Annotated in this window: 49 protein-coding genes and 1 other RNA gene (1 of these 50 running past the window's edge); 23 read left to right on the top strand and 27 right to left on the bottom strand. The window is 61.5% G+C overall.

Features of this window, described 5'->3' with window-relative positions; genetic code table 11:
• Nucleotides 1-142: the start of a hypothetical protein gene (locus tag HX805_RS20545; RefSeq protein ID WP_023659084.1), read on the bottom strand. It extends 539 nt beyond the left edge of the window; only the first 142 of its 681 coding nucleotides appear in the window; it begins with the start codon at nt 140-142; the stop codon falls past the left edge of the window.
• A gap of 633 nt (nt 143-775) precedes the next feature.
• Here HX805_RS20545 and HX805_RS20540 point away from each other — a divergent pair.
• The 8 genes from HX805_RS20540 to hemN all read left to right on the top strand — a co-directional run bounded on the left by HX805_RS20540 (nt 776) and on the right by hemN (nt 8606).
• Entirely contained in the window at nt 776-1030 is a 255-nt protein-coding gene (locus HX805_RS20540) for a type II toxin-antitoxin system Phd/YefM family antitoxin (protein ID WP_003219024.1), read from the top strand.
• Complete coding sequence (locus HX805_RS20535; protein WP_177117257.1) at nt 1030-1440, top strand: type II toxin-antitoxin system VapC family toxin; 411 nt, start codon at nt 1030-1032, stop codon at nt 1438-1440. Before HX805_RS20540 ends, HX805_RS20535 begins: the two co-directional genes overlap by 1 nt.
• A gap of 207 nt (nt 1441-1647) precedes the next feature.
• Nucleotides 1648-3063: a cytochrome c oxidase accessory protein CcoG gene (ccoG, locus tag HX805_RS20530; RefSeq protein ID WP_003219028.1), complete on the top strand. Its 1416-nt coding sequence runs from the start codon at nt 1648-1650 to the stop codon at nt 3061-3063.
• 14 nt (nt 3064-3077) lie between these two features.
• A complete protein-coding gene (locus tag HX805_RS20525) occupies nt 3078-3617 on the top strand; it encodes a FixH family protein (protein WP_008437568.1) in 540 nt (179 codons plus the stop codon).
• 135 nt (nt 3618-3752) lie between these two features.
• Nucleotides 3753-6203 carry a heavy metal translocating P-type ATPase gene (locus HX805_RS20520; protein WP_177117256.1) on the top strand — a complete coding sequence of 817 codons (2451 nt, stop codon included), beginning with the start codon at nt 3753-3755 and terminating at the stop codon, nt 6201-6203.
• Nucleotides 6204-6225: 22 nt separating this feature from the next.
• On the top strand, nt 6226-6444 hold the full coding sequence (gene ccoS / locus HX805_RS20515) for a cbb3-type cytochrome oxidase assembly protein CcoS (protein WP_177117255.1): 219 nt from the start codon (nt 6226-6228) through the stop codon (nt 6442-6444).
• Nucleotides 6437-7120 (top strand): sulfite exporter TauE/SafE family protein, encoded by a 684-nt coding sequence (locus tag HX805_RS20510; protein ID WP_003219035.1) that lies wholly within the window; start codon nt 6437-6439, stop codon nt 7118-7120. The genes ccoS and HX805_RS20510 overlap by 8 nt, the downstream gene beginning before the upstream one ends.
• Before the next feature lie 103 nt (nt 7121-7223).
• Entirely contained in the window at nt 7224-8606 is a 1383-nt protein-coding gene (gene hemN / locus HX805_RS20505) for an oxygen-independent coproporphyrinogen III oxidase (protein ID WP_003219038.1), read from the top strand.
• 7 nt (nt 8607-8613) lie between these two features.
• Here hemN and HX805_RS20500 read toward each other — a convergent pair whose 3' ends face one another.
• Nucleotides 8614-9090: a hypothetical protein gene (locus HX805_RS20500; protein WP_003219041.1), complete on the bottom strand. Its 477-nt coding sequence runs from the start codon at nt 9088-9090 to the stop codon at nt 8614-8616.
• A gap of 154 nt (nt 9091-9244) precedes the next feature.
• On the opposite strand from HX805_RS20500, the gene fnr reads away from it, so the two are divergent.
• Nucleotides 9245-9979: a fumarate/nitrate reduction transcriptional regulator Fnr gene (fnr, locus tag HX805_RS20495; protein ID WP_003219044.1), complete on the top strand. Its 735-nt coding sequence runs from the start codon at nt 9245-9247 to the stop codon at nt 9977-9979.
• 80 nt (nt 9980-10059) lie between these two features.
• Nucleotides 10060-10608: an adenine phosphoribosyltransferase gene (locus HX805_RS20490; RefSeq protein WP_003219046.1), complete on the top strand. Its 549-nt coding sequence runs from the start codon at nt 10060-10062 to the stop codon at nt 10606-10608.
• A gap of 130 nt (nt 10609-10738) precedes the next feature.
• Here the strand turns inward: HX805_RS20490 and HX805_RS20485 are convergent, their stop codons facing one another.
• The 5 genes from HX805_RS20485 to dnaX all read right to left on the bottom strand — a co-directional run bounded on the left by HX805_RS20485 (nt 10739) and on the right by dnaX (nt 16507).
• Nucleotides 10739-11887 carry an acyl-CoA dehydrogenase family protein gene (locus HX805_RS20485; RefSeq protein ID WP_003219047.1) on the bottom strand — a complete coding sequence of 383 codons (1149 nt, stop codon included), beginning with the start codon at nt 11885-11887 and terminating at the stop codon, nt 10739-10741.
• Nucleotides 11888-12087: 200 nt separating this feature from the next.
• A complete protein-coding gene (gene recR, locus HX805_RS20480; protein WP_003219049.1) occupies nt 12088-12690 on the bottom strand; it encodes a recombination mediator RecR in 603 nt (200 codons plus the stop codon).
• A 65-nt stretch (nt 12691-12755) separates the two neighbouring features.
• Nucleotides 12756-13790: an NADP-dependent oxidoreductase gene (locus tag HX805_RS20475; protein ID WP_003219050.1), complete on the bottom strand. Its 1035-nt coding sequence runs from the start codon at nt 13788-13790 to the stop codon at nt 12756-12758.
• Between the two features lie 271 nt (nt 13791-14061).
• A complete protein-coding gene (locus HX805_RS20470) occupies nt 14062-14400 on the bottom strand; it encodes a YbaB/EbfC family nucleoid-associated protein (protein ID WP_003193199.1) in 339 nt (112 codons plus the stop codon).
• A 43-nt stretch (nt 14401-14443) separates the two neighbouring features.
• Nucleotides 14444-16507 carry a DNA polymerase III subunit gamma/tau gene (gene dnaX / locus HX805_RS20465; RefSeq protein WP_134325952.1) on the bottom strand — a complete coding sequence of 688 codons (2064 nt, stop codon included), beginning with the start codon at nt 16505-16507 and terminating at the stop codon, nt 14444-14446.
• A 133-nt stretch (nt 16508-16640) separates the two neighbouring features.
• Between dnaX and HX805_RS20460 the strand changes: the two genes are divergently transcribed.
• A complete protein-coding gene (locus HX805_RS20460; RefSeq protein WP_177117254.1) occupies nt 16641-17390 on the top strand; it encodes an ABC transporter substrate-binding protein in 750 nt (249 codons plus the stop codon).
• A gap of 155 nt (nt 17391-17545) precedes the next feature.
• Here HX805_RS20460 and HX805_RS20455 read toward each other — a convergent pair whose 3' ends face one another.
• The 3 genes from HX805_RS20455 to HX805_RS20445 are packed head-to-tail and all read right to left on the bottom strand — an operon-like array spanning nt 17546 to nt 20975.
• Complete coding sequence (locus tag HX805_RS20455) at nt 17546-19237, bottom strand: bifunctional diguanylate cyclase/phosphodiesterase (protein WP_003219057.1); 1692 nt, start codon at nt 19235-19237, stop codon at nt 17546-17548.
• 18 nt (nt 19238-19255) lie between these two features.
• On the bottom strand, nt 19256-20821 hold the full coding sequence (locus HX805_RS20450) for a PAS domain-containing methyl-accepting chemotaxis protein (RefSeq protein WP_003219059.1): 1566 nt from the start codon (nt 20819-20821) through the stop codon (nt 19256-19258).
• Nucleotide 20822: 1 nt separating this feature from the next.
• Nucleotides 20823-20975, bottom strand: coding sequence for a hypothetical protein (locus tag HX805_RS20445; RefSeq protein ID WP_157222851.1), 153 nt, complete (start codon nt 20973-20975; stop codon nt 20823-20825).
• Nucleotides 20976-21281: 306 nt separating this feature from the next.
• Between HX805_RS20445 and HX805_RS20440 the strand changes: the two genes are divergently transcribed.
• Both HX805_RS20440 and HX805_RS20435 read left to right on the top strand, forming a co-directional pair.
• Nucleotides 21282-21596: a helix-turn-helix domain-containing protein gene (locus HX805_RS20440; RefSeq protein WP_003219061.1), complete on the top strand. Its 315-nt coding sequence runs from the start codon at nt 21282-21284 to the stop codon at nt 21594-21596.
• A gap of 151 nt (nt 21597-21747) precedes the next feature.
• Nucleotides 21748-22119, top strand: coding sequence for a VOC family protein (locus tag HX805_RS20435; RefSeq protein ID WP_177022906.1), 372 nt, complete (start codon nt 21748-21750; stop codon nt 22117-22119).
• Here the strand turns inward: HX805_RS20435 and HX805_RS20430 are convergent.
• Nucleotides 22033-23001: a DMT family transporter gene (locus tag HX805_RS20430; RefSeq protein WP_087694833.1), complete on the bottom strand. Its 969-nt coding sequence runs from the start codon at nt 22999-23001 to the stop codon at nt 22033-22035. The two genes, HX805_RS20435 and HX805_RS20430, sit on opposite strands and share 87 nt — an antisense overlap.
• A 97-nt stretch (nt 23002-23098) precedes the next feature.
• On the opposite strand from HX805_RS20430, the gene HX805_RS20425 reads away from it, so the two are divergent.
• Nucleotides 23099-23962, top strand: coding sequence for a LysR family transcriptional regulator (locus HX805_RS20425; RefSeq protein WP_003219067.1), 864 nt, complete (start codon nt 23099-23101; stop codon nt 23960-23962).
• 39 nt (nt 23963-24001) lie between these two features.
• Here HX805_RS20425 and HX805_RS20420 read toward each other — a convergent pair whose 3' ends face one another.
• The 8 genes from HX805_RS20420 to HX805_RS20385 form a co-directional block, all read right to left on the bottom strand.
• Nucleotides 24002-24616 carry a hypothetical protein gene (locus tag HX805_RS20420; protein ID WP_003219069.1) on the bottom strand — a complete coding sequence of 205 codons (615 nt, stop codon included), beginning with the start codon at nt 24614-24616 and terminating at the stop codon, nt 24002-24004.
• Nucleotide 24617: 1 nt separating this feature from the next.
• Entirely contained in the window at nt 24618-25664 is a 1047-nt protein-coding gene (locus tag HX805_RS20415; protein ID WP_087694832.1) for an N-acetylmuramidase family protein, read from the bottom strand.
• Nucleotides 25665-25975: 311 nt separating this feature from the next.
• Nucleotides 25976-26072: signal recognition particle sRNA small type (ffs, locus tag HX805_RS20410), an RNA gene on the bottom strand.
• 132 nt (nt 26073-26204) lie between these two features.
• On the bottom strand, nt 26205-27368 hold the full coding sequence (locus tag HX805_RS20405) for a putative zinc-binding metallopeptidase (RefSeq protein ID WP_008437560.1): 1164 nt from the start codon (nt 27366-27368) through the stop codon (nt 26205-26207).
• Nucleotides 27369-27529: 161 nt separating this feature from the next.
• On the bottom strand, nt 27530-29887 hold the full coding sequence (gene ligA, locus HX805_RS20400) for an NAD-dependent DNA ligase LigA (RefSeq protein ID WP_177117253.1): 2358 nt from the start codon (nt 29885-29887) through the stop codon (nt 27530-27532).
• A gap of 87 nt (nt 29888-29974) precedes the next feature.
• Nucleotides 29975-30826 (bottom strand): cell division protein ZipA, encoded by an 852-nt coding sequence (gene zipA, locus HX805_RS20395; protein WP_003219080.1) that lies wholly within the window; start codon nt 30824-30826, stop codon nt 29975-29977.
• Nucleotides 30827-31085: 259 nt separating this feature from the next.
• Nucleotides 31086-34574: a chromosome segregation protein SMC gene (gene smc / locus HX805_RS20390; protein WP_003219082.1), complete on the bottom strand. Its 3489-nt coding sequence runs from the start codon at nt 34572-34574 to the stop codon at nt 31086-31088.
• Between the two features lie 2 nt (nt 34575-34576).
• Entirely contained in the window at nt 34577-35236 is a 660-nt protein-coding gene (locus HX805_RS20385) for a GntR family transcriptional regulator (RefSeq protein WP_003219085.1), read from the bottom strand.
• 280 nt (nt 35237-35516) lie between these two features.
• Between HX805_RS20385 and xdhA the strand changes: the two genes are divergently transcribed.
• The 4 genes from xdhA to guaD all read left to right on the top strand — a co-directional run bounded on the left by xdhA (nt 35517) and on the right by guaD (nt 41634).
• Nucleotides 35517-36965 carry a xanthine dehydrogenase small subunit gene (gene xdhA, locus HX805_RS20380; protein ID WP_102368369.1) on the top strand — a complete coding sequence of 483 codons (1449 nt, stop codon included), beginning with the start codon at nt 35517-35519 and terminating at the stop codon, nt 36963-36965.
• Nucleotides 36958-39357, top strand: a complete 2400-nt coding sequence (gene xdhB, locus HX805_RS20375) for a xanthine dehydrogenase molybdopterin binding subunit (protein WP_003219089.1) — start codon at nt 36958-36960, stop codon at nt 39355-39357. Before xdhA ends, xdhB begins: the two co-directional genes overlap by 8 nt.
• Before the next feature lie 122 nt (nt 39358-39479).
• On the top strand, nt 39480-40322 hold the full coding sequence (gene xdhC, locus HX805_RS20370; RefSeq protein ID WP_003219091.1) for a xanthine dehydrogenase accessory protein XdhC: 843 nt from the start codon (nt 39480-39482) through the stop codon (nt 40320-40322).
• A 7-nt stretch (nt 40323-40329) separates the two neighbouring features.
• Nucleotides 40330-41634, top strand: coding sequence for a guanine deaminase (gene guaD, locus HX805_RS20365; protein WP_003219093.1), 1305 nt, complete (start codon nt 40330-40332; stop codon nt 41632-41634).
• Nucleotides 41635-41772: 138 nt separating this feature from the next.
• On the opposite strand, the gene HX805_RS20360 is transcribed toward guaD, so the two are convergent.
• Nucleotides 41773-42537: a GntR family transcriptional regulator gene (locus tag HX805_RS20360; protein ID WP_177080449.1), complete on the bottom strand. Its 765-nt coding sequence runs from the start codon at nt 42535-42537 to the stop codon at nt 41773-41775.
• A gap of 329 nt (nt 42538-42866) precedes the next feature.
• On the opposite strand from HX805_RS20360, the gene HX805_RS20355 reads away from it, so the two are divergent.
• Entirely contained in the window at nt 42867-44057 is a 1191-nt protein-coding gene (locus HX805_RS20355; protein WP_008437554.1) for a benzoate/H(+) symporter BenE family transporter, read from the top strand.
• Nucleotides 44058-44111: 54 nt separating this feature from the next.
• On the opposite strand, the gene HX805_RS20350 is transcribed toward HX805_RS20355, so the two are convergent.
• Nucleotides 44112-44456 (bottom strand): YggL family protein, encoded by a 345-nt coding sequence (locus HX805_RS20350; protein ID WP_003219101.1) that lies wholly within the window; start codon nt 44454-44456, stop codon nt 44112-44114.
• 236 nt (nt 44457-44692) lie between these two features.
• Between HX805_RS20350 and dacB the strand changes: the two genes are divergently transcribed.
• Nucleotides 44693-46153, top strand: coding sequence for a D-alanyl-D-alanine carboxypeptidase/D-alanyl-D-alanine-endopeptidase (dacB, locus tag HX805_RS20345; protein WP_003219103.1), 1461 nt, complete (start codon nt 44693-44695; stop codon nt 46151-46153).
• A gap of 136 nt (nt 46154-46289) precedes the next feature.
• Here the strand turns inward: dacB and HX805_RS20340 are convergent, their stop codons facing one another.
• Together HX805_RS20340 and rlmKL are read right to left on the bottom strand one after the other, a co-directional pair.
• Complete coding sequence (locus tag HX805_RS20340; protein WP_177080448.1) at nt 46290-48689, bottom strand: diguanylate cyclase; 2400 nt, start codon at nt 48687-48689, stop codon at nt 46290-46292.
• A 141-nt stretch (nt 48690-48830) separates the two neighbouring features.
• Nucleotides 48831-51095: a bifunctional 23S rRNA (guanine(2069)-N(7))-methyltransferase RlmK/23S rRNA (guanine(2445)-N(2))-methyltransferase RlmL gene (gene rlmKL, locus HX805_RS20335; RefSeq protein WP_003219107.1), complete on the bottom strand. Its 2265-nt coding sequence runs from the start codon at nt 51093-51095 to the stop codon at nt 48831-48833.
• Between the two features lie 531 nt (nt 51096-51626).
• On the opposite strand from rlmKL, the gene rmf reads away from it, so the two are divergent.
• Nucleotides 51627-51842, top strand: coding sequence for a ribosome modulation factor (gene rmf, locus HX805_RS20330; protein WP_002553055.1), 216 nt, complete (start codon nt 51627-51629; stop codon nt 51840-51842).
• Nucleotides 51843-51962: 120 nt separating this feature from the next.
• Here rmf and HX805_RS20325 read toward each other — a convergent pair whose 3' ends face one another.
• From HX805_RS20325 to sctC, 4 genes are all read right to left on the bottom strand, one after another.
• Nucleotides 51963-52988 carry a quinone-dependent dihydroorotate dehydrogenase gene (locus tag HX805_RS20325; RefSeq protein ID WP_177080447.1) on the bottom strand — a complete coding sequence of 342 codons (1026 nt, stop codon included), beginning with the start codon at nt 52986-52988 and terminating at the stop codon, nt 51963-51965.
• Nucleotides 52989-53074: 86 nt separating this feature from the next.
• Entirely contained in the window at nt 53075-53542 is a 468-nt protein-coding gene (locus tag HX805_RS20320; protein WP_003219119.1) for a transglycosylase SLT domain-containing protein, read from the bottom strand.
• Complete coding sequence (locus HX805_RS20315) at nt 53539-53916, bottom strand: winged helix-turn-helix domain-containing protein (RefSeq protein ID WP_023659087.1); 378 nt, start codon at nt 53914-53916, stop codon at nt 53539-53541. The genes HX805_RS20320 and HX805_RS20315 overlap by 4 nt, the downstream gene beginning before the upstream one ends.
• A 169-nt stretch (nt 53917-54085) precedes the next feature.
• Complete coding sequence (gene sctC, locus HX805_RS20310; protein WP_003219121.1) at nt 54086-55549, bottom strand: type III secretion system outer membrane ring subunit SctC; 1464 nt, start codon at nt 55547-55549, stop codon at nt 54086-54088.
• A gap of 236 nt (nt 55550-55785) precedes the next feature.
• On the opposite strand from sctC, the gene HX805_RS20305 reads away from it, so the two are divergent.
• A complete protein-coding gene (locus HX805_RS20305) occupies nt 55786-56985 on the top strand; it encodes a CmpA/NrtA family ABC transporter substrate-binding protein (RefSeq protein WP_177080446.1) in 1200 nt (399 codons plus the stop codon).
• Nucleotides 56986-56997: 12 nt separating this feature from the next.
• Nucleotides 56998-57573, top strand: coding sequence for an ANTAR domain-containing response regulator (locus HX805_RS20300; RefSeq protein WP_003219125.1), 576 nt, complete (start codon nt 56998-57000; stop codon nt 57571-57573).
• Nucleotides 57574-57671 lie beyond the last annotated feature (98 nt).

Below are 57671 nucleotides of genomic sequence, written 5' to 3'. Positions count from 1 at the left end.
TTCTGAGTAGACGGTCGGCCACCCGATAATCATTCCAACTACTGAATTGCTCTACGCTGATGCCAGAGGATACTGGCAGCGTCGAAGCCGATGGTGGAACGGCTCCAACATTATGCGTGTCATTAGCACGTTGAATGGTCATTGGTTTCCTCGATTTGAATAACGTCAAAACAAAATAAATTTATCGGCGCGCAAGAGACCTAGGCATAACGTTCAACAATTGCTCATCAAAGGTTTCATCGTGGTAACGCTGCGCGCTGCTACAAAACATTGCCGAACACTGATCCAGACTTGATCTCAACGTCGGCATTTCCTGCGTGGCAATAACGCGATCAGCGTTCCTACAACAAACGTTTCATTCTGTGTAAACAAAGGCTCGTTTGGGCCTAAGAACTGTTATCGCAGAAGCGTCAGCTTCCTAACCAATCGTTGTAGGTTATTTAACAGCGCAAAAAGCAGTTATAAAAACGCCACCACACCGGCCCGTAGACCTCTCCTGATTTACTTACTCACCACCAGGAAGTCGCAAGGGAAACGGCAAGGTGCACTTGCTGGCGGCGTATGTTTCGGACTGTCCCATGGGAACAAGCCGCCAGACGCCGTGTGAGGAAAAGCGATGAAAAAAACGGCCCCGCCAGTGGAGATTGGCGGGGCCGTTTTGTTTTCAAGTCGAAAAAGTCGTCACCGCCAGCAACGCATCTACATTTGAGATTGATCAAGAAAACCGCAGGTAGTAACGTGACTACATTCGTACTCCATACGGAGGTTAGCCCCCATGACCATCACCACCATTTCCAGCCGTGAATTCAATCAAGACACAAGCGGTGCCAAAAAAGCCGCCCGCCAAGGCCCGGTTTTTATCACTGACCGGGGCAAGCCTGCCCATGTACTGCTAAGCATTGAGGACTACCAAAAACTGACAGGCCTCAATGCCGACATCGTTGACCTGTTGGTGATGCCAGAAGCGGCAGATATCGAGTTTGAAACCGAACGCGCCGTGATCACTCATCGACCCGTGGACTTCACTTGATGTATCTACTCGACACCAACGTCATCTCTGAACTGCGCAAACCCCAGGCCGATGCCAAGGTCGTCGCCTGGGCCAAAAGTGTCATCGCGCCACGGATGTATATTTCAGCCATTACCTTGAAGGAACTGGAAACAGGAATCCTGCGAATGGAGCGGCGTGATCCCGCCCAGGGGAAGGTTTTGCGCACATGGCTCAAGCGCCATGTCATGCCGGCGTTTGATGCCAGAATCCTGCCGATTGATGCAGCAGTTGCCCTGCGCTGTGCCAGCTTGCATGTGCCAGACCAAGCCAACGAAAGTGACGCGCTGATCGCTGCAACCGCGCTGGTTCATGGGCTGACAGTGGTCACGCGCAACACTGGCGACTTTCAATCCAGCGGCGTCGCGCTGATCAATCCATGGGACGAATGACCGGTAAGGCTGCGAAAACCGTCCATACTTCACAAGTCAATTGACCCAGATCACGTACACCATCAATTGATTTCCCCCAACGCGACCAAAGGTCGCACCCGTCGAAGGGTATCAGGGGCGTATCATTAGGCCACTGCAACACCCCTATTTTGACCCCGGCTGGCACGTACTGGCCGAGGCAAATCTCCACTGCCGTGGGATGCAATGATGAGCAACCAGATTCCGGTACATGACGTTACTCCGCCTGCCAAAAATTCGAATAACACCGTCGATCTCTACGCATCGCGGGAGAAAATCTACACCCGTGCCTTCACCGGCTTGTTCCGCAATCTGCGGATGCTCGGGGGGGCCGGTTTGTTCCTGCTCTACTTCGGCACCGTGTGGCTGAACTGGGGTGGCCACCAGGCAGTCTGGTGGAACCTGCCGGAACGTAAATTCTTCATTTTTGGCGCGACTTTCTGGCCCCAGGATTTCATCCTGCTGTCGGGCATCCTGATCGTGGCGGCGTTTGGCCTGTTCTTCATCACCGTGTATGCCGGCCGCGTCTGGTGCGGCTACACCTGCCCGCAAAGCGTGTGGACCTGGATCTTCATGTGGTGCGAAAAGGTCACCGAAGGCGACCGCAACCAACGCATCAAGCTGGACAAGGCGCCGATGAGCGCCAACAAGTTCCTGCGCAAGTTCGGCAAGCACAGCCTGTGGCTGATCATCGGCTTCGTCACCGGCATGACCTTTGTCGGCTACTTCTCGCCGATCCGTGAACTGGTGTTCGATTTCTTCACCGGCCAGGCGGATGGCTGGTCGTATTTCTGGGTCGGCTTCTTCACCCTCGCCACCTACGGCAACGCCGGCTGGCTGCGCGAGCAGGTGTGCATCTACATGTGCCCGTATGCGCGTTTCCAGAGCGTGATGTTCGACAAGGACACGATGATCGTTTCCTACGACCCGCGCCGTGGCGAAGTCCGTGGGCCGCGCAAAAAAGGTATCGACTACAAGGCCCAGGGCTTGGGGGACTGCATCGATTGCACGATGTGCGTGCAGGTGTGCCCTACCGGCATCGACATCCGTGACGGCCTGCAGATTGAATGCATCGGCTGCGCGGCCTGCATCGACGCCTGCGACAACATCATGGACAAGATGGAATACCCGCGCGGGCTGATCAGCTACACCACCGAGCACAACCTGTCCGGGCAGAAAACCCATAAGCTGCGCCCGCGCCTGATCGGTTATGCCCTGGTGCTGCTGGCGATGATCAGCCTGTTGGTGGCCGCCTTCTTCGTGCGCTCGCTGGTGGGTTTCGACGTCAGCAAGGACCGCGTGCTGTACCGCGAAAACGCCGAGGGCCGGATCGAAAACGTCTACAGCCTGAAGATCATGAACAAGGACCAGCGCGACCACACCTACGTGCTTGACGCCGCAGGCCTGCCCGACCTCAAGCTGCAAGGCCGGCGCGAGATCAAGGTAGCGGCCGGGGAAATCTTCAGCATGCCGGTGGAGTTGTCGAGCGCACCGGAACAACTGCCGTCGAGCACCAACGAGGTGAAATTCATCCTCAGGGATGCCGATGACGACAGCGTCCACATTGAAGCCAAGAGCCGATTCATCGGCCCACAAGTCCGTTAATAGAGAGCCGAACAATGCCCGCAGCTACTGCCGCAAGCCCCTGGTACAAGCACCTCTGGCCCTGGATCATCATTGGGATCCTGACCTGCTCGGTGACGTTGACCTTGTCCATGGTGACCATCGCGGTGAACAACCCCGACAACCTGGTCAACGACAACTATTACGAGGCCGGCAAAGGCATCAACCGTTCCCTGGACCGCGAACTGCTGGCCCAGACTCTGCAACTGCGGGCCAAGGTGCACTTGGACGAGTTGACCGGCGAAGTCGAATTGCACCTGACCGGCAACAGCGGGCCCGGCACCCTGGAGCTGAACCTGATTTCGCCGACCCAGCCGGAGAAGGATCGCAAGATCATCCTGACCCGCAGCGACAGCGAGCCTGGCCGCTACATCGGCCAGGTGACCGACAAGGTCGAAGGCCGCCGCTTCGTCGAGCTGCTAGGGGTGGAAGGCGACCGGACCTGGCGTATGTTTGAAGAAGAACAGGTCAGCCATGACAAGGACTTGCTGCTGGGCGACGAACCGCTGCAGGGTGCTGAAGACCTGAAAAAATAGAGCGTCACCTGTTTGATCGTTCCCACGCTCTGCGTGGGAATGCATCCCGTGACGCTCCGCGTCACAAGAGCGGACGCGGAGCGTCCAGCGAAGCGTTCCCACGCAGAGCGTGGGAACGATCATCGGAACTGAGCCATGACCCCCCCAATCCCCTGCTACCACTGCGCCCTGCCCGTGCCGCCCGGCAGCCGGTTCACTGCCGTGATCCTCGGCGAGCCCCGCGAGCTGTGCTGCCCGGGCTGCCAGGCGGTGGCCGAGGCGATTGTCGCCGGTGGCCTGGAAAGCTATTACCAGCACCGCAGCGAAGCCTCGGCCAACCCCGAGGCGCTGCCGGTGCAACTGGTGGACGAGCTGGCGCTGTATGACCGTGCCGATGTGCAAAAGCCTTTCGTGCGCCACGACGGTGACCTGTCGCAAGCCACACTGTTGATGGAAGGCATCAGTTGCGCCGCCTGTGGCTGGCTGATCGAAAAACACCTGCGCAGCCTGCCCGCCGTGGCCGAGGCACGCCTGAACCTGTCCAACCACCGCCTGCACGTGCGCTGGGCCGATGGGCAATTGCCCCTGAGCCAACTGCTCGGCGAATTGCGTCACATCGGCTACGCCGCCCACCCGTACCAAGCCGACCGCGCCGCCGAACAACTGGCCAGCGAAAACCGCCTGGCCCTGCGTCAACTGGGGGTGGCCGGGCTGCTGTGGTTCCAGGCGATGATGGCGACGATGGCCACCTGGCCGGAATTCAATATCGACCTGAGCCCGGAGCTGCACGTGATCCTGCGCTGGGTCGCGATGTTTCTGACAACGCCCATCGTGTTCTACAGCTGCGCGCCGTTTTTCAAGGGGGCGATGCGCGACCTGCGCACCCGCCACCTGACCATGGATGTTTCGGTGTCCCTGGCCATTGGCGGTGCCTACCTGGCCGGAATCTGGACCGCCATCACCGGCACCGGCGAACTGTATTTCGATGCAGTCGGCATGTTTGCCCTGTTCCTGCTGGCTGGGCGCTACCTGGAGCGTCGCGCCCGGGAACGTACGGCGGCAGCCACCGCGCAGTTGGTCAACCTGTTGCCAGCCTCGTGCCTGCGCATGAGTGCCGACGGGCAAAGTGAACGGATCCTGCTCAGCGAACTGGCCCTGGGCGACCGGGTACTGGTGCATCCGGGGGCGGTGCTGCCGGCAGACGGCATCATCCTCGACGGCCAGTCGAGCATCGACGAATCGCTGCTGACCGGCGAGTACCTGCCGCAACCACGCCAGGTCGGCGATGCCGTCACTGCCGGCACCCTCAACGTCGAAGGTGCGCTGACCGTCGAAGTCCGCGCCCTGGGCCACGACACGCGCCTGTCGGCCATCGTGCGCCTGCTGGAGCGGGCCCAGGCGGAGAAACCCCGGCTGGCGGAGATCGCCGACCGCGCCGCCCAATGGTTCCTGTTGTGCTCGTTGGTCGCCGCTGCGGTCATCGGCCTAGTGTGGTGGGAGCTGGATTCGTCACGGGCGTTCTGGATCGTCCTGGCGATGCTGGTTGCGACCTGCCCTTGCGCCCTCTCACTGGCAACACCCACCGCCCTGACGGCAGCCACCGGCACCCTGCACAAACTCGGGCTGCTGCTGACCCGCGGCCACGTGCTGGAAGGCCTGAACCAGATCGACACGGTGATTTTCGACAAGACCGGCACCCTTACCGAAGGTCGCCTGGCGTTGCGCGCGATCCGCCCGTTGAGCCTGCTGGGCAGCGACGAGTGCCTGAGCCTCGCAGCGGCGCTGGAGCAACGTTCGGAACATCCTATCGCCCGCGCATTCGGCCGCGCGCCGTTGGCGGCGGATGAAGTGCTCAGCACGCCGGGCCTGGGCCTGGAAGGCCGCGTCGGTGACCGCCGGTTGCGCATTGGCCAGCCGGGTTTTGTTTGCGAACTGAGCGGCTGCGCCCTCCCCGCCTCGCCGAAGGAAGCCGGCCAATGGCTGCTGCTGGGCGACACCGACGGCGCCCTGGCCTGGTTTGTCCTGGATGACCGCCTGCGCAGCGACGCGCCCGCCTTGCTCGCCGCCTGCAAGGCACGCGGCTGGCGCACGTTGCTGCTGTCGGGAGACAGCTCGCCGATGGTTGCCAGTGTCGCCGCCGAGCTGGGCATCGACGAAGCCCATGGCGGCCTGCGCCCCGATGACAAGCTGCAAATGCTGCAACAGCTGCACAAGGAAGGCCGCAAGGTGCTGATGCTCGGCGATGGCGTCAACGATGTGCCGGTGCTGGCCGCCGCCGATATCAGCGTGGCCATGGGCTCGGCCACCGACCTGGCCAAGACCAGCGCCGACGCGGTGTTGCTGTCGAACCGCCTCGACGCCCTGGTGCAAGCCTTTACCCTGGCCCGGCGCACCCGCCGGGTAATCATTGAAAACCTGCTGTGGGCCGGGCTGTACAATGGCCTGATGTTGCCGTTTGCCGCCCTCGGCTGGATCACTCCCATCTGGGCGGCGATCGGCATGTCCCTCAGTTCGTTGACCGTGGTGCTCAATGCCCTGCGCCTGACTCGCATGCCGAGCACGCCAGCCGTGAGCCCCGCCCCCATAACCCGCCCGCTGCCGGCTTGAGCCGCACGGGCATGGAGTGCAGATGCCAGCTCTTTACGTGATGATCCCGGCGGCGCTGTTGATCGTTGCCATCGCCATTTACATCTTCTTCTGGGCGGTGGACAGCGGCCAGTACGACGACCTCGATGGCCCGGCCCACAGCGTGTTGTTCGATGACCAGGACCCGAACCACCTGGCGGCCGTCGATGAAGCCAACGGCCCTGAACAACCGACCAAGCCGAAAGATCCGCCCCATGCTTGAACTGGCGCCCCTGCTGGTCTCGGCGGTGATCCTCGGCCTGCTGGGCGGCGGCCATTGCCTGGGTATGTGTGGCGGCCTGATGGGCGCGCTGACCCTGGCGATTCCCAAGGAGCAACGCAGTCGGCGCTTTCGCCTGCTGCTGGCCTACAACCTGGGGCGCATCCTCAGCTACGCCACCGCCGGCTTGCTGATCGGCCTGGCCGGCTGGGCCGTGGCCAACAGTCCGGCAGCGATGTTCATGCGCATCCTCGCCGGGCTGTTGCTGATCTGCATGGGCTTGTACCTGGCCGGCTGGTGGAGCGGCCTGACCCGTATCGAAAGCCTCGGGCGCGGCCTGTGGCGGCATATCCAGCCGGTTGCCAACCGTTTGCTGCCGGTGTCCAGCCTGCCCCGGGCGTTGCTGCTGGGTGCGCTCTGGGGCTGGTTGCCGTGCGGGTTGGTCTACAGCACGTTGCTGTGGGCGGCCAGCCAGGGCAATGCGCTGGACAGTGCGGTGCTGATGCTCGCGTTTGGCCTTGGCACCTGGCCGGTACTGCTGGCCACGGGCTTAGCCGCTGATCGAGTCACCGCGTTATTGCGCAAACGCAGCGTGCGGATGGCCGGTGGCCTGCTGGTCATGCTGTTCGGCATCTGGACCTTGCCCGGGCCGCACCAGCACTGGCTGATGGGCCACTAGATCGCCATGTGGCATAGCGCCGCTCCCCGTTGATGCAAATCAAGATGGCTTCCCCACCCAGCCCCTAGACTCGGCCCACTAGCCTATCCGGGGGAACGCCCGCATGCTCGACGCCATTCGTTGGGACACTGATCTGATTCACCGCTACGACCTGGCGGGGCCACGCTATACCTCGTACCCCACCGCCGTACAATTCGACAGCCAGGTCGGCACCTTCGACCTGCTCCACGCCCTGCGCGACAGCCGCAAGGCCGTACGGCCCCTGTCGCTGTATGTGCATGTGCCGTTTTGCGCCAACATTTGCTACTACTGCGCCTGCAACAAGGTCATCACCAAGGATCGCGGCCGGGCTCACGCCTATCTGCAACGCCTGGAGCAGGAAATCCAGTTGGTGGCGTGCCACCTCGACCCCAAACAGCCGGTGGAGCAGCTGCACTTCGGCGGCGGCACCCCGACCTTTCTCAGCCATGACGAGCTGCGTCAGGTCATGGGCCGCCTGCGCCAGCACTTCAACCTGCTGGACGATGACTCCGGCGACTACGGGATTGAAATCGACCCACGGGAAGCCGACTGGGCGACCATGGGCCTGCTGCGTGAACTGGGGTTCAACCGCGTCAGTATCGGCCTGCAGGACCTGGACCCCGAAGTGCAGCGTGCGGTGAACCGCCTGCAAAGCCTGGAAGAAACCCGCGCAGTGATCGACGCAGCGCGCACCCTGCAGTTTCGTTCGATCAATATCGACCTGATCTACGGTTTGCCCAAGCAGACACCGCTGAATTTCGCACGCACCGTGGAAGAAGTCATCAGCCTGCAACCGGACCGCCTCTCGGTGTTCAACTACGCACACCTGCCGGAACGGTTCATGCCCCAGCGACGGATCAACACCGACGACCTGCCCTCCCCGGCGGAAAAACTGCTGATGCTGCAAACCACCATCGAGCAGTTGACCCGGGCGGGCTACCGCTACATCGGCATGGACCACTTTGCCCTGCCGGACGACGAATTGGCCGTCGCCCAGGAAGAAGGCACGCTGCAACGCAACTTCCAGGGCTACACCACCCATGGGCATTGCGATTTGATCGGGCTTGGGGTGTCGGCGATCAGCCAGATCGGCGACCTGTACTGCCAGAACAGCAGCGACCTGAACCACTACCAGAATGCCCTCGCCGGCGCGCAACTGGCCACCAGCCGTGGGTTGTTATGCACCACGGATGACCGGCTGCGACGGGAAGTGATCCAGCAGTTGATCTGCACGTTCAGCCTGAATTTCGAGAAGATCGAACAGGCTTTCAACATCGATTTTCGCGGCTATTTCGACGAACTCTGGCCGCAACTGGAGGCGATGACCGAGGACGGACTGATCGAACTCGACCCACAGGGCATCCGCGTATTGCCGGCGGGACGCCTGCTGGTACGCTCGGTGTGCATGGTGTTCGATGCCTATCTGGAGCACCAAAATCGGCAACGATTTTCGCGGGTAATCTGAACCTGTCCTACTTCGCCAGCAGGGCCATCGCTTCCAGCTGCGACTCGGGAGACTCGTCCTTCAAGGCCTTGGTCAACTGCGATTGGGCCGTCATCAAGCCGGCCTGCAATGTCGCGATATCACTCTGCAAGGCGGCCACTCTGGCCTGCCTTGCCTGCGGGGTCTTTGAGGCGTCGGACATGGCAGCTGAGAGCTGAGCCATCTTCTCGGCGAGCTGTTTTCTCATCTCGCGAATCATTTTCAACAGCTGCTTGATGTTGTCTTTCAGGTTGCTGTCGTCAATGTCCTTGTTGGAGTTGGTGCTGGCCTTGGAGGCTTTCAGCCCCGCCCCCGAGATATCCACCACCAGTCCTTGGGGCTTGGTGTCAGTGGCCCGATCGGTAGAAGACGCTTGGTCTTTATCGTCTGCAGCGGGGTCTTTTTTCGCATCAGGCACGGTTAGCGAAGAAACAATGGCAGGGTTGGTTGCGCCAATGGAAAGCATGATCTGAGCCTCCAGCTCTAGGAGTGACAATCTTGTATCGACCTCGATACAAAATTCTTTATACCGCTGCTGCTTTTTTGTACACGCTGGCCTGATCGTCCCCCAGTGCGGTACCCTTACGTCTTATGTGTGTTTTCCCACAAGGATTTAAGAAATGTCCGAGCCAGTTAAACTGCGCGCTCATAGCCAGGCTCATTGCAAGGATTGCAGCCTGGCCCCCCTGTGCCTGCCACTTTCGTTGAATCTGGAAGACATGGAAGCGCTGGACGAGATCGTTAAACGCGGTCGCCCACTGAAAAAAGGCGAGTTCCTGTTTCGCCAGGGCGACAAGTTTGACTCCGTTTATGCAGTACGTTCTGGCGCGCTGAAAACCTTCAGCCTGAGCGATGGCGGCGAAGAACAGATCACCGGCTTCCACCTGCCGAGCGAACTGGTCGGACTGTCGGGCATGGACACTGAGATTCACCCCGTGTCGGCCCAGGCCCTGGAAACCACATCGGTGTGTGAAATCCCGTTCGAACGCCTGGATGAACTGGCCCTGCAGCTGCCGCAATTGCGTCGCCAGCTGATGCGCGTGATGAGCCGGGAAATCCGCGACGACCAACAGATGATGCTGTTGTTGTCGAAGAAAACCGCCGACGAGCGTATTGCCACTTTCCTGGTCAACCTTTCCGCACGTTTCCGCGCGCGGGGTTTCTCGGCCAACCAGTTCCGCCTGAGCATGTCGCGCAACGAAATCGGCAACTACCTGGGCCTGGCGGTGGAAACCGTATCCCGGGTATTCACCCGCTTCCAGCAGAACGAGTTGATTGCGGCCGAAGGCAAGGAAGTGCATATCCTCGACCCGATCCAGCTCTGCGCATTGGCTGGCGGTTCGCTCGACGGTTGATCCAGACGCTTGCGGCCGAGCCAATCGGCTGGGCCGCAGGTATACTTCGAGTCCGCTTTCCTCCCCAGGACTCCTCGACGATGGTCTTCGATTCGTTCGACATCAAATCCCTGATTCGCCCAGTCATCGACTTCCCCAAGCCTGGGGTGATCTTTCGCGATATCACGCCGCTGTTCCAGTCGCCCAAGGCCTTGCGCCTGGTGGCCGATACCTTCGTACACCGCTACGTCGAAGCCGACTTCACCCACATCGGCGCGATGGATGCCCGGGGCTTCTTGATCGGTTCGATCATTGCCTATCAGTTGAACAAACCGCTGATCCTGTTCCGCAAGCAAGGCAAATTGCCGGCTGACGTGCTGGCCGAGAGTTACCAGACCGAATACGGCGAAGCCTTCCTGGAAGTGCACGCCGACAGCCTGTGTGAAGGTGATTCGGTACTGATGTTCGATGACCTGATCGCCACCGGCGGCACGCTGATCGCGGCGGCCAACCTGGCCCGGCGCATGGGCGCACGGATTTTCGAAGCGGCGGCGATCATTGACCTGCCGGAGCTGGGTGGGTCCCAGCGCCTGGAAGACATGGGCATTGCGACGTTCTGCCTGACGCAGTTTGCCCTGACAGACCAATAACCCGGGATTTGTGTGGCGAGGGAGCTTGCTCCCGCTGGAGTGCGCAGCGCTCCCAAAGATCTTGGGGCCGCTACGCAGCCCAGCGGGAGCAAGCTCCCTCGCCACAGCTCCCTCGCCACAAAAGCGCTTTCTACAAGCCCATCTGCTTGCTGATGATTTCGTTCATCACTTCCCGAGTCCCGCCGCCGATGGACAGGATGCGGTTGTCGCGATACAGCCGCTCCACCAGGTTGCCGCGCATGTAGCCCTGGCCGCCGAGGATCTGCACGGCATCAAAGGTCACGCGGTCGGCGGTGTCGGTGGCGAGGTTCTTGGCCATCGAGATCTCCTTGATCACACTCTTGCCCGCGGCCATCTTCGCGGCCTGGCGGTAGGTGAATTCCCGCGAGACCTCCACCGCCGTGGCCATTTCCGCCAGGCGATGCTTGAGCACCTGGAACTTGCCGATGGGTTTGCCGAAGGCCTCGCGCTGGGCCGCCCACTTCAGGCTTTCCTCCAGGGCCATCTGCGCAGTCATATTGGCCATCAGGGCCAGGGCCAGGCGCTCGCTCTGGAAGTTGCCCATGATGCAGGCGAAACCCATGTTCTCGGCGCCGATCAGATTGCCTACGGGTACGCGGCAATCATCGAAGAATAATTCGGCAGTGTCCGACGCCCACCAGCCCATTTTCTTCAGCGGTGTACCGGTGGTGAAACCAGGCGTGCCCTTTTCGATCAACAACAGGCTGATGCCGGCAAAGCCCGGCCCCCCGGTACGTACCGCGACGGTATAGAAGTCGGCACGCTGGCCGCTGGTGATAAAGGTTTTGCTGCCGCTGACCCGGTAATGGTCGCCGTCGCGCACAGCACGGGTCTGCAGGCTGGCGACATCGGAGCCGCCACCGGGCTCGGTGACGGCCAGGGCGGCGATCTTCTCGCCGGATAACACCTGCGGCGCCACACGATCGCGCACCTCGGGCCGGGCCCATTTGACGATGGGCGGCAAGCCGATATCCAGCGAGCCCAACCCTGCCACTACCCCGCCGGAGCCGCAGCGCATCAGTTCTTCGCTGGCGGCGACCTTGGCGAACAGGTCACCTTCGTGGCTGCCTCCAAGGGCTTCGGGGTAACCGATGCCCAGGATCCCCGCCGCGCCGGCCTTGAGGTACAGCTCCCGGGGGAAGCTTTCAGCTTCCTCCCACTGCTCGATGCCCGGCAACATCTCGCGCTCGACGAAACGACGCACGCTGTCGCGGACCAATTGGTGGCTGGGGTCGAAGTATTCCTGATAGGCCGACATCGGCAAGCTCCACGGGACGGTAGAGCGAACTTACCAAGCGCTTGCTTGGTTATCAAGCAAGAGGAAAGACTCGTGAACGCCACAAAACAAATGTGGGAGCGGGCTTGCTCGCGAATGCGGTGTATCAGTCGCCAGATGCATTGACTGAACCACCGCATTCGCGAGCAAGCCCGCTCCCACATTTTGTCCTGCGGTGTTTGTTACAGGGCGATCGGCTTACGCCCGGCAAACGAATGCGCCAGGGTCCCGCCATCCACCAGCTCCAGCTCGCCACCCAGCGGCACGCCGTGGGCGATGCGCGAGGTGATCAGGCCTTTGTTGGTCAGCAGCTGGGCGATGTAATGGGCCGTCGCTTCGCCTTCCACCGTAGGGTTGGTGGCCAGGATCACCTCGACGAACGTGCCCTGTTCCTCGATCCGCGTCACCAGTTGCGGAATACCAATCGCCTCCGGCCCCAGCCCGTCCAGCGGCGACAGGTGGCCCTTGAGCACAAAGTAGCGTCCGCGGTAACCGGTCTGCTCCACCGCGTAGACATCCATCGGCCCTTCGACCACACACAGCAGCGTGTCGTCGCGACGCGGGTCGGCGCATTGCGGGCACAGCTCTTCCTCGGTCAGGGTGCGGCACTGGCGGCAGTGGCCAACCCCTTCCATCGCCTGGCTCAGGGCCTGGGCCAGTCGGGAGCCGCCGCTGCGATCACGCTCCAGCAGTTGCAGCGCCATGCGCTGGGCGGTTTTCTGACCCACACCTGGCAAAGTGCGCAGGGCGTCGATCAGTTGACGAATCAGGGGGCTGAAGCTCATGGGGAAAGGTCCGACAAAACAACGAGACGCGGTTTATACCCGCGCCTCGGATTAGCGTCAAATGCTCAATCTTGTGCGACCCGCACCACCAACTTGCCGAAGTTGCGCCCCTCCAGCAAACCGATAAAGGCTTCAGGTGCCTGCTCCAGGCCTTCCACCACGTCCTCGCGGAACTTGATCTTGCCGTCCCGCACCCACGGCGCCATGGCACTGAGGAATTCCGGTTGGCGGTCGCCATAGTCGTCGAACACGATAAAGCCCTGGATCCGCACACGCTTGGTCAGCAAGGTACGTTGCAACGCCGGCAGCCGGTCGGGACCGCTGGGCGCTTCGTGGGCGTTATAGCCGGCGATCAGGCCACACAAGGGAATGCGCGCCTTGGCATTCAGCAGCGGCACGACCGCGTCGAATACCTTGCCGCCGACGTTTTCAAAGTAGATATCGATGCCCTTGGGGCAGGCCTGGGCAAGCTCCTCGGCAAAGTTGTCGCTCTTGTGATCGACACAGGCATCAAAGCCCAGCTCGTCCACCACATAGCGGCACTTGTCGGCGCCACCCGCCACACCGACCACCCGCAGCCCCTTGATCTTCGCCACCTGGCCCACCACCGAGCCCACCGCACCGGAAGCGGCCGCCACCACCAGGGTTTCCCCGGACTTGGGCTGGCCGATATCGGTGAGGCCCATATAGGCGGTCATGCCGGGCATACCCAGCACACCCAGGGCCATGGACGGGCTGGCCAGTCCCTTCGGTACCGGGATCAGGTTGCGCCCATCGGAGATGCTGTGGCTCTGCCAGCCGGTGGAACCGACCACCAAGTCACCCACCTCGAACTTCGGATTGCGGGACTGTTCGATGCGGCTGACAGCGCCACCGGTCATCACTTCGTCGATTTCTACCGGCGCAGCGTAGGACGGCGCATCACTCATGCGCCCGCGCATGTAGGGATCCAGGGACAGGTAAAGGGTCTTCAGCAAAACCTGGCCGTCGGCCAGTTCCGGCAGCGCGACGCGCTCCAGGCGAAAGTTTTCCGGCACCGGTGCGCCGTGGGGGCGTGAGACCAGCACAATGCGCTGGTTGAGGGTCAATGCTTCGGACATCAGCGAGGCTCCTTCTATCGGTGATTGAATTCAACGGTATAGGGTGCAGACCCCAACACAGGGTCCAGGGTTCGACAAAACTCTCGCAGTAGCCGTTGTCGAGCGCCAGCGAGGCTACGTTAGCCGCACCGCTGCTTTCATGCCAGACGTGGGACCGAGTCGCTGCCGACGCAGCCTGGCTGGCGCTCGACAGCTGCTACGGGTATGGAAAATAGCCGGCCAAAAAAATGCCAGGCGCGGGGCCTGGCATTTTCGGTGCTGCGCTTGCAGATCAGAACGGCAGCTTCATGCCCGGTGGCAGTTGCATGCCAGCGGTCACGCCGGACATCTTGTCCTGGCTGTTAGCTTCGATCTTGCGCACGGCGTCGTTGACGGCCGCGGCAAACAGCGCCTCGAGCATTTCCAGGTCGTCTTCGCCGACGCCCGGCAATACGCTTGGGTCGATGCTCACGCGCTTGATGTCGTGACGACCGGTCATCACCACGCTGACCATATCGCCACCGGCTTTACCGGTGACTTCGGCGTTGGCCAGTTCTTCCTGCATCTTGGCCATCTTTTCCTGCATCTGCTGCGCCTGCTTCATCAGGCCGGCCATGCCACCTTTCATCATGGGAATCACCTCAAAAGTACGTGGATCAATTATTGGCCCCGGGTTATGACGCTTGGGGTACCGGGGCTTCTACAGGTTCAATAGTATCGTGCCGCACCACCGCGCCAAACTGCTGCATCATCTGCTGGATGAGCGGATCACCGTGGATTGACTCTTCAGCCTCGCGCTGGCGGTTGACCCGGCGACGGGACGCCGCCTGGGCCGGGGTTTCCTGCTCGGGCTTGATCAGCTCGATGCTGATGGTCAGCGTGCGCCCGTGGAACTGGTTCAGGGCATCGTTGAGCCGGCGCTGCTGGGTCGCGTTGAACAGGGCGCTGTGGGCCGGGTCCAGGTGCAGCAGCCAGTGGTCGCCATCAACGGCAATCAGGGTGCAGTTGGCGGCGATGCTGCCGGTCATGCCGGAGATCGGCAGTTTCGGGAACAGCTCCAGCCATTGCAACGCCAGGCCGGTGGCCGGCATCGCGGCAGGTTCGGGTTCAGGCTCCGGGGCAGGCTCGGCGGTGTGTTCGCTGGCCAGGTCGTCCAGGTAGCTGTAGGCCGAATCCATGTCCGGCTCGATGTAATCTTCGTCCAGCGGCGGCTCGTCGTCGAGGTCGGTGCCCGGGGTGGCGGCGTCCACTTGCGCAACGGTCGGCTCCGGCACCGGGGCCGAAACCCACTCGGGGGCGTCCGGCACCACGCTGTCCGGGGTCGGCGCGGGCATGGGTGTCAGTTCAGGCTGCTCGCTGGTGGTTTCCAGCACCGGCTCGACGGCAGGCTGCAGCTCGACCTCGACATCGGCCTCTACCGGGTCGTTCCACGGCAGATCGACTTCAGGCACGGGCGCAGGCTCAACCACCGGCTCCGGCACCACCACAGGCGCCACGGGCTCGGCGACAACCGGGGCGGCGGCCTGTGCAACCGGCGCAGGCGGCGCAACCACTGGCGCGACAACAGCCGGGCCAGCCACTGGTTTGGCGGAATCAACTGTGGCCTGGCTGATCCCCACTGGCTTTAGCGGCTGTCTCGGCGCATCCGCCGTGTCGGCGGGCCTGAAGGCCAGCATCCGCAGCAGGACCATTTCAAAGCCGCCTCGCGGATCGGGTGCCAACGGCAGGTCACGTCGCCCAATCAGGCCCATCTGGTAGTAGAACTGTACGTCTTCGGCCGGTAACGCCTGGGCCAGGGCCAACACGCGGTCGCGGTCGCCGTGGCCGTTGTCGACACCTTCGGGCAGGGCCTGGGCGATGGCGACGCGGTGCAGCACATTGAGGATTTCCGACAGCACGCCATTCCAGTCCGGGCCTTGCTCGGACAGATGACGCACGGCTTCGAGCAACGCCTTGGCGTCGCCTTCGATCAACGCGTGCAGCACGTCGAACACCTGGCCGTGGTCCAGGGTGCCGAGCATCGCCCGCACGTCGGCGGCCAGCACCTTGCCTTCACCGAAGGCGATGGCCTGGTCGGTAAGGCTCATGGCATCACGCATCGAGCCGTCGGCGGCACGCCCCAGCAACCACAGGGCGTCGTCTTCGAACGGTACGTTCTCGACACCCAGCACGTGGGTCAAATGCTCGACCACACGCTCCGGGGTCATGTTTTTCAGGGAGAACTGCAGGCACCGCGACAAAATCGTTGCAGGAAGTTTCTGCGGGTCGGTGGTGGCCAGGATGAATTTGACGTAGGGCGGCGGCTCTTCCAGGGTCTTCAACAAGGCGTTGAAGGAGTGGCTGGACAGCATGTGCACTTCGTCGATCAGGTAGACCTTGAAGCGGCCACGGCTCGGTGCGTACTGCACGTTGTCGAGCAGCTCGCGGGTGTCTTCGACCTTGGTGCGGCTCGCGGCGTCGATCTCGATCAGGTCGACAAAACGCCCTTCGTCGATTTCCCGGCACACCGAGCAGGTACCACACGGCGTAGAGGTGATGCCGGTTTCACAGTTCAGGCACTTGGCGATGATACGGGCAATGGTGGTCTTGCCCACCCCGCGGGTACCGGTGAACAGGTAGGCGTGGTGCAGCCGCTGGCTGTCCAAGGCATTGATCAGAGCCTTGAGCACATGGGTCTGGCCGACCATTTCGCGGAACGAGCGCGGACGCCATTTACGTGCAAGAACCTGATAACTCATCGAAAACCGTCGCAACTGGGAAGCGGAAGCGGGTAATGCTAGCGGAGCAAGGGGGAAATTGCATCCGGCACGCTCGTCTAATCTGACTAAGCTGGTCTGACCAAGCCTGTAAAAGGCTGAACCCGGAGAATTTATGCGCGCAGTCCTGGGCGCCTTGTGGATGATTGCCACGGTCAGCCTGGCGGCACCCGCGCCTCTGCGATTCTCCATTTCCGACAGCTGGACCATGCCCATGGTGCAACTTGACCAGGGCCAGCCCACCCAAGGGATTTTGTATGACCTGATGTTGAGCCTGGCCACCCAGGTCGGCCGTCCTGCGAAATTCCATGTGCTGCCGCGTGCGCGTATCGACACCGCCATGGAGCGCGGGGATGTGGATGTGCGCTGCTACGTGACACCGGCGTGGCTGAACAACCTGTCGGGGGACTACACCTGGAGCCTCCCGCTGATGGTGCAACGCAATGTGCTGGTCGCCGCGCAGGTGCCACCACTGTCAGTACGCCTGGACAGTCTGACGTCGCAACACATCGGTACTGTGCTCGGCTATAGCTACCCGACCCTGGAACCACGCTTCGCCAGGGGCCAGCTCAGCCGCGAGGACAGCCGCAGTGAGGAGCAGGTGTTGCAGAAGCTCGCGGCCGGGCGTTTCAACTATGCGGTAAGCAATGAATGGATCCTCGACCGCTTCAATCAGCAATTACCGCCCACACAGCGCCTGCACACGGTGGCCGTGATCGAAGAACAAAGCCTGGGTTGTTATGTGCGCAACGACCCGCAGGTGCCCGGGCAACAGATCCTGCGCACGTTGCTGCGGATGAAAATGTCCGGGGAGATTGATGAAATCATCCAGCTGTATATCGGGAACAGCGCCCCTGCCCCTTAAGATCACCTGATCGACCTTGTGGCGAGGGAGCTTGCTCCCGCTGGAGTGCGCAGCGCTCCCAAAGATCTTGGGGCCGCTACGCAGCCCAGCGGGAGCAAGCTCCCTCGCCACATCAAGCTCCCAAGCCACAGCAAGCTCCCTCGCCACAGTAAACATCACTCGAGCTTTTGCCACTGCGGCGGCGGTGCAAATCCCTCGACCCAACCCGGCACGTCGTCCGCAGGCATCGGCCGGGCGATGAAATAGCCTTGGGCCACTTCGCAGCCCATGCGCATCAACAGCTGGCCGTGCTCCAGGGTTTCCAGGCCTTCGGCAATCACTTCGCGGCCAAACGCACGGGCCAGGCCGATCACGGCCTTGGTCAGCGCCAGGTCGTCCTTGTCGTGCAGGATGTCGCGCACGAACGACTTGTCGATCTTGATGGTCTGGGTCGGCAGGCGCTTGAGGTAGCTCAGGGAGGAATAGCCGGTGCCAAAATCATCCAGGGAGAACTGCACGCCCAAGGCCTGGCAGGCCTCCAGGTGCTGGGTGACACGCTGGATATTGTCGATGGCCACCGACTCGGCGATCTCCAGGTCCAGCCGGTGCGGCTCCACCTGCGGGTATTGCGCCAGCAAGTCTTGCAGGCGCTCGACAAAATCCTCGCGCTGGAAGTGCCGCGCCGCGATGTTCACGCTCACCGACCACCAATGCCCATGCACCTGCCAGCGATGCATCTGGCCCAACACCTGGGCGATCACCCATTCGCCGATATCGACAATCAGGTCGGTCTGCTCGATCAGTGGCAGGAAATCCCCCGGCTTCACCAGGCCACGCTCGGGGTGCTGCCAGCGTAACAACGCTTCGAACCCCACCACCGTGCCGCAGCGCAAGTTGACCTTGGGCTGGTAATGCAGGCACAACTGGCCCGCCGCCAGGGCCTGGCGGATCTGCTCCACGGTCTGGTGGCTGGCCTTGACCTCCTGTTCCAGGGATACATCAAACAACTGGTAGCGGTTGCGCCCGCTCTGCTTGGCCACATACATCGCCTGGTCGGCATGGCGCAGCAAGGTGTCGGCGTCCTCGTCGTCCAGGGGGAACAGCGTGACGCCGATGCTGGCGAACACATTCAGCTCCGCCCCCTGGATCGAGTACGGCTCGGAAATCGCCTTGAGGATGCGCAGCAAGGCGCCGTTCAGCTCGTCGATATCGCGCACATAACGCAGGATCAGCACAAATTCGTCACCGGCGAGCCGGGCGACCACGTCCTCGCCGCGGATGATCTCCCGCAACCGAGTGGCCACTTCCACCAACAACAGATCCCCACAGGCATGCCCATACCCGTCGTTGACCGCCTTGAAGCCGTCCAGGTCGAGCATGCACAACGCCAACGGGATGTCTTCGCTGCGGGAGAACTCCAGGGACTGGTTAAGCAACTCGGACAGATAGGCGCGGTTCGGCAAGCCGGTCAGCACATCGTGGCCGACCCGCCATTGCAGGGTGTGCAACAGCTGGCGCTTTTCGCTGACATCAAAGCGGATCGACACGTACTTCTGCACGCGCCCGGTCTTCTCATCGAGCAGCGGCACCATGGTGCTGTCCACCCAATACAACGTCCCATCCTTGGCCCGGTTGCAGATTTCCCCACGCCACACCCGGCCTTCGCTGATGGCTTGCCACATGCCCTGGAAGAACCCCGCAGGGTGCAGTCCCGAGCTCAGAATGCGGTGATTTTGCCCCAGCAACTCGTCACGCCCGTAGCCGGACATGCCGCAGAACTGGTCATTGACGTAAGTGATGCAGCCCGCCAGGTCAGTCTCGGAGAAAATGGCGGCTGCATCCACGGCCCTGCGGTATTTCTCGTCCATGAGTCAGGCTCACTGTGGCTAGCGGTTGAACCGCTCGACCAGGGCGCGCAACCCGGAAGAGATGCTTTCGAGTTCCCGGCCACGGGTGACTGCAGCGTTGGCATTGCCCGCTGTCTTTTGCACCGTGGCGGCAACGTTATTGATCTGCTGTGAAACTTCCTCGGCGACGTGGGATTGTTCCTGTGAGGCAGCAGCCATTTGCTGACTCATACCGGTAATACGCTCCACCGCGTGGCGAATGCCTTGCAGCGCCTGCTGCGCCTCAAGTACTTGCTGCACGCCCTGCTCGGCCTCGTGAATGCCCAGGCTCGCGATCTCGACCGCCTCATCGGCGCCCGCCCGCAGGTTCTGGATGATGCCCTGGATCTGCTGGGTCGACTCCCGCGTCTTGCCCGCCAGGGCGCGCACCTCGTCGGCCACCACGGCAAAGCCACGGCCCTGCTCGCCGGCGCGGGCCGCTTCAATGGCCGCGTTGAGGGCCAGCAGGTTGGTCTGGTCGGCGATTGCCTGGATCATGCTCGCGGCCACCTGGATTTGCTGGGTCTGCCCGGCCAGGTTGCCCACCGCCTGGTTGATCTGGGTGACGGTGCCGGCCAGCAACTGGATCGCCTCGCGGGACGTGCCGGCCACCTGGCTGCCCTGCTCGGCGAGGGTGTTGGCGGTGTGAGCTTCGCTGGCGGTTTGCTGCACGTGCACCGCCACTTCGGCGATGGACGCAGCCATCTCGGTCATGGCGGCGGCGGTCATGTCGGTCTCGGCGCGCTGTTCCAGCAACGCCGATTCGGTGGTGCTCGACAACACGCTGGAATGGGCGGCTGCTTCGGCCATCTGGTTGGCCAGGTCGCTGAGGCGCGTCAGGGCGGTTTTAAGTCGCGCTTCTTCGCTGATCAGGATCATTTCGAGCTGCGCGGTCGGCCCCAGCGCGTCGCTGTAGGTCATGGCGCTGATGGGGTCGGAAAAGGTATTGGGCGTGTTCTGCACAATCTGCTTGAGCTGTAGTCCCAAGCGTTGATGCCCCCAGACGCCCAGGCCGAGAAACAAGCCGACAGTCAACGCCTGGGCCCATACACCCGGAACCCATTGGAAGGCGGCGACACTGGCAACGGCAGCCGCCAGTGGCAACGCCATGGCTCGGGACACAGACGCCACACGCCGCACCGGCGAGACCGCCGCACCACCTGCCTGCAACCGCGCGTACAGCGCTTCTGCGCGGCGCACCTGTTCGCGGGTGGGCTTGACCCGCACCGACTCATAGCCCGTCAGCCGCCCGTCTTCGAGAATCGGCGTCACATAGGCGCTGACCCAATAATAGTTGCCGTTCTTGCAGCGGTTCTTCACCACGCCCATCCAGCTCTGCCCGGCCTTGAGGTAGCTCCACATCAGCTGGAACACGGCGGGCGGCATGTCCGGGTGGCGCACCAGGTTGTGGGTGCTGCCGATCAGCTCGGCCTGGGTAAAACCGCTCATGGCGGCAAACTCGGCGTTGCAGTAGGTAATATGGCTGTTGACGTCAGTTGCGGAAATTAGCCGTTGCTGCTCCCCAAAAGTCTGTTCAACAGCAGTGACCGGCAAATTGAGACGCACGTTAAAGCTCCATGGACAGCATTCGATCGCCCTCTCGACCACCGGGTAGGCAGGACAGGCGGATTCGTATTTCCAGTCGGGCTGCGCCGTCGATCGGCTGGTTGGCCGCAAAGGTACGCAAACCCACGATTTTGCACAGCAATTCATCATCCATTCAGTGATGATCAACTAGGCTTGAATTCGGGTATCCGGCACGTGAGGCGCAATGAAGCGTGGCACTGACGAGCGACATTTCAGTCCCTGCCAGGCGTCCGTTTTATGGGCACATTTATGAGAGTAAGGAGAGAGCAATGATTTCCTGTTTCATAAACCTGCCTTCTGAAACGAGACCACCAAATACTTGTCCTAGATGCCGATTCTACGAATTACATCACATTTTGCAAGAAAAGGTGATGGTACATGCGGTTGTCTAATTTTAAGATTTATCGTTAAGTTCTTGATTCTAAATGGGAATTGAGCGATGCACATTTCAAGTTTGGGTCCAGCCATCAGACGTTACCGCAAGGTCGCAGGGCTTACTCAGGCTGAACTAGGTGAAAAAACCGGTTTTGACCCTAAAACCATCAGCCGCTTCGAAACCGGCACCTATACACCCAGCGTCGAGGCACTGTTCTTGTTCGCAGAGGCGCTGGGAGTGAAGCTGAAAGTCTTTTTCGCAGACCTGGTCGACGAGGAGGAACAGCGCGCTTATCTGTTCGGTGTCATTCACAAAGCCACCCCGAAGGATCTGGGAAAGCTGATCGCAGCGGTAGACCAGGCCTTGTCCAAGCCTTAGAGCTCGCAACACACGTGCACGCAATAAAAAGAGCAGACAGCCAGATTGACTGTCTGCTCTTTGCTTGATGACTCCTGACATGAACTGACAGGACAGCCCCTTAGACTAGGGACTGAGCCGCGCCATTGCTGCGTCATTCCACGGAGTCATCATGAATAGCATTGCCCATTACTTTTTGTTGTACGTCGACAGCCCGGCCACCAGCGCCAACCTCTACAGCCGGCTGCTGGACAAGCCGCCGGTGGAGCTGGGGCCGACCTTCGCGCTGTTCATCCTCGACAACGGGGTGAAACTCGGCCTGTGGTCGCGCCACACCGTGGAGCCTGCGGCCCACGCCTCGGTTGGCGGTAGCGAGGCGGGTTTCTGCGTCGCTGATATCGCAACGGTCGACGATTTGCACACGCGCTGGGTGCAACTCGGGATGAGCATCATCCAGTCACCGGTCGAGGCGGATTTCGGCTACACCTTTGTCGCCCAGGACCCCGACGGTCACCGCCTGCGGGTGTTCACCGTGAACCCGTAACGGCTTGCGGCGCCAGCGCCCTTCGAGGCTGATGGCGCCGACACTGGCCAGCACGATCAGGCCACCCAGCACCACGCGCAGCGAAACCTGCTCGCCCAGCAGCGTGGCGGCCATCACCATCGCCACCGGCGGCACCAGGTACAACGCCACTGACGCGCGGCTGACCTCGACATGCCGCAACACATAGGCCCAGGCCAGGTACGCCAGGGCGCTGGGAAAGGCGCCGAGCAACAACACCGCCCAGTTGGCTTGGGTTGATGATTGCGACACCACCGCCGGCAAACCCGGCAAATACACACACAACAGCAAGGTGCCCGACCACACGGTGTAGCACACCGTGGTCAGCGGGCTGTAGCGCCGGGAATAGTGTTTCTGGATGGTGAAATAAAGGCTCCACGACAACGCCGCCAGCAGGATCATCAGTCCACGGGGATCAATCTGCCCCAGGCCATGCTCGCCCCAGATCACCACCAGCACCCCGCTCAAGCCCAGCAGCACGCAACCCCAGCGCCAGCCGGTAACTCGCTCCTTCAAGCCGAAAAACGCCACCAGCACCGTAAATAGCGGAACCGACTGCGCCAGCACACTGGAGGCAGCGGCCGTGACAAATTGCTGGCCGAAATTGATCGTCAGGTGATGCAGGAAAATCCCGAAGAAGCCCAGCACCAGCAACCACGGCAGGTCCCGCAGACGTGGCCGCTCGATCCTCATGACCAACGCGACGCCGGCCATCAATACCGAAGCAATCAGGAACCGTCCCAAGGCCAACTGGCCAGGGCTGTAGCTGTGCAAGGCCAGATGCACGCCAATCGGCGAATACGCCCAACAGAGGATGACGCTGGCAGTGACTAGCGTAAGCTTTACAGGTGACGGGGCTTTCATGAACGGCGTCCAGCAGTGGGAATGCCGTCAGTCTTGGCCCCGGCAAGGCGCAGGACAATTAACCGTTTCTGACTTCTGTAATCACTGGAACTGAGCGATGGAACTGGCCCAACTGAAAATGGTGAAAGCCGTGGCACAAACCGGCAGCGTGGCCCAGGCCGCCCTGCAACTGCACTGCGTGCCGTCCAACATCACCACACGCATCAAGCAACTGGAAAGCGAGTTGGGTACCCCGCTGTTCATTCGCGCCGGGCGCGGGTTGGCGATCAGTGCCGCAGGGGAAGTGTTTCTCGACTACTGCGAGCGCATCCTCGCGCTGGTGGAAGAGTCCAAGCGTGCCGTCGACAGCAACGCGATTCCCCGCGGCAAGCTGCGCATCGGCGCAGTGGAATCCAGCGCCAGTGGCCGCCTGCCGCCGCTGCTGGCCGAATACCATCGACGTTATCCACAAGTGGAGCTGGAACTGGTGACCGGTGCCTGGGCGCAGTTACTCGATGACCTGCAACATCACCGCATCGACGCCGCGCTGGTGGCCGCCGGCGGCAAACGCCCGAAGCTCGAACAAAGCGTGGTCTACAGCGAGCGCCTGGTGCTGATTACCAGCGCCTCCAGCGCACCCATCGAGGACGCCCGGGACCTGGCCGGCCGCACGCTGCTGGTGTGGCCGCCCGGCTGCCCGTATCGCGCCGCCCTGGAGAACTGGCTCAAGCCCCACGACATCAAGCCTGCCATCGCGAGTTATGCCAGTTGGGGCACGATCATTGGCTGCGTCAGCGCGGGGATTGGCGTGGCACTGGCGCCGGAAGGCATCCTGGCGCGCTACGAGCAGGCCAACCAATTGACGTCCTACCGCTTCGACGAATTGGCGGCGGTGGATAACCTGCTGTTCTGGCACAAGGACACCCAACGCCACCTGGCGCGGGATGCCTTTGCGGGGCTGTTGCGGGAGACTTTCGGCTAACCGGTTTTCGCCCCGCTACGCGCGGGCGCAGCAGCATCTTCAGCCTTTTGCGGGGACCAGCCTGGCGTACTGGTCCTGGCTGATCCAGCCCTTGGAAGAGCGGCCTTCGCCATTGATGAACTCGACCTGGGCCCAGCCATCCTTAAACGCCAGTACCGCGACCACATCGTCCTTGACCACGTAGGCACGATGGCTGGCCTTGGCGTCCGGGGTCTTCTGCAGGAAGGCCTTGTCGGACGAAACGGTCACCAGGCCAATCCATTTCTTGGCAGCGGTTTGGGTCAGGTCCAGGCCGGTGGCAATTTCCGGCATCAACACGTTGATGCAGCCGGGATGTTCGCGGCCCTTCTCCACGGTCAGCATCACACCGTCCGAGGAAGCCGCGACGGTACCCGGATAGGCCTCATCCAGCCATGTCGACACCGATGCCTTCGCACCGTCGACCTTGCCCTGCAGGAAGAACGTGCACGAGCGGGTCACGCCCTCGCCCATTTCCTCGGCATAAAACCCCTCCACCTGATGCTCGGGCGTCACGGCCAGCATCAGCCCTTCGTACTTGCCCGAGTGCAGCGTAGCGGCAAACGCCGGCGCACCAGCAGCAACACACACGAAAGAGGCAACCAGCAATCGGGACACGCAACGTTTGAACGGCATTCTATTTTTTCCCTTCAAGTGCTTCGTAGGCTTTTTTGATGCGTTGGTCATAGTCGCCATAATCCTTGCCGTTATAGTTCAGCGCCATGGCGGCGTAATCCTTATTCTTCATGGCCTTGACCAGGGCCGGGCTCTGGCTGCAAAAACCGAGGAAGGCCTTTAGTTGATGCCCGGCATTAATCTTCATGGCCACCACAAATTCAAACACCGTTTTATAACCGCATGCCGTGAAGTTGGAGCCCATTATCTGAAACATGCCCCAGGAGGCCGACTTCAAGGCCGCTTCCTGATCCAGCGCAAAGGCGGTGGCCATGGTTTCCCAGGCCTTGGTCTGGTCCTTGTTATTGGCCTTCCACTGGGGCCCGGCCTTCTTCACGTAGGGGTACGACAACAGCGGGTGGGTCTGGTCGTATTTACTCTTGGTGTACTTGCGAAAATGGTGCCCTTCAAAGGCGATCACCGGCAACTTGGCCGGGCCGAACCCGGAGCGCCCGCCCGACTCCACCGTGGCAAAGGCCTTGATGATATTGACGGAAATGCCGTTACCCAACTGCGTGGCAGCGTTTTGGAAGTCCGTATCCGTCAGCGTCGTGCCGCCGTCGCACGTGGCCTGGAGCATCATCTGCCGGTTGCGCCGCTCGGCCTCGATCATTGCCCGCATGCGGTCCAGATAGTGGTCGACCGTGGCCTGGACCATGTCCGCGCCGGTGTTGCCGAACACATTGAGGAACGTCGGAATACGCAGGGTCGGGTTCGGCTTGACCGGCACCTTCACCGCCTCTTCGATCAGGCTATTGAAGGTGCGCCCGGTAGGGTCGATGACACCATCGGGATGCGCGTATTTGAGGTGGCGGAACTGATACTGGCTGATGCACTGCACCAACTGGCCGTCGCACTTGCCATTTTCCGCCAGGGGGAAACCCAACTTGGGAATGATCAAGTTGAATAAATACTGGATGCATTGAACATCGGCGGGCAAGTTGCGGGCTTTGCCCGGCGCACCGACGGAAGCGCTGATGAGAGTGGGCAACCCTTGCAGGCTTTTCATTACTGACATCCTTGTTAGTTGGGGTGAATGAGCAATAAAGCGCCATCACTTTAATATCATCCATGCATTGACGACATATCTTGAAATATGTGACTGGCGCAAACTAGCAAGGCCTGTAGACGCTGTCCAGAAGGGATGCTTGAAGTTGTGAAAGAGTCCTCACGGTCGTTTGGCAGCGCGATTGCTGTCGGGCGTGCGAAGGATTTTCCGAAAGACGAACAGCAGAAATCGCTTCGCAGTTGACGATTGTCAGCGAAGGGTTTCATACGCGTATTTTTTTGAATCAAGGAGGGGTGGCGTTATGGAGGCAACCCCACCAGCCACACCCCGGCACACAATGTTCCCGCTGTGGCTGCTGCCTTCCGGCTCTGACCAGGTTCACGGGTAATCGTTGCGGGGGGACCGATGGGGTCACCATAACGACGCTCGCCTCTCGGCAAGCCGCGCCATTGTACCGATCTCATCGGAAGTTACAACCGTTGGCGCGGGATTAAAAATATCTGATGGTTCAAGTACTTGGCTGCAGGAGCAAGCTTGCTCCTACAAAAGCACGACCTCGTCCGCCCGACCGCCCTCTTGCTGGATCACCAGGTGAATGAAGTGCAGCTTGGCAATCACCGCCGGCGGCAGGACGAACGGATAGAAATCCGGCTGGCCCATGCTGCGGGACAGTTCGTTGAGCATACCGGCCAGTTCGATCCACGCATTGACGAATGACAGGAACGCCGTGCCGCCGGGATGCCCGGGGTCGTAGAGGGTGCTGAGGGGGAACGGCTGGTAATCCAGGTCCATCTCCCGGGCGCTCATGCCGAAGCCCAGCGCGGTGTCGACGGCGTCCATCATGTGCAGGTAATGCGCCCAGGTTTCCGCCCAGTCTTCCCACGGGTGCATGGTGGCGTAGGCGCTGACGCAGGTTTGCTGCCAGTCCGGGCGCGGGCCGTTCTGGTAGTGCTGCTCCAGGGCGTCGGCGTAGCTGGCGCGCTCGTCACCGAACAGCGTGCGGAACGGCTCCAGCCAATGGCTGTTGGCGATCAGGCGGTCCCAGTAGTAATGGCCGACCTCGTGACGGAAGTGACCGAGCAAGGTGCGGTAAGGCTCGCGCATCTGTACGCGAATTTTCTCACGGTGGGCGTCGTCGGCTTCCTTGATGTCGAGGGTGATCAGGCCATTGGCGTGGCCGGTGGTGGGCGCGTTGCCTTCCAGGTCGATGCCGACAAAATCGAAGGCCAGGCCGGTGTCTTCATCGACCGTCTTGGGAATCACCTGCAAGCCCAGGCTGATGAGTTGGGCCACCAGACGACGCTTGGCGGTTTCGACCTTGCGCCAGCGTTCGGGGTTTTCGGGGATCGACAGGTCGGGAATGGTGCGGTTCAGGCTGCAGGCCACGCACAAGGCCTGGCCGTTGTCGGCGGGCAGCAGCCAGTTGCAGGCGGCCGGCGTGTCGAGGTTGGCGCAGCGGCGAAAGGCACCGGCTTCAGGGTCGGCGTCCAGCAGCCAGGTATCGGCATACGGGCCGGGCTGCAGGGAGGACAGGCGACTCTGCTCCGGCTGATAGCCCAGCAGCGCCGAGCAGGCCAGGCACTGGCTGTTGCGAAAGAACAGCGATTGCCCACAGCGGCACTGCCAGACCTTGCTGTTGCGCGAGGTCTCGGCCATGAACGGTGCGGCGATGCGCGAACTGAGTTGTTCGAAGAAGCGGTACATGGCGATCTCTCCGGGAGGCTTGCCAATACTAGAGCATTGCCCGGGAGAGATCGTTCCCACGCTCTGCGTGGGAATGCATCCTGTGACGCTCCGCGTCGCAACTTTAGAGCGGACGCAGAGCGTCCAGGGCGGCGTTCCCACGCAGGGCGTGGGAACGATCATCAGACTGTGATGTTGTGCTTGGCCAAAAATGCCACGAACGCCTCTTCATCCAGCACTTTCAAGCCCAGCTCAGTGGCCTTGGCGAGCTTCGAACCCGCGCCCGGCCCGGCGACCACGCAATGGGTTTTCGCCGACACCGAGCCCGCCACCTTGGCGCCCAGGCTTTCGAGTTTTTCCTTGGCAACATCGCGGCTCATCAGTTCCAGGGAGCCGGTGAGCACCCAGGTGTGACCGGCCTCGGGCAAGCCTTCGACGACTTTCTTCTCACTCTGCCAGTGCATGCCGAAGTCCTTGAGCTGTTGCTCGATGGCCAGCGCGCGCCGGGCGTTTTCTTCAATATCAAAAAAGTCCCGGACGGCCTTGGCCTGCTTCTCCGGCAAAGCCTGGCGCATGTCGAGCCAGTCGGCCTTGATCACGCCTTCGAGGGAGCCGAATTTGTCGGCGAGTTTCTGCGCGGCGCCCGGGCCCACGGACGGCACGTGCAGCTTGTCGAGCAAGCCGCCCAACGTGGTGCTCGCCGCAAACTCGGCGCTCAGGTCGCCCTGTTCCTGCAACTCCAGGCCGCACTCCTCCCTGGAGAGCAAGGCGCCGATCACGTCCTGGTTATGGCTGTCTTCAAAGAAGCTGTGAATCTCGTGGGCCACTTCCAGGCCAACGTCCGGCAAGTACGTCAGCACTTCCGGCAAGGCCTGCTGCACGCGCTCCAGGGATGCCAGCGAGCGCGCCAGCACCTTGGCCGTCTCCTCGCCCACATCGGGAATGCCCAGAGCGTAGATAAACCGTGCGAGGGTTGGCGTCTTGCTGTTTTCAATAGAGGCAATCAGCTTCTTGCTGGAAACGTCGGCAAAACCTTCCAGGTCGATGATCTGTTCGTACTTGAGCTTGTAGAGATCCGCCGGCGAGCCGATGAGTTTTTCGTCCACCAGTTGCTCGATGGTCTTGTCGCCCAGGCCATCGATGTCCATGGCCCGGCGCGAAACGAAATGGATGATCGCCTGCTTGAGCTGCGCACCACAGGCCAGGCGCCCGACGCAGCGGTACACCGCGCCTTCACTGACGGTTTCCTTGCCCTTGCTGCGCTTGACCAGTTGGGTACGCTCAACGTGGGAGCCGCACACCGGGCAACTCTCGGGGATCTGCACCGCGCGGGCGTTTTCCGGGCGACGCTCGGTGACAACCGACACCACCTGCGGAATCACATCACCGGCACGGCGGATGATCACCGTGTCGCCGATCATCAGGCCCAGGCGTGCCACCTCGTCCATGTTGTGCAGTGTGGCGTTGGACACGGTCACACCCGCGACCTTGACCGGTTTCAAGCGTGCCACGGGTGTGACAGCGCCGGTGCGGCCGACCTGGAATTCAACGTCAAGCAGCTCGGTCAGCTCTTCCATGGCCGGGAATTTATGGGCAATTGCCCAGCGCGGCTCGCGGGCACGGAAGCCCAGCTCCCGCTGGTAGGCAATGCTGTTGACCTTGAACACCACGCCGTCGATTTCATAGGGCAAGGCGTTGCGGCGCTCACCGATATCGCGGTAGTAGTCGAGGCAATCCTGAATCCCCTTGGCCAGCTTCAGCTCATGGCTGATGGGCATGCCCCACTTCTTCAGCTGTTGCAGGTTGCCGATGTGGGTGTCGCTGATATCCGTGGTCACGCCATAGCAGCAGAATTCCAGCGGACGGCTGGCGGTGATCTTCGAGTCCAGCTGACGCAGGCTACCCGCCGCCGCGTTGCGCGGGTTGGCGAAGGTCTTGCCGCCAACTTCCAGCTGGGTGGCGTTCAGCCGCTCGAAACCGGCCTTGGACATGAATACTTCGCCGCGCACTTCGAGGGTCGCCGGCCAGCCGGTGCCGTGCAGTTTCAAAGGAATGTTGCGTACAGTACGCACGTTGACGCTGATGTCTTCGCCAGTGGTGCCATCGCCGCGGGTGGCGCCACGCACCAGCTCACCGTCCTGATACAGCAGGCTGACCGCCAGGCCATCGAGCTTCGGCTCGCAGCTGTACTCCACCGCTGCGCCATCGCCAAACAGGTCGCCCACGGGCAGGTCCAGGCCTTCAGTGACCCGGCGATCGAATTCCAGCATGGTGCTTTCATCGAAGGCGTTGCCGAGGCTGAGCATCGGGATTTCGTGGCGTACCTGAGTGAACGCAGACAATGCCGCACTGCCGACCCGCTGAGTCGGTGAATCACGGGTTACCAGCTCCGGGTGCTCGGCTTCAAGCGCCTTGAGCTCGTGGAACAACCGGTCGTACTCGGCGTCCGGAATGCTCGGCTCGTCGAGGACGTGGTAACGGTAGTTGTGCTGATCCAGTTCAGCGCGCAGTTCGAGGATGCGGGTGTGGGCGGCGGTCATGGGTGTTCTCTCATAAAGCAAAAGAGCAGCCGAAGCTGCTCAATATGTTAGTGCATGGATTCTACAGGCAACGCTTAAGCTTGGACCTTAGCGCTTCTGTGTCAGGGCACGACGCTCGAACTCGACGATGCGCTGACGGTAATGCTCGATGGTCTGGGCGGTCAGGACGCTGCGTTGATCGTCCTTGAGTTCGCCGTTGAGTTCCTGGGACAGCTTGCGAGCTGCCGCCACCATCACGTCGAACGCTTGTTTCGGGTGACGCGGGCCCGGCAAGCCGAGGAAGAAGCTCACCGCCGGAGTGCTGAAATGGTCGATGTCGTCCAGATCGAAGATGCCCGGCTTGACCGCATTGGCCATGGAGAACAGGACTTCGCCGTTGCCGGCCATGCTTTCGTGGCGATGGAAAATATCCATCTCGCCAAAGCGCAGACCGCTTTCCAGAATATTCTGCAGCAGGGCCGGGCCCTTGAAGCCGGCGGCGTCACGGCAGATCACGCTGATCACCAGCACCTCTTCGGCAGCCGGCTGGTCCTTGACGGATTCTTTATGGGCGCTCTTGGCCGGGGACTCATCCGGGAAGTCGTCATCACGGCTGCTGAAGCTCGGGCCTTCTTCCAGGTCCAGGTTCAGGTCGCCCTGGGATGGCTCGCTGGCCGCGCTGCGCTTGCCGCGCTTGGGTTCACGGGCTTCACGCACCGGTGCGCTCATCGACGGCAGGTCGTGCTCGTCCAGGTGCGGTTCTTTATGGTTGTCCAGGACACGCGGTGGCCCCAGCAGCTCGGCGCTGCCGTCGTCGTCCGGCAAATTGGACAGGTTGCGGTCCAGGCGAAATTTCAACTTGCCCTTGCCGCCACGCATCCGGCGCCAGCCATCAAAAAGAATACCGGCAATGACAATAATGCCGATGACGATCAGCCACTCGCGCAGACCGATTTCCATGTAATCCCGTGCCTCTAATAAAAAATGCTGAAAAATAAGGGGTTTAGCACCGTGCAAACCGCTTTAAAACGTGGCGCCAACTCTATGTTCTGAATGACGTTTTGCCCACGCATACGAAAATTTGACATTAAACTAGCACGACCAAAGATAACTTTACACCGTCTGTCAAAATGCCTTGAACAAATATGTCCATTTGCCACTTTTCCCAGACCGGTAAATCACCTTACGTCCTGCTGAAAATCCTCCTTCGACCTGCGGCTCAGGATTCCACCAGCGCCATCGCCTCTTCGACATCCACCGCCACCAATCGCGAACAGCCCGGCTCGTGCATCGTCACGCCCATCAATTGATCGGCCATTTCCATGGCGATCTTGTTGTGGGTGATATAGATGAACTGCACCGTCTGGGACATCTCTTTAACCAGTCGGGCGTACCGCCCAACGTTAGCGTCATCCAGCGGGGCGTCAACTTCGTCGAGCATGCAAAACGGCGCCGGGTTCAACTTGAAGATCGCAAATACCAGGGCCAATGCGGTCAGTGCCTTCTCGCCACCAGACAACAAATGGATGGTGCTGTTCTTCTTGCCCGGAGGCCGCGCCATGATCGTTACCCCTGTATCGAGTAGATCTTCGCCCGTCAGTTCCAAGTAAGCGCTGCCACCACCGAAAACTTTCGGGAATAACGCCTGTAAACCGCCATTAATCTGATCAAAGGTATCTTTGAAGCGATTACGGGTTTCCTTGTCGATCTTGCGGATCACGTTCTCCAGGGTGTCCAGCGCTTCGACAAGATCGGCGTTCTGCGCATCCAGATAACGTTTGCGCTCGGACTGCTGCTGGTACTCGTCGATGGCCGCGAGGTTGATCGCGCCGAGTCGTTGAATGCGCGCGGCAATCCGCTCAAGTTCTTCTTCGGCTTCTTTCTCGTTGGCCTCGGCGGTCAGGGTATTGAGCACGCCGTGCAGGTCGTAGCCGTCTTCCAGCAACTGGTCTTGCAGGGTTTTGCGGCGCACCGTCAGGGCCTGCCATTCCATGCGCTGCTGTTCGAGCTGGCCCCGGATCAGTTGCGACTGTTGCTCGGCCTGGGTCCGGCGTTTTTCCGCGTCGCGCAGTTCGCGGTCGGCGTCTTCCAGGGCGATTTGGGCGGTCTTGAGCTCTTCGTCGACGGTCATGCGCTTGTCGAGCAACTCTTCAAGCTTCAGGCGCAGCTCTTCCAGCGGGGCCTCGCCCTCCTCCAGGTTGAGGCTCAGTTGCTCGCGTTTTTCTGTCAGGCGTTCGGACTGCATTTCCAGGCGCTCAAGGGCCTGGCGCGTGGAGTCGTGCTGCGCCCGCAGGGAGCCGAGGCGCACGGCCAATTGATGGGCGTGATCCTTGTGCTGGCGAGCTTCCTGGCGCACCCGGTCGAGGCGCTCGCGCAAGCTGTCGCGCTGGGCCAGCAGCAACTCGCGCTGCTCGGTGTCCAGGGCCATGCTGTCGAGGGCTTCCTGCAATTGCAGGCGTGCTTCGCCGACTTGTTCGTGTTCGAGGGCGCGTTGCTCGCCCATCTCGGCCACTTCTTCGTCGAGCCGGGTGCGGCGCAGGGTCAGTTGCTCGACCTTGGCCTTGCTCGCCGAGAGCTGGGCTTTCAATTCGCCCTGCTGGCGCGCTTCGTCCTGCAACAGCCGGCGCAGGTGTTCGCGGCCGGTCTCTTGCTGGCGCTGGGTGGCGCGCAGGGTTTGCAGCTGGTTTTCCAGGGACTCGAGTGTGGCTTCGCGCTCTTCGCGCTCGGCGGTCAGGTTGACGATTTCCTGGCCACGGGCCAATACGCCGCTTTCCGCTTCGCTGGCACGCCGTACCCGCAAAAAGTGCCGGCCGACCCAAAAGCCATCACGGCTGATCAGGCTTTGCCCGGCGGCCAACTGCCCGCGCTGGGCCAGGGCCTGCTCAAGACTGTCGACCGGCTTGACCTGGCCGAGCCAGGGCGACAGGTCAATCGCCGCCTCCACTTTATCCAGCAGGCTGCCCGGCACGCGAGTGCCGTCCGCCGCCGGGCTGAGCAAACGCAGATCGCCCTGGGCAAAACCCGCCAGGTCAAACCCGCCAAAATCATCCACCAGCACCGCTTGCAGGTCGGCGCCGAGCACGGTTTCCACCGCCAGCTCCCAACCGGCTTCAACCTTCAGGCCTTCGGCCAGGCGCGGGCGCTCGGCCAGGTGTTGGTCACGCAGCCATTCAGCCGTGCCGGTGCCCGGGTCAAGCGCCGCTTGCTGCAAGGCTTCCAGGGAAGCCAACCGGCCGTTGAGCCGCTGCAAATCGCCCTGGGCCTGCTGCTGTGCCTGGGTCGCCTGCTGCAGTTGCTGACGCAATTGCTCGAGGCGCTCCACTTGTTGTTCTTCGCTGGCTTCCAGCTCTTCCAGCGTCATTTCGCTTTCGGCGAGTTTCTCGCTCAGTTCGAGGATCGCTGCATCTTCCGGGTCGGCAGCGAGCAGCACGCGCTCTTCCACCAGGCGCCGCTGACGCTCGGCCAGGCGCTCCATGCTGGTTTCCAGTTGCTGGATGCGTGACTGCTGCACCTCAGCCTGGCGGCGCGGCTCGGCAGATTGCAGGTTGAACGTGTCCCACTGCTCCTGCCAGGCGTGCATGGTGGTTTCGGATTCTTCCAGGGCCGCAGCGGCTTCCTCGGCAGCGGCGCTGGTGACTTCCTGCTCGGGGGTGAGCATGTCCAGCTCCTCCCCGAGGGTCAGCAGCAAGGTGCGGTCGTGGCCCAGGTGCGATTCGGTTTCCAGGCGCGCACGCTCGGCTTCTTTCAAGTCGTCCTGCAACTGGCGCAAACGCTGCTGGCCGTGCTGGATGCTCTGCTCGACCCGGGCGATATCGCCGCCCACCGAATAGAAGCGCCCCTGCACCAGATTGAAGCGCTCGGACAGGTCATGGTGACCGTCCCGCAGGCGTTCGATGCTGGCGTCGGCATTGCGCTGCTCGGCCACCAGGGCTTCGAAGCTGATTTCCTGGGTGCCGATGATTGCTTCGCGCTGGCCCACCTGGTCATTCAACGCCTGCCAGCGCAGGGCCGACAGTTGCGCCTTGAGCTGACGCTCCTCGCCCTTGTATTCCTGATACTTCTCGGCGGCCTGGGCCTGGCGGTGCAGGCGCTCCAGCTGGCGCTCCAGCTCTTCACGCAGGTCAGTCAGGCGGGCAAGGTTTTCATGGGTACGGCGGATACGGTTTTCGGTCTCGCGGCGGCGCTCCTTGTACTTGGAGATGCCGGCCGCTTCCTCGATAAAGTTACGCAGGTCTTCGGGCTTGGCTTCGATCAGCTTGGAGATCATCCCCTGTTCGATGATCGAATAGCTGCGCGGGCCCAGGCCGGTACCGAGGAAGATGTCGGTGATGTCCCGGCGGCGACACTTGGTGCCGTTGAGGAAGTAGCTGTTCTGGCTGTCGCGGGTCACTTTGCGGCGAATGGAGATTTCCGCATAGGCCGCGTACTCGCCCACCAGAGTGCCGTCGGAATTGTCGAACACCAGTTCGATGCTGGCCTGGCTCACCGGCTTGCGGCTGGTGGAGCCGTTGAAGATGACGTCGGTCATCGACTCGCCACGCAGGTTTTTTGCGGAGCTCTCGCCCATCACCCAGCGTACGGCGTCGATGATGTTCGACTTGCCGCAGCCATTGGGCCCGACCACTGCCGCCATGTTACTGGGGAAGTTCACCGTGGTCGGGTCGACGAAGGATTTGAACCCCGCCAGTTTGATGCACTTGAGCCGCACGCTTAGGCTTCCGCCAACGCAGCAATGACCAGCGAGCAACTGCGCTCGCCGTAGGCCGAGAGCACCAGGCGAATCTGCGGCAGGTCACGGGCCAGCACGGCGGCGAGCAATTGCTCGAACAGCACCAGGTACTCGCTCATGGACGCCTTGCGCTGATCCAGCGCCAGGTAATAGGCGCGGTTCATCGCCGGCTGCAGGTTCTCGACGGTTTCCTGCAGGTACGGGTTGTTGGCGAACGGATAGGCGGCACGCATCACGTTGAAGCTCTCTTCGACGAAGGCGCGGATGTCCTGGCGTTCGAAGCTGGCGATCAGGCGCTGCTGGATTTGCACGAACGGCGCCATGTCGGCCTGGGTCTGCCAGCCGGCGGCGACCGCATTGCCCAGCAGGATGTACAGCTCGCCCATCAGCGTGCACAGGCTTTGCACCTTGTGGGCCGTCAGCTCGGTGACGTGGGCGCCACGGCGCGGCAGGATCGCAATCAGGTGCCGGCGCTCGAGGATCAGCAAGGCTTCGCGCACGGAACCACGACTGACATTCAGCGCCAGTGTGACCTTCTGCTCCTGGATCCGCTCCCCAGGCTTGAGATCGCCGCGAATGATACGTTCGGCGAGGTGGTGAGCGATTTGCTCGGCAAGACTATCCGGCGCCTTGAACGTCATGTTTTCCCTTCAAAATCTTCTATCGGTACAAGCGCGGCAGTGTAGCGCACTTGCCGGTTGATGGCGTACGGCCCACAGAGCGGAATTTGGCATGAAATAAGCAGCCATTAAAGTCCAGAAGCCCCCAAAAACGGCGGTTCCAGAGAACTGGACCATAATTAAGGATGTTGATATCGCATTTTCTTGACCTTTCGGTCAGAAAATCGTTGACCGAAAAGTCAGACATGACTAGATTCGGCGCAAAGCGGTTAACAACAATAATGAGTCTGCGAGGCCTTCCGTGATCCAGTTTTTACTAAACCAGGAGCTCCGTAGCGAGCACGCCCTGGACCCGAACCTGACCGTGCTCAACTATTTGCGTGAGCACCTGGGCAAATCCGGCACCAAGGAAGGCTGCGCCAGCGGCGACTGTGGCGCCTGCACCGTGGTAGTCGGCGAGTTGCACACCGACGATCAGGGCGCCGAGCAGATTCGCTATCGCAGCCTCAATTCGTGCCTGACGTTTGTCTCGTCCCTGCATGGCAAACAACTGATCAGCGTCGAAGACCTCAAGCACCAGGGCCAACTCCACAGCGTGCAACAGGCCATGGTGGAGTGCCACGGTTCGCAATGCGGCTTCTGCACCCCGGGCTTTGTGATGTCGCTGTTCGCCCTGCAAAAGAACAGTGATGCACCCGACAGCCAAAAGGCCCACGAAGCCCTGGCCGGCAACCTCTGCCGCTGCACCGGCTATCGCCCGATTCTTGCGGCCGCCGAACAGGCCTGCTGCAACAAGCCCCAGGACCAGTTCGACAGTCGCCAGGCCGACACCATCGCCCGCCTGAAAGCCATCGCCCCGACGCAAACCGGCGAGTTGAACAGCGGCGACAAACGCTGCCTGGTGCCGCTGACCGTCGCCGACCTGGCGGACCTTTACGACGCTTACCCACAAGCCCGGCTGTTGGCCGGCGGCACCGACCTCGCGCTGGAAGTCACCCAGTTCCACCGCACGCTGCCGGTGATGATCTACGTCGGCAATATCGAAGAGATGAAGCGCATCGAAAGCTTCGACGACCGCCTGGAAATCGGCGCTGCCACTCCCCTGTCCGATTGCTACAGCGCGCTCAACCACGAATACCCGGATTTCGGCGAATTGCTCCACCGTTTCGCCTCGTTGCAGATCCGCAACCAGGGCACCCTGGGCGGCAATATCGGCAACGCCTCGCCCATCGGTGATTCGCCGCCACTGCTGATCGCCCTCGGCGCGCAGATCGTGCTGTGCAAGGGCAACACCCGCCGTACCCTGGCGCTGGAAGACTATTTCATCGACTACCGCGTCACTGCCCGCCAGGACAGCGAATTCATCGAGAAAATCATTGTGCCCAAAGGCGTGCCGCTGTTCCGTGCCTACAAGGTTTCCAAGCGCCTGGACGATGACATCTCTGCCGTCTGCGCGGCCTTCAACCTGAAGATCACTAACGGTGTGATCGACGATGCCCGCGTGGCGTTCGGCGGCATGGCCGCCACCCCGAAACGCGCGAAGAACTGCGAAGCCGTACTGAACGGCGCCACCTGGAATTCCGCCACCGTGGAAAAAGCCTGCGCGGCCCTGGCCGAGGATTTCACTCCGCTGTCGGACTTCCGCGCCAGCAAGGAATACCGCCTGCTCAGCGCACAGAACCTGCTGCGCAAATACTTCATCGAACTGCAAACGCCGCACATCGAGACTCGGGTGACCGCTTATGTCTAACCATCACGCCGTGGAAAAATCCCAGGCCGAACTCGCCGAATTGTTTGCCAAGGACCTGACCAGCGGCGTCGGTCGCAGCGTCAAGCACGACAGCGCCGCCAAGCATGTCTCGGGCGAAGCGCAGTACATCGATGACCGCCTGGAATTTCCCAACCAGTTGCACCTCTACGCACGCATGTCGGACCGCGCCCACGCGAAGATCCTCAGCATCGACACCGCGCCCTGCTACGCCTTTGAAGGCGTGCGCATCGTCATCACCCACGAAGACGTGCCGGGTCTGAAAGACATCGGCCCGTTGATGCCCGGCGACCCGTTGCTGGCCATCGACACCGTGCAGTTCGTCGGCCAGGTGGTGCTGGCCGTCGCCGCCCGCGACCTGGAAACCGCACGCAAGGCGGCGATGGCCGCTGTGATCGAATACGAAGACCTGGAGCCGGTGCTGGACGTGGTCGAGGCGTTTCGCAAAAAACATTTCGTGCTCGACAGCCACACCCACCAGCGCGGTGATTCGGCGGGCGCACTGGCGACCGCGAAGAACCGTATCCAGGGCACCCTGCACATCGGCGGCCAGGAACACTTCTACCTGGAAACCCAGATCTCCTCGGTGATGCCCACCGAAGACGGCGGCATGATCGTCTACTGCTCCACGCAAAACCCCACCGAAGTACAGAAGCTGGTGGCCGAAGTACTCGACGTATCGATGAACAAAATCGTGGTCGACATGCGCCGCATGGGCGGTGGTTTTGGCGGCAAGGAAACCCAGGCCGCCAGCCCGGCATGCCTGTGTGCGGTGGTCGCACGCCTCACCGGCCAGCCGACCAAAATGCGCCTGCCGCGTGTCGAAGACATGCTGATGACCGGCAAGCGCCACCCGTTCTATATCGAGTACGACGTAGGCTTCGACGACAGTGGCCGGCTGCACGGCATCAACCTGGACCTGGCGGGCAACTGCGGTTGCTCACCGGACCTGTCGAACTCGATTGTCGATCGCGCAATGTTCCACTCCGACAACTCGTATTACCTGGGCGACGCCACTGTCAACGGCCACCGCTGCAAGACCAACACCGCCTCCAACACCGCTTACCGTGGCTTCGGCGGCCCCCAAGGCATGGTCGCCATCGAAGAAGTGATGGACGCGATTGCCCGACACCTGGCCCTCGACCCGCTGGCCGTGCGCAAGGCCAACTACTACGGCAAGACCGAGCGCAACGTCACCCACTACTACCAGACCGTCGAGCACAACATGCTCGAAGAGATGACCGCCGAACTCGAACAAAGCAGCCAGTATTTCGAGCGCCGCGAAGCGATCCGTCGCTATAACGCCAACAGCCCGATCCTGAAAAAAGGCCTGGCACTCACACCGGTAAAGTTCGGCATTTCCTTCACCGCCAGTTTCCTCAACCAGGCCGGTGCGCTGATCCACATCTACACCGACGGCAGCATCCACCTGAACCACGGTGGCACCGAGATGGGCCAGGGGTTGAACATCAAGGTCGCGCAGGTGGTGGCCGAGATTTTCCAGGTGGAAATCGACCGCGTGCAGATCACCGCCACCAACACCGACAAGGTGCCCAACACCTCGCCGACGGCGGCTTCCAGCGGCGCTGACCTGAACGGTAAAGCCGCACAGAATGCCGCCGAAACCATCAAGCAGCGCCTGGTGGAGTTTGCCGCGCGCAAATATGAAGTCAGCGAGGCCGACGTTGAATTCCACAACGGGCATGTGCGGGTCCGCGATCACATCCTGACCTTTGAAGCGCTGATCCAGCAGGCGTATTTCGCCCAGGTGTCGCTCTCCAGCACGGGCTTCTACAAGACCCCGAAAATCTTCTACGACCGCAGCCAGGCACGTGGGCGGCCGTTCTACTACTTCGCGTTCGGCGCGGCCTGTTGCGAGGTGATCGTCGACACGCTGACCGGCGAGTACAAGATGCTGCGCACCGACATCCTGCATGACGTGGGCGCCTCGCTGAACCCGGCCATCGACATCGGCCAGGTCGAAGGCGGCTTCATCCAGGGCATGGGTTGGCTGACCATGGAAGAGCTTGTGTGGAATAACAAGGGCAAGCTGATGACCAACGGCCCGGCCAGCTACAAGATCCCGGCGGTGGCCGACATGCCGCTGGACCTGCGGGTGAAGCTGGTGGAAAACCGCAAGAACCCGGAAGACACGGTGTTCCATTCCAAGGCCGTGGGTGAGCCGCCGTTCATGCTCGGTATTGCCTCGTGGTGTGCGATCAAGGACGCCGTGGCGAGCCTGGGTGACTATCGCCATCAGCCGAAGATCGATGCACCGGCGACGCCGGAGCGGGTGTTGTGGGGCTGTGAGCAGATGCGCCAACTGACCGCTGCAAAAGCTGTGGAAACGGAAACCGAGCTGGCTTCGCTTTAGACCGAGGCGCTGCCTTCGCGAGCAAGCCCGCTCCCACATTTTGATGTGTGAACCCAATCAAATGTGGGAGCTGGCTTGCCTGCGATAGCGGTCGAACTGACAACAGAGATGTTGAGGTAAACATGAACAACTGGATCAGCGCCCTCGCCGACCTGCAGAACCAGGGCGAACCCTGCGTGCTGGTGACCATCATCGAAGAGCTCGGCTCCACGCCGCGCAATGCCGGCTCGAAGATGGTCATCAGTGCCGCCCAGACGTTCGACACCATCGGTGGCGGGCACCTGGAATACAAGGCGATGCAGATCGCCCGGGACATGCTTGTGCGCGGCCAGCAAAACACCCACCTGGAGCGCTTCAGCCTCGGCGCCAGCCTGGGCCAGTGCTGCGGCGGCGTGACGGTGCTGTTGTTCGAACCCATGGGCCAGGTGCAGGCGCAGATCGCGGTGTTCGGCGCCGGCCACGTGGGCCGCGCGCTGGTGCCGTTGCTGGCCAGCCTGCCGTGCCGGGTGCGCTGGATCGATTCCCGGGAACAGGAATTCCCGGAACACATCCCCCAAGGCGTGCGTAAAATCGTCAGCGAAGAGCCGGTGGATGAAATCGACCACTTGCCTGTGGGCAGTTACTGCATCGTCATGACCCACAACCACGCGCTGGACCTGGAGCTGACCGCCGCCCTGCTCAAGCGCAATGACTTCACCTACTTCGGCCTGATCGGCTCGAAGACCAAACGCGTCAAGTTTGAACACCGCCTGCGGGATCGCGGTTTCGACACCGCGCAACTGCAACGCATGCATTGCCCGATGGGGCTGACCGAGGTCAAAGGCAAACTGCCTGTGGAAATCGCCATCTCCATCGCCGGCGAAATCATCGCCACCTATAACGCCAACTTCGGCCAGCACACTGCGAGCGCCGAACCCATTGCCAAACTGCTGCCGGTATCCCGCCGCAGCCAAGCGACTAACTGAGACGACCATGCCTTTGACACGCAAAGCCTACCGTGCCGCCATTTTGCACAGCATCGCCGACCCTGCCGAAGTGGGGATCGAAGCCTCCTATGAATATTTCGAGGACGGCCTGCTGGTGATCGACAACGGCCAGATCAGCGCCCTGGGCCATGCCAGCGACTTGCTCGCCAGCCTGCCCGCCGACATCGAAGTCACCCATTACCAGGACGCGCTGATCACCCCCGGCCTGATCGACACCCACATCCACCTGCCGCAGACCGGCATGGTCGGTGCCTATGGCGAGCAGTTGCTGGACTGGCTCAACACCTACACCTTCCCGTGTGAAAGCCAGTTCGCCGACAAGGCCCACGCCGAAGAAGTCGCGGATATTTTCATCAAGGAACTGCTGCGCAACGGCACCACCACCGCGCTGGTATTTGGCAGCGTGCACCCGCAGTCAGTGAACTCGTTTTTTGAAGCGGCCGAGAAGCTCGACCTGCGGATGATCGCCGGCAAGGTAATGATGGACCGCAACGCGCCGGACTATTTGACCGACACCGCCGAATCCGGCTACGCGGAGAGCAAGGCGCTGATCGAGCGCTGGCACGGCAAGGGCCGTTTGCACTACGCGGTGACGCCACGTTTCGCACCGACCAGTACACCTGAACAACTGACCCTCGCCGGGCAGCTGCTGGGGGAATACCCGGACCTCTACATGCAGACTCACATCAGTGAAAACCTGCAGGAAGTGGAATGGGTGAAAGAACTGTTCCCGGAGCGCAAGGGCTACCTGGACGTGTACGACCATTACAAACTGCTGGGTGAACGCTCGGTGTTCGCCCACGGTGTGCACCTGTGCGACGACGAATGCGCACGGTTGGCAGAAGCCGGTTCGGCAGTCGCGTTCTGCCCGACGTCGAACTTCTTCCTGGGCAGCGGTTTGTTCAACCTGCCGATGGCCGAGAAGCACAAGCTGAATGTCGGCCTGGGTACGGACGTCGGCGGTGGCACCAGCTTCTCGCTGCTGCAAACCCTGAACGAAGCGTACAAGGTGATGCAACTGCAAGGGGCGCGCTTGAGTCCGTTCAAGTCGTTGTACCTGGCGACCCTGGGTGGTGCTCGGGCGCTGCGTCTGGAAGACAAGATCGGCACGCTGCAACCCGGCACTGACGCGGACTTCCTGGTACTGGATTACAACGCCACCCCGCTGCTCAGCTATCGCCTGAAGCAGGCCAATAACATCGCCGAGACGTTGTTCGTGTTGATGACGCTGGGGGATGACCGGGCGGTGTTGCAGACGTATGCGGCGGGGCAATTGGTGCACCAACGCTGATTTAACAGGTACAACAAAACAAATGTGGGAGCGGGCTTGCTCGCGAAGGCGGTGTGTCAGTCGCTGGATGTGCTGACTGATCCACCGCCTTCGCGAGCAAGCCCGCTCCCACATTTAGTTAGTGGCGAGCCTGGAAAATTACAGTTTTACAGACGAGCGCCCCGGCTTCTTGGTCTGCAACAGATGCGAGAACACTGCATGCAGATCGTCAGAAGCGCTTTCCTCATCGAGGTTGAGCTTGCTGTCGATGTGATCCATGTGATGCATCATCAGGTTCACCGCCAAATCCGCATCCCGCGCTTCGATCGCGTCGATCAACTGCGTGTGCTCATCGTAGGAACAGTGCGAGCGGTTGCCGCTTTCGTACTGGGCGATGATCAACGAGGTCTGGGACACCAGACTGCGCTGGAAACTGATCAGCGGCGCATTCTTCGCCGCCTCGGCCAGCTTCAGGTGGAACTCGCCGGAAAGCCGGATGCCCGCGCCGCGATCGCCCCGGGAGAAGCTGTCGCGCTCGTCGTTGACCATCTGCCGCAGCTCGGCCAGTTGCTCGGCCGTGGCATGCTGCACCGCCAATTCAGTGATCGCACGCTCCACCAGGCGCCGGGCGAGGAATACCTGGCGGGCTTCCTCGACGCTCGGGCTGGCCACTACCGCACCACGATTGGGCCGCAGCAGTACCACGCCTTCATGGGCCAGGCGCGACAGCGCGCGGCGAATGATGGTGCGGCTGACGCCGAAGATTTCGCCCAGCGCTTCTTCACTCAATTTGGTACCGGGCGCCAGGCGTTGTTCGAGGATCGCCTCGAAGATATGCGCGTAGACGATATCGTCCTGGGTTCCACTGCGACTGGCCTTACCGGCTCGCGGCTGTTTCTTGAGGGGCTGCAACTGTTCGTTCATGGGCACTCGGGTCGGGAGAACGGCGGCGAATTGACGTTGACTGTAATACGGCACAGAGGGTCGCTGGCAAGTATCGCGTAAAATCAGCGCACATTGTACACAACCCAGTGCGCCAACACACTGTACGGCTGTTTGCGGCGCCGGCTGTATTGCAATGAATCGTTACGTTTGAGTTTAGGCTTGATTCCGCACTTTCTCCTTTGTAGGAGCGAGCTTGCTCGCGAAAAACGTATAAGCACCGCATTCAGTCAGGATGCCAGCGTCATCGTTAACGACCTTCGCGAGCAAGCTCGCTCCTACAGACAGCCCGGTAAAAGGAACACCGCCCCATGTCCGACGTCCCCCAAGCGCGATTACGCCCACTGGCCGACACTTCGCCTTCGGCCATCGTCGCCGGTTTCATTGCCATGATGACCGGCTACACCAGCTCCCTGGTGCTGATGTTCCAGGCTGGCCAGGCTGCGGGCCTGACCACCGCGCAAATTTCCTCGTGGATCTGGGCGATTTCCATCGGCATGGCGGTGTGCAGCATTGGTCTGTCCCTGCGCTATCGCACGCCGATCACCATTGCCTGGTCCACACCGGGCGCGGCGCTGTTGATCACCAGCCTGGGCGGCGTCAGCTACGGCGAGGCCATCGGCGCCTACATCACCTGCGCGGTGCTGGTGACCATCTGTGGGCTGACCGGCAGCTTCGAAAAACTCGTCAAGCGCATCCCCGCGTCCCTGGCGGCCGCCTTGCTGGCGGGGATTCTGTTCAAGATCGGCAGCGAGATTTTCGTCGCCGCGCAGCACCGTACCGGTCTGGTGCTGGGGATGTTCTTCACTTACCTGGTCATCAAGCGCCTGTCGCCGCGTTATGCCGTGCTCGCGGCACTGCTGATCGGCACGGCGCTGTCCGGGCTGATGGGGCTGCTGGATTTCAGTGGCTTTCACCTGGAAGTGGCAACGCCGGTGTGGACCACGCCGCACTTCTCCCTGGCCGCGACCATCAGCATCGGCATCCCGCTGTTCGTGGTGGCCATGACCTCGCAGAACATGCCGGGTGTCGCGGTGCTGCGGGCCGACGGCTATAACGTACCGGCGTCGCCATTGATTACTACCACCGGCCTGGCCTCGCTGGTGCTGGCGCCGTTTGGCTCCCATGGCATCAACCTGGCAGCCATCAGCGCGGCGATCTGCACCGGCCCTCATGCCCATGAGGATCGCAACAAGCGCTACACCGCCGCGGTCTGGTGCGGGATTTTCTACGGGATCGCCGGGGTGTTTGGCGCGACATTGGCCGCGTTATTCGCCGCCCTGCCCAAGGAACTGGTGCTGTCGATTGCGGCACTGGCGTTGTTTGGCTCGATCATCAATGGCCTGAGCATCGCCATGAATGAACCCAGGGAACGGGAAGCTGCGTTGATCACCTTCATGGTCACAGCGTCGGGGTTGACGTTGTTTTCCATCGGTTCGGCGTTCTGGGGAATTGTCGCGGGGGTGTTGACGCTGGTGATTCTGAACTGGCGCAAGGCCTGATTCTTTAGACCCAGTAACGAAAAAGCGACCCGGGCGGGTCGCTTTTTCATGACATCAGACTGCCGGGTTGATCGGCTTTTCTGGGTGCCAAGCGTCCAGCAGGGCGCTGACTTCAACGCGGGTCAGCTCTGGACGAGCCTTCAGCCACGCTTCAACAGCGGCACGCTGTTCTTCGTTGACCGAACCACGGGTGGCTTTGCAAACCAGACCGAAGTCATCACCGCCGACGTAGTCCAGGCCGTTGCCGTCCATCGCTTCAGTCAGGAATGCTTCGAGGAAAGCGTCAACCGCTTCATCGTCCAAACCTTCTTTGAAGTCCAGGTTCAGTTCGAAACCCAGCTCTTGAAATTCATCAACGCACAGTTTTTTGCGCAGACGCCGGGAACGGTTAGTCGCCATTGGAACAATCCTCTTAAGTAATAACGGGCGGCACTTTAGCAGTTTAAGCAGGCCTTTGCCCGATTCTCTGGGACAGGCGGCAGAGTGCCAGTAAAAAAAACCGCCAATTGCAGCTATCGTTCAGCCACAAGTGCGACAGCCTTGGGGCATAATGCCGACACTTTCATGACCATTGAGGGATTTTTCGTACATACCCCTCACCTTTTTACCCCCTCAGCAGTAGGGTTTTAATTCTTATGATCAAATCTTTGCGTCCACTGTTACTCGCCAGTTTTCTTCTGCCCCTGGCCTTTTCCGTTACCGCCGCCCCGATCAACACTTCCCTGCCGCCCAAGGTCCAGGAAGCCCTCCAGAAAGCCAAGCTGCAAAACAATGCCCTGTCCCTGGTGATGATTCCCCTCAATGGCCCGGGCACACCTACCGTGTTCAACGCTGACGTGTCGGTCAACCCGGCCTCGACCATGAAGCTGGTCACCACCTACGCGGCCCTGGAAATGCTCGGTCCCAACCATCAGTGGAAAACCGAGTTCTACACCGACGGCACCCTGAGCGGCGGGATCCTGAACGGCAACCTGTACCTCAAGGGCGGCGGCGACCCCAAGCTGAACATGGAAAAACTCTGGCTGCTGATGCGCGACCTGCGGGCCAATGGCGTGCAGCAAGTGACCGGCGACCTGGTGCTGGACCGTGGCTTCTTCATCCCGCCGCAACTGCCGGAGTTCAATGACGACGGCAACGACGAGAACAAGCCGTTCCTGGTCAAGCCCGATGCCTTGATGGTCAACCTCAAGGCGCTGCGCTTCGTCACCCGCAATGATTCGGGCAAGGTGCTGGTCTCGGTCGAGCCACCGATTGCGAGCATCCGCATCGACAACCAGGTCAAGGTCTCCAACGCCAAGCAATGCACCGGCGATGTGCGCTACAGCCCGATGACCGCCGCCGACGGCAGCGTCACCGTGACCGTCAGCGGCCAGTTGGCGGACGGCTGCAGTTCGCAGACGTATCTGTCGTTGCTGGACCACGCCACCTACACCGCCGGCGCCGTTCGGGCGATCTGGAAGGAACTGGGCGGCAGCATCCAGGGCCGCGACATCCAGGCGCCGGTACCGAAGAACGCCAAAGTGCTGGCTCGTGCGTTCTCGCCGGACCTGGCGGAGATCATCCGCGACATCAACAAATACAGTAACAACACCATGGCCCAGCAGTTGTTCCTGAGCCTGGGTGCGCAGTACCGCACCGATGCCGACGGCGACGACGCCAAGGCCGCCCAGCGCGTGGTGCGCCAGTGGCTGGCGAAAAAAGGCATCACCGCGCCGCACCTTGTGATGGAGAACGGCTCCGGCCTGTCCCGTGCTGAACGGGTCAGCGCCCGCGAGATGGCGACCATGCTGCAAGCGGCGTGGAGAAGCCCGTACGCGGCGGAGTACATCAGTTCGCTGCCGATTGCCGGCACCGACGGCACCATGCGTAAACGCCTGAAGACCACGGCCATGCGCGGCGAAGCCCACGTCAAGACCGGCACCCTGAACACCGTGCGGGCGATTGCCGGGTTCAGCCGCGACAACAATGGCAATACCTGGGCTGTGGTGGCGATTCTCAACGATCCGAAACCGTGGGGCGCGTCCTCGGTACTGGACCAGGTGCTGCTGGACCTGTATCGCCAGCCGAAACTGGCGGCGGCGGCCCCGGTCCTCTAACAGCAGCAAATATCAAATGTGGGAGCTGGCTTGCCTGCGATGCAGACGCCTCGGTCTATCAGGAATACCGAGGTGATGCTATCGCAGGCAAGCCAGCTCCCACATTGATCTCTAATAGCTTGAATGGCCGTGCACTTCAGGCAAGCACCCGCTCTGCCTCAACTCTGTCCCTGCCCGCCTGCTTGGCGGCATAGACACCCGAATCCGCCCGCAGCAACAAGCTGTCGACGCCCTCCTCGACCCGCCAACTGGCGACCCCGAAGCTCGCCGTCACCGTGCCGACACCTTCCATCGGCTCACCGCGCAACGCCTGCCACAACTCCAGGGCAACATTGAACGCCTGGCTGCCGTCGGTATTGGCGCACAGCACCACAAACTCCTCGCCGCCCAGCCGGCAAAACACATCCGTGCGTCGTAACCGCTGGCTGATGCGCCGGCATAACTCCTTGAGCACTTCATCACCCACCGCGTGACCATGCTGGTCGTTGATGCGCTTGAAGTGATCGATGTCGAACATGATCACCGACAACGCCCCCGAGGCACGCTTGACCCGGATCATCTCGGCCTTCAGCCGGTCCTGGAAGTAGCGTCGGTTATGAATGCCGGTCAGGGAATCGGTAATCGACAGCGCCCGCAGCTCTTCCTCGACCCGCTTGAGATCGGAAATATCCGACACATAGCCATGCCATAACGTACCACCACCGGCCAGCTCTTCCGGCGTCGCCTCACCGCGAACCCAGCGCAGCCCCCGATGGGGCAACTGCACCCGGTATTCTTCACGCCAATGGCTCAGTTGCAGGGTGGACAGGCGAATGGACTCCCGTACCCGCTCGACATCCAGCGGATGAATCCGCTCGAAGACCTTTCGCGCGTCCTGCTGCAACACCCCAGGCTCGATTTCGTAGATGTCGCGGATGCCATCGCTGGCATAAATGAAACGCGAGACATTGTTCGGTTCCAGGATGAACTGGAAAATACCGCCGGGCACATGGGCGCTGAGTTTCTTCAGCAGGCGGTCCCGCGCGGCCAGTGCCTCATAGGCGCGCTTCTGCTCGGTGATATCCAGGCAGATCGCCAGGTGCCCGACCCACAGGCCATGCTCGTCCAGCAGAACAGTGGCGAGCATGTTTACCGTCAGTTGGCTGCCGTCCTTGCGTACCAGCGTCCACTCGCGGGCCTCATGCACTGCATCGGCGCTGTCCACCAGCATCGCCTGGGCTGGCGCGATGCGCTTGCCGAGGATTGCGCTCAATTGCGCGGCACGGGCTTCCAGCTCGGGGGCCAGGTGCAGGCTTTCGAGGGTCAGGTGGCCCAGTACCTCTTGTGCTTCAAAGCCCAGCATCTGCTCGGCGCCGGCGTTGAAGGTGGTGATCACACCGCGCAAGTCCGTCGCGATGATCGCCACCTGGGTGGCCGCATTGAGCACGCTGCGCAGTTGGCCGTGGGTGCCTCGCAGCTCCTGTTCCCGCTGACGCAATTGGGCGGTGCGCTGCTCCACCAGCTTCAATGCGCGCTGGCGCTGGCTGACCACCACGTAGAGCAACGCACTGAGCAGCACACTCAGCAGGCTGCCCATGACCAGGATACTGACCAGCGACGAGTGATTGCCCTGCTGGAACACCTGGCTGGGGCGCAGGCTCAAGGCGTAGACGTGGTCGCCGAGCGTCAGCCGGCGTGCTGCCACCAGGTCACTGTCTGCCACGGGGTTGCTGGATTCGTACAACACCCGTTGCTCTGCATCGGAGGTGTCGACAATCTGCATCACCAGGTTGTCCCGTGCGGCCTTGGGCAAGCCATCGGCCACCAGCTGGCGCATGCTGATCACCGCCATGACGTAGCCGTAAGGTTCACTGTTGGGCACTTGTGTCGTCGGTGCCCGGCTGACCGGTGCCACCAGCAATACACCCATGGCATAGGCCGGCTCCACACCCACCAGTTGCATGGGCTGGGACACCGCCATCTTCCCTGACTGTTGCGCACGCTCCACCGTCGAGCGCCGCAGTGGCTGGGCCAACAGGTCAAAACCCAGCGGCGAGCCAAGAATGCTCTGGGTCTGGCTGTACAGCACCGGCACATACTCATCGCGATCAGTCGCCGGGGTCAGTTCGCCCGCCGCATTCAATTCACGAATGGAGAAATTCGCACCGCGCTCCGCCGTGATTGCCTGCTCGAACGCACCGCGCTGGTCACGCAAAACCCGGGGAGCCCAGGCATAGGCGCGGGTACGCAACAGCAAGGGCTGCGCGAACCCTTCGAACTCTTTGCGCGAGACTGTATTTGAATTGACGAAGAACCGCCGCAGGCTGCCCAGGCGTTGTTCCTGGTCCTCGAAACGCTCCTGGAGGCGGCTGTAGCGCTCGTTGACCAGCAGTTGAAAGCGCTGGCGCATCTGCTGCTGGTAAAGCTCGGACGCGGCCCAGGCGACGACAATCGTCAGCGCGATACCGGCCAGCAACACCACCACCGCCACCAGCCACGCCGACACCTGCTCACTGATAAAGCCTAGGATTTTCGGGCGGACGGCATGCAGCGGCATAGACAAGACTCGGAACGCCAGCGTGCGGGTGCGTCACTTTGGCCAGGTCCTAAGTTATAGCCACAGGACTTGCGTTTGACCAGCGCAAAAAAAAGCCGCAGGGCCGGAATGATCCGGGCCTGCGGCTTCAGAACGCAGTGATCAGCGCGCGGTGATTTTCCACGCCCGATGGATCTTGGCGTTACGCGCAAAATCCGGGTCGATGGTCTTGTCGCTGATCTCTTCGACGGCATACCGCTCGACGAGGTTGTCTTCCAGCTGGAACTTGCGGAAGTTGTTCGAGAAGTACAACACGCCGCCCGGCGCCAGGCGTGCCATGGCCAGGTCCAGCAACTGCACGTGGTCGCGTTGCACGTCGAAGATGCCTTCCATGCGCTTGGAGTTGGAGAAGGTCGGCGGGTCGATGAAGATCATGTCGAACTCATCGCGGCTGGCTTCCAGCCAGGCCATCACGTCGCCCTGCTCCAGGCGGTTCTTGTCGGAGAAACCGTTGAGGGAGAAGTTGCGGCGCGCCCAGTCCAGGTAGGTCTTCGACAGGTCGACGCTGGTGGTGCTGCGCGCACCACCCTTGGCGGCGTGCACACTGGCGGTGGCGGTGTAGCAATACAGGTTGAGGAAGCGCTTGCCGGCCGCCTCTTTCTGGATGCGCATGCGCATTGGACGGTGGTCGAGGAACAGGCCGGTGTCCAGGTAATCGGTCAGGTTGACCAGCAACTTGACGCCGCCTTCGCTGACCTCGGTGAACTTGCCCTGGGCGCTCTGGCGCTCGTACTGCTTGGTGCCGCTCTGGCGTTCGCGACGCTTGACCACCACACGGTTCTTGTCGATGCCCAGCGCCTGGGGAATGGCCGCCAGGGCATCGAACATGCGTGCCGAAGCTTTTTCCGGGTCAATCGACTTCGGCGCCACGTATTCCTGGACGTGGACCCAGTCGTGGTACAGGTCGATGGCCATGGAGTATTCCGGCATGTCGGCATCGTACACACGGTAGCAATCGACGCCTTCGCGCTTGGCCCACTTGCCCAGCAGTTTCAGGTTCTTTTGCAGGCGGTTGGCAAACATCTGCCCGCCTTCGCTCAAGCGCGCCTGCTCGACCACTGGGGCCGGGGCGGGTTTGATCGGGTTCCCGTTCTTGTTGTACTGGCGCTCTTGCGGCTCGGTCGGCGCCTGGTCGTAGGCCGCTTGCTCGCGCTCGGCCTGGCGTTGTTCCGGGGTGCGACGCTCGCCGGTGACGAACTGGTCCGGGGTGACCTTGATCAGCAGCAATTTGCACGGCAAGGCGCCGTTCCAGAACGAATACTGTTTGTGGCTGCGGATGCCCATGCGCTTGCCCAGGTCCGGAGCACCGGTGAACACCGCCGCTTCCCAGCCCAGGCACGCCTGGCGCAGACGCTCGCCGAGGTTCTGATAGAGGTACAACAGGCTGGCTTCATCACCCAGACGCTCGCCATACGGCGGGTTGCAGATCACCAGGCCTTTCTGGTTCTGGTCCGGACGCGGCTCGAAGGTACCGACTTCGCCCTGGTAGATCTTGATCCAGTGGCTAAGGCCTGCGCGTTCGATGTTGTTACGGGCGGGTTGGATCAGGCGAGGATCCGCCTCGTAACCACGAATCCACAGCGGTGGCTTGGCCATGCCGATGGCGGCACGCTCGCTGGCCTCTGTGTGAAGTTTTTTCCACAGCGCCGGAACGTGGCCAAGCCAGGCGGTGAAACCCCACAGCTCACGGTTCAGGTTGGGCGCCATGTCGGCGGCGATCATCGCGCCTTCCACCAGGAAGGTACCGACGCCGCACATCGGGTCCGTCAGCGCGCCGCCTTCGGCAGCGATGCGCGGCCAGCCGGAGCGAATCAGGATCGCCGCCGCCAGGTTCTCTTTCAACGGTGCCGCGCCCTGCTGCAGGCGGTAACCGCGCTGGTGCAGGCTGTGGCCGGACAAATCAAGGGAAAGGATCGCTTCGCCACGGTCAAGGCGCAGGTGGATGCGCAGGTCCGGGTTGATCTTGTCGATGGATGGACGTTCGCCAGTCGGGGTGCGCAGCTTGTCGACAATCGCATCCTTGACCTTCAGCGCGCCGAAGTGGGTGTTGTCGATGCCCGAGCCATGGCCGCTGAATTCAACGGCCAGGGTGCCGTCGGCGAGCATGTGGTCTTCCCACTCGATGTCCAGCACCCCGTGGTACAGGTCTTCGGCGTCCTTCATCGGGAAGCGCTTGAGCACCAGCAACACGCGGTTGGCCAGGCGCGACCAGAGGCACAGGCGGTAGGCGGTCTCCATGTCGGCCATGCCGCGCACGGCCGAGGTGTGCTCGCGGGCTTCCTCAAGGCCAAGCCCGACGGCTTCCTCGATCAGCAGGCCTTCGAGGCCCTTGGGGCAGGTGAGGAAGAGTTCAAAACGGTCCGACATGGGGCATTCCAGGCTTTTCAGCAATAAGTGAACGGGCGACGCATCGCGCGTTCGGTTTTCAATCAAGCGCTTTTCTTGAAGAGCGCTCGTGTGGCACGAATGTGCCGTTCCACCCCGGCTACCGGCCTTTCGGGCCTTTATCGACGGGGCAGTTCAAGTATTTGGAGCAACAAGAAGAAACATTCCGACCCTTCGTCGAATAATAACCGACTGCAACAGGCGGACATTCTCACTAAAGGATTAAACCCATCCTCTTTGAAGGGCACATCATAGCTGGGTTTGCCCAATAAAAGGGGCGAAAAGCCATCCCAGCTTATGGCTATAGCATCGTTATCGTTACGTGCTTATGACAAAACGATCATTGAATCCATGTGACCTATTGGTTAGAACTCAACACAGGTTGGCGCCGTAACGACGCCGACACATAGCTCGCCACGCCGGCAGCGAGCGCACCAACGGCAGAAAAACTCTGCCCGGCCTCGGACGAGGCCGAAGGATATCAAGACAGTCAACAAGTGAGGGAAACACCCTATGAGAAGACTTAAGCGTGATCCGTTGGAAAGAGCATTTTTACGCGGATATCAATATGGCGTTCATGGCAAATCCCGTGAGCTTTGCCCATTTACTCTACCGTCGGTACGCCAAGCCTGGATCAACGGCTGGCGAGAAGGACGCGGCGACAACTGGGACGGTATGACTGGCACTGCGGGAATCCACAGACTCAACGAACTTCACGCCGTCGGCTAATCAAGGGCATTTAATTCCGACACCAGCACGAATACGCAACCACTTAACCACGCACGCCCCATCCGGGCGGCGGGCTTCGGCCCAGGGGCTCCTTCAAGGAGCCCTTTTTATTGCCTGTTGTCAGCCGCGCGGCAATGCCGCAATCGCATCCACCGCCTGGCGAATCAACGCCGGGCCCTTGTAGATAAAGCCGGAATACAACTGCACCAGGCTCGCGCCGGCGGCGATTTTCTCGGCCGCGTGCTTGCCCTCGGTGATGCCACCCACGGCAATGATCGGCAAGCGCCCTGCCAACTCGGCCGCCAGCACCTTGACGATGTGGGTGCTCTGGTCGCGTACCGGCGCACCGGACAAGCCGCCCGCTTCGTCACCATACGCCAGGCCTTCGACACCGACGCGGCTCAGGGTGGTGTTGGTGGCGATCACCGCATCCATGCCCGAATCCACCAGGGCCTGGGCCACCAGTACGGTCTCTTCGTCGTTCATGTCCGGGGCAATCTTGATTGCCAGGGGCACACGCTTGCCGTGGCGCACAGCCAAATCTTCCTGGCGCTGACGCAAGGCTTCGAGCAGTTGCTTGAGGGAGTCGCCAAACTGCAGGCTGCGCAGGCCCGGGGTGTTAGGCGAGCTGACGTTGACCGTGACGTAGCTGGCGTGGGCGTAGACCTTGTCCAGGCAAATCAGATAGTCATCCACCGCACGCTCCACCGGCGTGTCGAAGTTTTTGCCGATATTGATCCCGAGGATACCGATGTACTTCGCCGCCTGAACCCGTGACAGCAGGTTATCCACACCCAGGTTGTTGAAGCCCATGCGATTGATGATCGCCTCGGCTTCCGGCAGGCGGAAGATCCGCGGCTTCGGGTTGCCCGGCTGCGGCCGTGGGGTCACGGTGCCGATTTCGACAAAGCCAAAACCCAGCTGCGCAAAACCGTCGATGGCCGCGCCGTTTTTGTCCAAACCCGCAGCCAGGCCTACCGGGTTGGGGAAATCGAGCCCCATCACCGACACCGGCATTTTCGCCGGGGCCTTGCACACCAGGCCATTGAGCCCCAGGCGGCCACCGGCACCGATCAAGTCCAGGGACAGATCGTGGGAAGTTTCCGGAGAGAGTTTGAACAACAGCTGGCGGGCCAGGGTATACATGGGCGGGCTTGACTCGGATGGCGGCGAAAGGTGGCGGCGATTATAGCCGGGGTGACGGGCTGCATGCGAGGCGTGCCGTCCAATCGTCAGTTACGGTGCGTCATCAGTTCCTCATAGCGGGCCCAGATTTTTTGCGCATAGCGAAGACGCAGGGCCTCACGCTGAGGCCCGGGCCCGCCGCCCACATTGTAGGAACCGATCGCTGTCCAGTTGTAGCCGAACTGTTTGACGAAGTCGGCAAGGATCGACGCCCCCACCTCCACCGACAGGCAAGGCTCATCCAGCAAGCGCTGCTCGGTAATGCCCTCCTTGAGCAGGCGCGGCAGGTGAATGCTGTTGATCTGCATCAGCCCGATATCACGGGTGCCGTTGTTGTTGGCGTAATTCATGGCCTTGGCGCGGTAGCCCGACTCCACTGCGGCGATGGCCTGCAACAATTCCGGCTCCATGCCGTATCGGCTGGCAGCCTCGGCCCAGCAATACGCCCGGGCTTCATTGCCGAAGCCGAGCGTGAGCATCAGCAGCAGCGCCCCCTTGCACCGGGCGCTGCTCATGCCTGCCCCCGACCGCAGGTGGAACAGACAGCGCCCACCGTCAGGCTGGTCATCCTGACCGCACAGGTCACCCGGTACCCTTTGCCGTATACCGTCTTGATCAGACCCTTGCCGCCCTTCAAATATTTGCGCAGCGAACAGATGCAACGGGTCAGGGACTCTTCCGTGGCCTCGTTATGGGGCCATGCCTGTTCCAGCAAGTGGTCCTTGGTCACCAGCACTCCGGCCGAGGACAGCAACAGGCGCAACACCTGCCACTCCTTGGGCGGGAGTTGAATATCCGAGTCTTCACTGGTCAATCTACCGTCACCGTGCAACGTCCAGCGCTCAAAGACCATGGGGGTAGCCAGTACCCCATCGTTCACCACGGCCATTCGTACCTCCGCACCCAACTCACCTTCCAACACTGGTTTCCTGAAGGTCGCGACTATAAAAAGCCCACTCGCTGTATAGGAGAGGAAAAAACCCCATAGGCACTGATTTTTTCAGACTGGGCACGTAGGACCTTTCGGCGATGCCCGCCCAGGGGCGCCACCAACGTTCTTATCCTTCGGTCACCCGGTTAAATGCCCGCTTCACCTGCTCATGCTGGGAGCGCGTCAACGGCGGCGCCTGCCCCGGCTCGGCAGCGGTATGCAGCACATTTGCGACCGCCGTCGCCTGAATCACAAACAATCGCACACTGTTGGCCATGGGCCCGTTGTAGCGTCCGAGCAAGGCTGTGCCGGTATCGCGCTGAAAATTCCCCACCAGCAATCGCCTGCCCGGAGCCACACGCACCACCGTGTTGATCCCCATCCGCTCCACCCCCGCCGAGGGTTTGTCGCGACTGGCAGCCTTGCCCATCTGGCGGCCATCCTCGACGGTGAGCAGCATCTCGATTTCATTCGCCTCGGCGAAGCGCGGCAGAACACTGACCTGCGTACCAAAGACCACCGGTTGCCATTCGTCGTGGTCTTCACCCGGCCGGGGCAGATAGAACGTCTGGTTGTCGTTGAAAACCGCGGGCACATTCTCCTGGGTGAGAATCACCGGCAACGTCGTGACCCTCGCTCGCCTGCGCAACTCCAAGGCGGTGATCCGCTGCATGAATGCTTCGTCCTCGATGGGTGCCATGACCCGGGTAGCTGAAGGCTTGTCCGCCCCCTTGTGCATGGTCGCGCCGATCTTCTTGAGCTCACCGCGGTCCACATCCACCAGCCACATCGAAACCTCCACCGCGCGCTTTGGTACGTCCAGTTCTGCCACCAGACCTTCGATAAAGCTCACCTGCGCGGGCTTGCCCTTGATCAGCAGGCTGTTGGTGTCCGGGTACGCCAGCACCGAGATATTCTTGTCGGCCAGTAATCCGGGTTGCCGCGGGGACGCACTCTCCTGCTCGACGGCCAGCAGTTTTTCGATCATGGATGCCATGCCCGGCACCGTGACGGTTCTGTCGCCCATGTTGTACTCGCGGTCTGCAACGTGGGTGTTGAGCACCTGCACCACCCCGATCCGCTGCGGCCCCAGGCGCAGTTCCGCACGCTGGCGGTCCATCAGTTGGGCCAGGCGCAGCACATGGTCGACATAGTTCGGCGGCCCGGACACGTAGAACACCCGCGCCCCACTCGCACGCAGCGGGTAGCGCGCCTCTTCGAGCCCCGAACGGCGCATGAACCCGCGCAGGAGGTCGACCGAGATATGCCGCAGGGTCACTACCGAGCTTTTCGCCTCGTCGGCGTCATAGAGGTAAAGCACCTGGCCATCGGTGTACCAGATCAGGCCTTGCTGCTGGGCGACCGACTCCAGCAGCGGTTGGGGCGAGTCGAAATCGAACGCCCCGCTGATGCGCTTGCGAGCTGCCGCCTGACTGACAACGATCGGCTGCCCCAGCGGCAGGGACAACGCGGTAAAAAAAGTGTGCAGGCTTTCATCACGGGCCTGGTAGGAGCCCCCGAACGCGCCGGGGCTGCCCAGCAGCAGCAGGCCGAAAAGCAGCGTCGAGAAACGGTGAAGGTGGCTGAACATGCCTGCATGGCCCGGGCTGAAAGAGCGGCCATACTGCGAGGCAGGCCGATTTCAATCCTGATGGAAAGCTGACGCCCAACCCATCCTGTGCGCATCGTGGCATGTGCCTTGCTTTGCCTTGTCTATCGCAGCTCGCGCCAACGGCGGAACGGGCTCAAGGACACAGACGTCGTTACCCCGGGCTCTTCTTCTGAGTACCCGACGGAACGGCGTTTTTTTATGAAAGGTACGTATTGATGAGTGATCCCCTGGCTTGGGTCAACGGCAGCGATGCCCCGGAAAAGAGCAGCCTCAACCTGGGTTTCATGGCCCTGAGCGATTGCGCCTCGGTGGTGGTCGCCGCCACCCAGGGCTTCGCCCAGCCCTATGGCCTGACCTTGAATCTCAGGCGCCAGTCATCATGGGCCAGCCTGCGGGACAACCTGGTCAGCGGCGAACTGGACGCCGCCCACAGCCTGTACGGCCTGATCTACGCCGTGCACCTGGGCATCGGCGGCGTGGCACCCACCGATATGGCGGTGCTGATGGGCCTGAACCAGAACGGCCAGAGCATCAACCTGTCCCGTGGCCTGCAACAGCTGGGGGTGACCAGTCCTGAGGCACTGGACCGCCACGTGCACCAAAGCCGAACAAAACTCACCTTCGCCCAGACCTTTCCCACAGGTACCCACGCCATGTGGTTGTATTACTGGCTGGCCAGCCAGGGCATCCATCCCCTGCAGGATGTGGACAGTGTGGTGGTGCCGCCGCCGCAGATGGTTGCGCACCTGCAAGCCGGGCGCATCGACGGCTTTTGTGTGGGCGAGCCCTGGTGCGCCAGTGCGGTGAAGCAGAACCAGGGTTTTACCCTGGCCACCACCCAGGCACTGTGGCCGGACCATCCGGAAAAAGTCCTCGGCTGCACCCAGGCATTTGTCGAGCAATACCCCAATACCGCCCGGGTACTGGTGATGGCGATCCTGCAGGCCAGCCGTTTTATCGAACAGAGCACGGAAAACCGCCGCTCCACTGCACAGTTGCTGAGCGCCCCGCAGTACCTCGACGCCCCGCTCGATTGCATCGAACCGCGCCTGCTCGGCGACTACGATGACGGCCTCGGCAACCACTGGCAGGATCCCCACGCGCTGCGTTTTTATGGCGACGGCGAGGTGAACCTGCCCTACCTGTCTGATGGCATGTGGTTCATGACCCAGTTCCGCCGCTGGGGCCTGCTGCGGGAGGACCCGGACTACCTCGGCGTTGCCCGGCGTGTGCAACAACTGGACATCTATCGCCAGGCGGCCAGCGCCGTGGGCGTGCCTGCCGATGGCGAGGCCATGCGCAGCAGCCAGTTGATCGACGGAAAAATCTGGGACGGTTCGGACCCGGCCGGGTATGCCCGCAGCTTTCGCCTGCATGCCATGGCAGATGTTGCCAGCCGCCAGGCCTTGCGCTGACAGGAGGAACCCATGCTACGAATCCTGTTGATCAATGACACACCGCGCAAGGTCGGGCGGCTCAAGGCTGCGTTGACCGAGGCCGGGTTTGAGGTGATCGATGAGTCGGGGTTGACGATCGACTTGCCGGCGCGGGTCGAAGCGGTGCGCCCGGACGTGATTTTGATCGATACCGAGTCGCCGGGACGCGATGTGATGGAGCAGGTGGTGCTGGTGAGTCGCGACCAGCCACGGCCGATTGTGATGTTTACCGATGAGCATGATCCGGGGGTGATGCGTCAGGCGATAAAGTCCGGGGTGAGTGCCTACATTGTCGAGGGGATTCAGGCGCAGCGGTTGCAGCCGATTCTGGATGTGGCGATGGCGCGGTTCGAGAGTGACCAGGCGCTGCGCGCGCAGTTGCAGGCGCGGGATCAGCAGTTGGCCGAACGCAAGCGGATCGAAACGGCCAAGGGGTTGTTGATGAAAATGAAGGGGTGTAATGAGGAAGAGGCCTACACGCTGATGCGGCGTCAGGCGATGAGTCGGCAGCAGAAGCTGATTCAGGTGGCGGAGCAGATTATTGCGATGAGTGAGTTGTTGGGGTGAGAGGGGGGTCGGGGTGTATATCCGTTAGTTAGGTAACGGCCGCTATTGGTTCCGCCCTTACGGCGGCTCACTTTTGAACAGCGCAAAAGTAAGCAAAA

The organism is Pseudomonas sp. G5001 (assembly GCF_013385475.1).
In the GTDB taxonomy this organism is placed as follows: domain Bacteria; phylum Pseudomonadota; class Gammaproteobacteria; order Pseudomonadales; family Pseudomonadaceae; genus Aquipseudomonas.
Note: the sequence above shows the minus strand (reverse complement) of the source record. Positions and strands in the feature narration are given on the sequence as shown.

What these genes read in the sequence shown, in the direction of transcription:
- fnr (WP_003219044.1), top strand. Translation starts at nt 9,245, where the DNA reads ATGTCCGAGCCAGTTAAACTGCGCGCTCATAGCCAGGCTCATTGCAAG.
- guaD (WP_003219093.1), top strand. Translation starts at nt 40,330, where the DNA reads ATGCCTTTGACACGCAAAGCCTACCGTGCCGCCATTTTGCACAGCATC.
- HX805_RS20540 (WP_003219024.1), top strand. Translation starts at nt 776, where the DNA reads ATGACCATCACCACCATTTCCAGCCGTGAATTCAATCAAGACACAAGC.
- HX805_RS20490 (WP_003219046.1), top strand. Translation starts at nt 10,060, where the DNA reads ATGGTCTTCGATTCGTTCGACATCAAATCCCTGATTCGCCCAGTCATC.
- HX805_RS20500 (WP_003219041.1), bottom strand. Translation starts at nt 9,090, where the DNA reads ATGCTTTCCATTGGCGCAACCAACCCTGCCATTGTTTCTTCGCTAACC.
- zipA (WP_003219080.1), bottom strand. Translation starts at nt 30,826, where the DNA reads ATGGAAATCGGTCTGCGCGAGTGGCTGATCGTCATCGGCATTATTGTC.
- HX805_RS20315 (WP_023659087.1), bottom strand. Translation starts at nt 53,916, where the DNA reads ATGGCCGTGGTGAACGATGGGGTACTGGCTACCCCCATGGTCTTTGAG.
- HX805_RS20340 (WP_177080448.1), bottom strand. Translation starts at nt 48,689, where the DNA reads ATGCCGCTGCATGCCGTCCGCCCGAAAATCCTAGGCTTTATCAGTGAG.
- HX805_RS20520 (WP_177117256.1), top strand. Translation starts at nt 3,753, where the DNA reads ATGACCCCCCCAATCCCCTGCTACCACTGCGCCCTGCCCGTGCCGCCC.
- xdhC (WP_003219091.1), top strand. Translation starts at nt 39,480, where the DNA reads ATGAACAACTGGATCAGCGCCCTCGCCGACCTGCAGAACCAGGGCGAA.
- HX805_RS20385 (WP_003219085.1), bottom strand. Translation starts at nt 35,236, where the DNA reads ATGACGTTCAAGGCGCCGGATAGTCTTGCCGAGCAAATCGCTCACCAC.
- HX805_RS20485 (WP_003219047.1), bottom strand. Translation starts at nt 11,887, where the DNA reads ATGTCGGCCTATCAGGAATACTTCGACCCCAGCCACCAATTGGTCCGC.
- recR (WP_003219049.1), bottom strand. Translation starts at nt 12,690, where the DNA reads ATGAGCTTCAGCCCCCTGATTCGTCAACTGATCGACGCCCTGCGCACT.
- HX805_RS20360 (WP_177080449.1), bottom strand. Translation starts at nt 42,537, where the DNA reads ATGAACGAACAGTTGCAGCCCCTCAAGAAACAGCCGCGAGCCGGTAAG.
- HX805_RS20445 (WP_157222851.1), bottom strand. Translation starts at nt 20,975, where the DNA reads ATGGATGATGAATTGCTGTGCAAAATCGTGGGTTTGCGTACCTTTGCG.
- sctC (WP_003219121.1), bottom strand. Translation starts at nt 55,549, where the DNA reads ATGTTCAGCCACCTTCACCGTTTCTCGACGCTGCTTTTCGGCCTGCTG.
- HX805_RS20320 (WP_003219119.1), bottom strand. Translation starts at nt 53,542, where the DNA reads ATGAGCAGCGCCCGGTGCAAGGGGGCGCTGCTGCTGATGCTCACGCTC.
- rlmKL (WP_003219107.1), bottom strand. Translation starts at nt 51,095, where the DNA reads ATGTCGGACCGTTTTGAACTCTTCCTCACCTGCCCCAAGGGCCTCGAA.
- HX805_RS20525 (WP_008437568.1), top strand. Translation starts at nt 3,078, where the DNA reads ATGCCCGCAGCTACTGCCGCAAGCCCCTGGTACAAGCACCTCTGGCCC.
- xdhB (WP_003219089.1), top strand. Translation starts at nt 36,958, where the DNA reads ATGTCTAACCATCACGCCGTGGAAAAATCCCAGGCCGAACTCGCCGAA.
- HX805_RS20300 (WP_003219125.1), top strand. Translation starts at nt 56,998, where the DNA reads ATGCTACGAATCCTGTTGATCAATGACACACCGCGCAAGGTCGGGCGG.
- HX805_RS20420 (WP_003219069.1), bottom strand. Translation starts at nt 24,616, where the DNA reads ATGCCGTTCAAACGTTGCGTGTCCCGATTGCTGGTTGCCTCTTTCGTG.
- rmf (WP_002553055.1), top strand. Translation starts at nt 51,627, where the DNA reads ATGAGAAGACTTAAGCGTGATCCGTTGGAAAGAGCATTTTTACGCGGA.
- HX805_RS20405 (WP_008437560.1), bottom strand. Translation starts at nt 27,368, where the DNA reads ATGTACCGCTTCTTCGAACAACTCAGTTCGCGCATCGCCGCACCGTTC.
- HX805_RS20305 (WP_177080446.1), top strand. Translation starts at nt 55,786, where the DNA reads ATGAGTGATCCCCTGGCTTGGGTCAACGGCAGCGATGCCCCGGAAAAG.
- dnaX (WP_134325952.1), bottom strand. Translation starts at nt 16,507, where the DNA reads ATGAGTTATCAGGTTCTTGCACGTAAATGGCGTCCGCGCTCGTTCCGC.
- ccoS (WP_177117255.1), top strand. Translation starts at nt 6,226, where the DNA reads ATGCCAGCTCTTTACGTGATGATCCCGGCGGCGCTGTTGATCGTTGCC.
- HX805_RS20535 (WP_177117257.1), top strand. Translation starts at nt 1,030, where the DNA reads ATGTATCTACTCGACACCAACGTCATCTCTGAACTGCGCAAACCCCAG.
- hemN (WP_003219038.1), top strand. Translation starts at nt 7,224, where the DNA reads ATGCTCGACGCCATTCGTTGGGACACTGATCTGATTCACCGCTACGAC.
- ligA (WP_177117253.1), bottom strand. Translation starts at nt 29,887, where the DNA reads ATGACCGCCGCCCACACCCGCATCCTCGAACTGCGCGCTGAACTGGAT.
- HX805_RS20430 (WP_087694833.1), bottom strand. Translation starts at nt 23,001, where the DNA reads ATGAAAGCCCCGTCACCTGTAAAGCTTACGCTAGTCACTGCCAGCGTC.
- HX805_RS20470 (WP_003193199.1), bottom strand. Translation starts at nt 14,400, where the DNA reads ATGATGAAAGGTGGCATGGCCGGCCTGATGAAGCAGGCGCAGCAGATG.
- HX805_RS20425 (WP_003219067.1), top strand. Translation starts at nt 23,099, where the DNA reads ATGGAACTGGCCCAACTGAAAATGGTGAAAGCCGTGGCACAAACCGGC.
- HX805_RS20440 (WP_003219061.1), top strand. Translation starts at nt 21,282, where the DNA reads ATGCACATTTCAAGTTTGGGTCCAGCCATCAGACGTTACCGCAAGGTC.
- ccoG (WP_003219028.1), top strand. Translation starts at nt 1,648, where the DNA reads ATGAGCAACCAGATTCCGGTACATGACGTTACTCCGCCTGCCAAAAAT.
- dacB (WP_003219103.1), top strand. Translation starts at nt 44,693, where the DNA reads ATGATCAAATCTTTGCGTCCACTGTTACTCGCCAGTTTTCTTCTGCCC.
- HX805_RS20355 (WP_008437554.1), top strand. Translation starts at nt 42,867, where the DNA reads ATGTCCGACGTCCCCCAAGCGCGATTACGCCCACTGGCCGACACTTCG.
- HX805_RS20350 (WP_003219101.1), bottom strand. Translation starts at nt 44,456, where the DNA reads ATGGCGACTAACCGTTCCCGGCGTCTGCGCAAAAAACTGTGCGTTGAT.
- HX805_RS20415 (WP_087694832.1), bottom strand. Translation starts at nt 25,664, where the DNA reads ATGAAAAGCCTGCAAGGGTTGCCCACTCTCATCAGCGCTTCCGTCGGT.
- HX805_RS20460 (WP_177117254.1), top strand. Translation starts at nt 16,641, where the DNA reads ATGCGCGCAGTCCTGGGCGCCTTGTGGATGATTGCCACGGTCAGCCTG.
- HX805_RS20475 (WP_003219050.1), bottom strand. Translation starts at nt 13,790, where the DNA reads ATGTCCGAAGCATTGACCCTCAACCAGCGCATTGTGCTGGTCTCACGC.
- HX805_RS20510 (WP_003219035.1), top strand. Translation starts at nt 6,437, where the DNA reads ATGCTTGAACTGGCGCCCCTGCTGGTCTCGGCGGTGATCCTCGGCCTG.
- HX805_RS20455 (WP_003219057.1), bottom strand. Translation starts at nt 19,237, where the DNA reads ATGGACGAGAAATACCGCAGGGCCGTGGATGCAGCCGCCATTTTCTCC.
- HX805_RS20435 (WP_177022906.1), top strand. Translation starts at nt 21,748, where the DNA reads ATGAATAGCATTGCCCATTACTTTTTGTTGTACGTCGACAGCCCGGCC.
- HX805_RS20325 (WP_177080447.1), bottom strand. Translation starts at nt 52,988, where the DNA reads ATGTATACCCTGGCCCGCCAGCTGTTGTTCAAACTCTCTCCGGAAACT.